We start from the raw sequence: 54,693 nt of genomic DNA, 5'->3' as shown, positions 1-54,693 counted from the left end.
GGCCATGGGCGGGGCCGGGTTCCTGGCCGATGCGCCGGTGGCGCGGCTGTTCCGCGACGCCAAGCTGATGGAGATCGGCGCCGGCACCTCCGAGATCCGGCGCATGCTGGTCGGGCGCGAGCTGATGGGGGCGATGGGCTAGGCGACGGGTCCGGGATACGGATCAGGAACGGGGGCGCAGGTGGCTTCTCTGGTGGATCTCGGCGCGCAGGAGACGGTGCTGCACGGGCACCTGCCGCTGCTGGTTGCGGCGCTGGAATGGATCGCGGCGGGCATAGACCTCTGCGCCATCGCGCTGCTGGTGCTGGGGGCGCTGCGCTTCATCCTGTCCGTTGCACCCTCGGAACTGGTGCCGGCCGGTGAACGGCGCGCGGCGATGAACGAGGCGCGGCTGCAGCTGGGGGTCTACATCCTCGCGGGGCTGGAGCTGTTCATCGTCTCGGACGTGATCCACACGGCGCTCAGCCTAGCCATCGGCGACCTGCTCTTCCTGCTGTTGCTGGTGGTGATCCGGGCGATCATCTCGTTCTTCCTCGACCGCGAGCTGGCGCAGATCGCGCGGGAGAAGCACGGGTGAGGGGCGCGCGCTGATGCCGCGCTGGCTGTGGTTCGCGCCGCTCGCGGTGCTGCTGGTCGCGGTGGCGCTGTTCGGCTTCCGGCAGGGCTGGATCGTGGCCAATCTGACCGAGACCGACGTGATCGAGGCCATGGCCGCGCGCTACCTCGCCGAGGCCGGGCCGCAGGCGCGGGCCAGCGACTGCGTGGCGCGCCCGGGGCGAGAGGTCTGGCTGGTCGTGGCCTGCGGCGGGCCGGGCATGTGGGAGTATCGCGTGGACCGGCTGGGCCGGCTGAAAGAACGCTTTGGCCCCGGGGATCCGCGGCGTAGGCTGGACGGGCCAAGGACCTGAGCGGTCGGAAGACGGGAGGATGACGGATGAGCCTGAAACCGATGCTGGCGGCGCTGACCGTGCTGGGCACGCCGCTTGCCGCGCAGGAGCTGGTCTTCGCGCCCGATGCCACGCTGACCTGCATGGGCAATAATGACGGGTTCGAGCAGGTCTGCATCGGCCTTGCCGCCGAGCAATGCATGGCCGACACGCCGGGTGGCGACAGCACGGTCGGCATGGGCGGCTGCCTGGGGGCCGAGGCCGATTGGTGGGACGGCCGCCTGAACGCCGCCTACCAGGCGCGTCTGGCCGAGGCGCAGCAGGCCGATGCCGATGCAGCGGAATACGGCTATACCGCGCCCCCGCAGGAAGAGACGCTGCGCGCCATGCAACGGGCCTGGATCGCCTTTCGCGATGCGAAATGCGCCTGGGCCGGCGCGCTCTGGGGCGGCGGCACCGGGCAGGGGCCGGCCATGGCCGATTGCCGGATGACCACCACGGCCGAGCAGGCGCTGTATCTGGAACGGATCGCGCGCTGAGATGCTGGAGCGGGCCGCCACATATGACGACCTGATCGCGGGGTTCCGCTGGAACCTGCCGGCGCGGCTGAACATGGCCGAGCAGGCCTGCGACAGGTGGGCGGCGGCCGAGCCCGACCGGCCGGCGATCATCGACCTGACCGGCCCGGCGCGGCGCGATGTCAGCTATGGCGCATTGGCAGGGCTGTCGCGGCAGGTGCAGGCCGCGCTACTGGCGCGCGGCGTGGCACCGGGCGACCGGGTGGGCGTATTGCTGGGGCAGGGGCCGCTCTGCGCCGCGGCGCATCTTGCCTGCTGGCGCATGGGCGCGATCTCGGTCCCGCTCTTCAAGCTGTTCCAGCATGACGCGCTGGCCACGCGGGTGGCCGATGCCGGGCTGCGCGTGGCGGTGACCGATGCGCAGGGCGCCGCGCTGATGGCCGGTCTGGACGTGACCCTGCTGCAGCAGGCGGATCTGCCCGCACCGACCGACGCCCCACCCGCCGTGACAGGCCCCGAGACGCCGGCCGTGCTGATCTACACCTCGGGCACCACGGGCAAGCCCAAGGGCGCGTTGCATGGCCACCGCGTGCTGACCGGCCATCTGCCGGGCGTCGAGATGAGCCATGATTTTCTCGGCCAGCCGGGCGACGTGTTATGGACCCCGGCGGACTGGGCCTGGATCGGCGGGCTGTTCGACGTGGCGATGCCGGGGCTGGCTTTGGGCGTGCCGGTGGTGGCGGGGCCGGGCGGGCGCTTCACGCCCGAGACCTGCGCACAGGTCATCGAAAGCGCAGGCGTGCGCAACACCTTCCTGCCGCCCACCGCGCTGCGCATGCTCAAGGCCGAGGGCGCGACGCTGGCAGGCCTGCGCAGCGTCGCCTCGGGCGGCGAGCCTCTGGGCGCAGAGATGCTGGCATGGGGCCGCGACGCGCTGGGCGTGACGATCAACGAGTTCTACGGCCAGACCGAGTGCAACATGGTGGCCAGCTCCTGCGCGGCGCTGTTCGCGCCACAGCCCGGCGCGCTGGGCCGTCCCGCCCCGGGGGCCGCGCTGGCGGTGATCGACGCGGACGGCCTGCCCACCGACGGTGAGGGCGATATCGCGATCCGTCGCGGCGCCGCCTCGATGATGCTGGGCTACTGGCAGAACGCCGAGGCCACGGCGGCGAAATTCCGCGGCGACTGGCTGGTGACCGGGGATCGCGGCGTGCTGGAAGACGGGGTCCTGCGCTTCGTCGGGCGCGAGGATGACGTGATCACCTCGGCGGGCTACCGCATCGGCCCCTCCGAGATCGAGGATTGCCTGCTGACCCACCCGGACGTGGCCAATGTGGGCGTGGTGGGCAAGCCCGACCCGCTGCGCACCCAGATCGTCAAGGCCTACGTGGTGCTGAAACCGGGCGCGGATCCCGGCGCCGAAAGCTTGCAGGCCTGGGTCCGCGACCGTCTGGCCAGCTATTCCTACCCGCGCGAGGTGGCCTTCGTGGATGATCTGCCCCTGACCGTCACCGGCAAGGTGATCCGCAAGGCGCTGCGCGCCCGCGCCGCGGCGGAGGAGGGCGCATGATCCGCCTCGCCGCCCTGATCGCGCTGTTGGCCGCGCCTGCGGGGGCCGAGCTGCCCTGGTCAGGATTCACCCCCTGTTTCGACAACGAGGTGGCCCGCTTCGAGCGCGCGCTCAAGCGCAGGCGCGAGACTTTCGACGCGCCCGAGTTCGATTTCGCCAGCGTGGCGGGCGTGGATTACTGCGGCCAGATCGGCATCACGCTCTGCGATGATACCGTCGAGGACCGCATCGCCTGCCAGGGCGCGCTGCGCGACCGGCTCGACGCGCTGGGCGCCCGCGTGCTGGAGGGGCTGCCCCCGCCCGAATCCGTGGCCGGCCGCGACGGGGTCTGGTCCGACGGGCTCTACCCGGTGCTCTGGGCGCTGGCGCATGGCTCGTCTGCCGGGCCCGACTGTGCCGGCACCCGGCCGTTGCTGGCCTCGCTCTGCGAGGTGCGCGCCGCCAATGCGCGGCTGTCGGACGTGATGCTGCTGTGGCAGCTGGCCCGTTTCCTCGACATGGCCGAAAGCGGCGTCGCGGCGGGCTGGGCCCGCCCGCCGCCACCGACCCGCCCGTGGGCCCGCCCCGCCGGGCTGACCGAAGACATCGACTGAAGGGGATCCAAGCGCATGAAACTGACCTCACAGGTCATCGCCTCCTCCGAGGCGTTCCGCGCCAACCGCGAGGCGCATCTCTCTGCCCTGTCCGAGATCGCCGCGGCGGCCGAGGCGGCGGCGGCGGGCGGCGGCGCGCGCGCCCGGGCCCGCCACGAAGGGCGCGGCAAGATGCTGCCGCGGGCCCGCGTGGCCAACCTGCTCGATCCCGGCACGCCCTTCCTCGAGATCGGCGCCACCGCGGCGCACGGGCTTTATGACGGCGCCGCGCCCGCGGCCGGCGTGATCGCCGGGGTGGGTCAGGTCGAGGGGCGGCAGGTCATGGTGGTGTGCAACGACGCCACCGTGAAGGGCGGCACCTATTACCCGATGAGCGTCAAGAAGCACCTGCGCGCCCAGGAGATCGCCGAGGAAAACCGGCTGCCCTGCCTCTACCTCGTCGATTCGGGCGGCGCGAACCTGCCCAACCAGGACGAGGTCTTCCCCGACCGCGACCATTTCGGCCGGATCTTCTACAATCAGGCGCGCATGTCGGCCAAGGGGATCGCGCAGATCGCCGTGGTGATGGGGTCCTGCACCGCGGGCGGCGCCTATGTGCCGGCCATGTCCGATGTCACGATCATCGTGCGCGAGCAGGGCACCATCTTCCTGGCCGGCCCGCCGCTGGTGCGCGCCGCCACGGGCGAGGTGGTCACCGCCGAGGAGCTGGGCGGCGGCGACGTGCACACGCGCCTCTCCGGCGTGGCCGATTACCTGGCCGAGGATGACACCCACGCGCTGGCCCTTGCCCGGCGCGCGGTGCGCAGCCTCGGTCCCAAAACCGGCCCGGTGGTGCTGCCCGGCGGCCCGCCCCCCGCCTATGACCCTGACGAGATCCTGGGCGTGGTGCCGGCCGACCTGCGCACGCCCTACGACATCCGCGAGGTGATCGCCCGGCTGGTCGACGGCTCGGAGTTCGACGAGTTCAAGCCCCGCTTCGGCGAGACGTTGGTCTGCGGCTTCGCCCGCATCCACGGCATGGAGGCCGGGATCATCGCCAATAACGGCGTGCTCTTCTCCGAGGCGGCGCAGAAGGGCGCGCATTTCGTCGAGCTCTGCTCGCAGCGCAAGATCCCGCTCGTCTTCCTGCAGAACATCACCGGTTTCATGGTGGGCCGGCGCTACGAGAACGAGGGCATCGCGCGGCACGGCGCCAAGATGGTGACCGCCGTGGCCACCACCGCGGTGCCCAAGATCACCGTGCTGGTCGGCGGCTCCTTCGGGGCGGGCAATTACGGGATGGCCGGCCGCGCCTACCAGCCCCGCTTCCTGTGGACCTGGCCCAACAGCCGGATCTCGGTGATGGGCGGGGCGCAGGCCGCGGGCGTGCTGGCCACCGTCAGGCGCGACGCGATGGAGCGCGCGGGCGAGCATTGGTCCGAGGCCGAGGAAGAGGCCTTCAAACGCCCCACGCTCGAGATGTTCGAGCGCCAGTCCCACCCGCTTTACGCCTCCGCACGGCTCTGGGATGACGGCATCGTCGACCCGCGCAAGACCCGCGACGTGCTGGGCCTGTCGCTGCTGGCGGCGCTGAACGCACCCATCGAGGAAACACGCTTCGGCGTGTTCCGGATGTGAGGAGGGCTCAATGCGGCTTGTGCCCGTGAAAACACAGCGCCGCGCCCCCGAAGGAGCGCCGCACCCGGACCGACAGACCGGCCTCGGCCAGCGCGTCGACCACGCTCTGCCCGTCGCCGAAGCCGCGCGTATAGGCGCCCAGCATGGCGAAATCCTGCGCACCGTCCAGGAACAGCCGCTCCACCAGCGGCAGCACGCGGTCCAGGTGGATCCGGTAGAGCGGGTGCAGCACCCAGCCGTCCGGATCGGCCGCCTCGATCAGCGCATAGGGCGCGCCGGGCCGCAGAATGCGCGCGATCTGCCGCGCCATGACCCGGTGCTGCGCGGCATTGAAGGTCTTCAGCCCGAAGCTCGAGACTGCGAAATCGGCCGAGCCATCGGGCAGGTCGGTGCGCAGCATGTCGGCGCAGAGATGCGTGATCCGCCCCGCGCGTGCTGCATGCAGCCGCGCCATCGCCGCCGCATGCATGCCCGGGCTGATATCGATCGCAGTGATCCGCCCCAGCCTGGGATGCCGCGCCAGCAGGTGCGGCCAGAGCTCGCCCGTTCCGGCCATCAGGTCGACCCCGCAGGCGGTGCTCTCGCGCGGCAGCCCCAGCGCCGCGACGCAGAGCCGGCGCCAGTAATGGATCACCCCGAAGGAGGCGAGGCTGCTCCAGCCCCGGTAGCGTCGCGAACAGCGGTCGAACACGGCGGCCACGCGGGCCGGCTCGTAGAGGTCCTGGTCCATGCCGGCCAGCCTGCCGCCTCCCGCGCCGTCCGGCAAGCCGCGAAACCCGGCCGGGCATGCGCTTTCATCTTTCCGCAAATACTCCGGGGAGCGCGAGGGGCCGGCCCCTCGCATCCACCGGGCCGCCCGCGTCCGCGCCGGGAAAGGAGACCCTGATGTTCGACACCATCCTGATCGCCAACCGGGGCGAGATCGCGGTGCGCGTGATCCGTACCGCGCGCGCCATGGGGCTGCGCACCGTGGCGGTGCATTCCGACGTCGATGCCGCCGCGCAGCATGTGGCCATGGCGGATGTCGCTGTCTCGCTGGGCGGGGCCAGCCCGGCCGAAAGCTACCTGCGCGGCGACGCGATCATCGAAGCGGCGCAGGCGACCGGCGCGCAGGCGATCCACCCGGGCTACGGGTTTCTCTCCGAGAACCCCGATTTCGTCGAGGCGGTCGAGGCGGCGGGGCTGGTCTTCATCGGCCCCTCGGCCGGGGCGATCCGTAAGATGGGGCTCAAGGATGCCGCCAAGCAGCTGATGGACCAGGCCGGCGTGCCCGTCGTGCCGGGCTATCTCGGCGCCGACCAGGATCCCGGCCATCTCGAGGTCGAGGCCGATCGCGTGGGCTACCCGGTCCTGATCAAGGCCGTGGCAGGCGGCGGCGGCAAGGGCATGCGCCTGGTCGAGAGGCCGGAAGAGTTCGTCGACGCGCTGGAACGCGCCAAGGCCGAGGCGCGCACCGCTTTCGGCAATGACGCGGTGCTGATCGAAAAATACATCCAGCGCCCGCGCCATATCGAGCTGCAGGTCTTCGGCGACGGGACCCGCGCGGTGCACCTGTTCGAGCGGGACTGCTCGCTGCAACGCCGCCACCAGAAGGTGATCGAGGAGGCCCCGGCCCCCGGCATGACGCCCGAGATGCGCGCCGCCATGGGCGCGGCCGCCGTGCGCGCGGCCGAGGCGATCGGCTATCGCGGCGCCGGCACGGTGGAGTTCATCGTCGATGCCGCGGACGGGCTGCGCCCCGACGGGTTCTGGTTCATGGAGATGAACACCCGCCTGCAGGTCGAACACCCGGTGACCGAAGCGATCACCGGGGTTGACCTGGTGGAGTGGCAGATCCGCGTCGCCGCCGGCGCGCCGCTGCCCGCGACACAGGAGGAGTTGTCGATCACCGGCCACGCCTTCGAGGCGCGGCTTTATGCCGAGGACGTGCCCGCGGGCTTCCTGCCGGCCACCGGGCGTCTGACGCATCTCGCCTTCCCCGAGGGGCTCAGGGCCGATAGCGGCGTGCGCGCGGGCGACGAGATCAGCCCGCATTACGACCCGATGATCGCCAAGGTCATCGCGCACGCGCCGACCCGGGACGTGGCGCTGCGCAAGCTCGCCCGCGGTTTGCGCGACACGCAGGTGGCCGGCACCGTGACCAACCTCGCCTTCCTGGGCGCGCTGGCCGAACATGACGGCTTTGCCGCGGGCGAGGTGGATACCGGGCTCATCGCGCGTGACCTCGACGACCTCGCCGCGCTCCCCGCGCCGGAGCCATCTGCGCTGGCGCTTGCCGCGCTGGTGGCCGCCGGGCTCGACGGGCCGGCGCACTGGGCGCAGGGCTTCACGCTCTGGCAGCCGCTGGAGCGCAGCCTGCGGCTTTCGGTCGGGGGCGCGGTGCAGTCGGTGATATTGCGCGTCGACGGGCCCGACCGGGTGCGGATCGAGACCGGCACCAAGACCGTCATGGCCGAGCGGCGCGACGGGGCCTGGTATCTCGACGGGGTGCGCGCGGCGGCCCATGCCCGCGCCGGCGCCGTGATCACGGTCTTCTCTGGCTTCGGCACGCGGTTCGAGATCGTCGATCCGCTGGCCCAGCAGGGCGCGGCCGAGGAAGGCGCGGCACTCACCCTGGCCCCGATGCCGGGGCGCGTGGTCTCGCTGCATGTGCGCGCGGGGCAGAGCGTGGCCGAGGGCGACCGGCTGGCGGTGCTGGAGGCGATGAAGATGGAGCACGGGCTGCGCGCCGCCCGGGACGGGGTGGTGGCCGAGGTCTTCGTCGCGGAGGGCGACCAGGTCGATGCCGGCGCACCGCTGATCCGTCTCGAGGAGGACGGGGCATGAGCACCAAAAATCGTGCACGATTTTTGCAAATTCCATGCATGGAATTTGGGGGCGCGGGATGATCCGGTTGCATCACGTGCCTTACGGTCGGTCCTTCCGCGTGCTCTGGCTGCTCGAGGAGACGGGCCTGATCGACCGGCTGGGCCCGCTCGAGATCGTCGCCTACCGGATCGGCGCGCCCGAGATGCGCGAGGGAGACCTGCCGCGGCTCTCGCCCGCCAATCGCATCCCGGCAATCGAGATCGATGGGCTGGAGATGAGCGAATCCGGGGCGATCGTGGAATATCTCGTCGAGACCCATGCGCCGGAGCTCGGCCGGGCGCCGGGTACGTGCGAGCGGCCGGCCTACCTGCAATGGATCCACTATGCCGAGACGCAGGCCAGCCTGATCGAGAACCTCAACCTGCAGCTGGTCTTCCTGCGACCGCCGGCGAAGCCCAGCCCGGTCGTGGCCAAGCTGACCGTTGCGCGGCTGCGCCAGACGCTGGCGGGGATGGAGGCGCGGCTGGGCGATCGCGACTGGCTGTTGCCCGGCGGCTTCTCGGCCGCAGACGTGATGATGGGGTTCAACCTCTTTGCCGCGCCCTATTACGTGCCGCTGGACGGGTTCCCCCGGCTGGCGGCCTACAAGGCCCGGATCGAGGCGCGGCCGGCGCACAGGCGTGCTGTTGCGCGCGAGGGGCCGCAGCGATTCTACGCGCAGGACTTCTATCCGGTGCCCGAGGGTTGACCGGGGGCATGACGGGGGCGGGGCCTCCGGCGGGAGTATTTGGAGAAAGATGGAGGAGAGGGGCGCATGGCAGAGCGGGTCGAGATCTTCGAGGTGGGGCCGCGCGACGGGTTGCAGAACGAGGCGCGGCTGATCCCGGCCGCGGAGAAGATCGCGCTGGTCGACCTGCTGAGCCGCGCGGGGTTCCGGCGGATTGAATGCGCTTCCTTCGTCAGCCCGAAATGGGTGCCGCAGATGGCCGACAGTGCCGCGGTGATGGAGGGTATCACGCGGGTGCCGGGGGTGCTCTATTCCGCGCTGACGCCAAACCTGAAGGGGCTGGAGCGGGCGCAGGCGGCGGTGGTGGACGAGGTGTCGGTCTTCGGGTCGGCCTCGGAAGGGTTTGCGCGGGCCAATATCAACGCCTCGGTGGCAGAGAGCCTCGACCGGTTCCGCCCGGTGGTGGCAGCGGCGCGGGACGCCGGGTTGCCGGTGCGGGGCTATGTCTCCTGCGCGGTGGAATGCCCCTATGACGGCCCGGTGGCGCCGGGGCAGGTGGCGCGGGTGGCCGCGGCCCTGTCCGAAATGGGCTGTGACGAGATCAGCCTGGCCGACACGATCGGGCGCGGTGGTCCGGAGGCGGTGGATGCCATGCTGGGCGCGGTTCTGGAGGCGCTGCCGGCAGAGCGGCTGGCCGGGCATTTCCACGATACGGGCGGCCGGGCGCTGGCCAATATCGAGGTGGCTCTGGCGCGCGGGCTGCGGGTCTTCGACGCGGCCGTGGGGGGCTTGGGGGGCTGCCCCTATGCCCCGGGGGCTGCCGGCAACGTGGCGACCGAGGCAGTGGCGGCGCGGCTGGCCGAGCTGGGCTACGAGACCGGTCTGGACCTGGCGCTGCTGGATCGCGCGGCGGAGATGGCGCGCGCCCTGCGGGCGCCGGGCTGATGGACGGGATGGGCGGGCTGGCCCGCGTCTTCGGCATGTCCGAGACGGTCTGGCGGCGCCATGCCAACCCGTGGTCGGGCTGGAGCCGGGCGCTGACCGGCCTGCCGCTGATCTGCCTGTCGATCTGGAGCCGTGCCTGGATCGGCAGCTGGGCCTGGGCCGCGCTGGGGCTGGTGGCGCTCTGGCTCTGGCTGAACCCGCGGGTCTTTCCGCCGCCGCCACGCTTCGACAGCTGGATGAGCCGGGGCGTCATGGGCGAGAAGGTCTACCTTGCGCATCGCGCGGCGCTGCCGGCACATCACCGGCGTGCCGCCGCGCTGCTGGCCTGGTTGAGCCTGCCGGGGCTGCTGGTCATGTCCTGGGGGCTGTATGTGCTGGCGGCCGATCTGGTGATCCTGGGCGCGGCGCTGGCGGCCCTGCCGAAATTCTGGTTCATCGACCGGATGGTCTGGATCCTCGAGGATTGGCAGCGGGCGGGCGGCACCGTCTGGCAGGCGGGTTGAGATGGCGGGGCTGGTCGTGCTGGCCGGTCTGCCCGGGGTCGGCAAGAGCACGCTGGCCCGGGCGCTGGCGGCGCGGATCGGGGCGCTCTGGCTGCGGATCGACGCGATCGAGCAGGCCCTGCGCGAGAGCCACATGCAGGTGGCGGGCGACCTGGCCGATGGCGGCTATGCCGCGGCGCGGGCCGTGGCCGGGGCGGCGCTGGGGCAGGGCTTCGACGTGGTGGCCGACAGCGTGAACCCGGCGCCGGTGACGCGCGGGCCATGGCGCGAGACCGCCCGCGGGGCGGGCGCGGATCTTTGCGAGGTGGAGCTGATCTGCGCCGACAAGGCGATCCATCGCGCGCGGGTTGAGCGCCGGGGGGCCGAGGTGCCGGGGCTGGCCCTGCCGGACTGGGCCGCAGTGTGCCGGCGCGCGTATCATCCGCACCCGGATGCGGATCTGCGGCTGGACAGCGCCGTGCTGGGCGTGGACGAGATGGTGGCGCGCATCGTCGCGCGGCTCGGGCCGTGAGGCGGGGGCGGAACATGGCGGGCCGGGCGCCCGCGCAGGACGGAGGATGGAGATGGGCCTGATCGAGGTGATGCGCGATGCGCGCGGGGTGGCGACGCTCTGGCTGGCGCGCGAGGACAAGCACAATGCGCTCTCGGCCGACATGATGACCGAGCTGGAGGCGGCGGCCCATGCGCTGGCAGAAGATACCGATGTGCGCGTCGTGGTGCTGGCGGCGCGCGGCAAGAGCTTCTGTGCGGGGGCGGACCTGGGCTGGATGCGGGCGCAGTTCGGAATGGATGCGGCCTCGCGCCGGGCGGAATCGGCGCGCATCGCAACGGCCTTGGCGGCGCTGCATGCGCTACCGCAGCCGCTGATCGGCCGCGTGCAGGGCAATGCCTTTGGCGGCGGCATCGGGCTGGCGGCGGTCTGTGACGTCACGCTGGGGGCGGATCACCTGAAAATGGGGCTGACCGAGGTGCGATTGGGCATCATCCCGGCCAATATCGGGCCTTACGTGGTGGCGCGGATGGGGGCGGTGCGCGCGGCCGAGGTCTTCATGAACGGGCGCATCTTCGGCGCGGCCGAGGCCGAGCGGCTGGGCCTGCTGAGCCGGGCCGTGCCGGCCGAGGCGCTGGACGACGCGGTCGAGGCCGAGGTCGGGCCTTACCTGTCCTGCGCGCCGGGGGCGGTGCGCGAGGGCAAGGCGCTGCTGCGGCACCTGTCGGGCGGTGTGCCGGCCGCGCAGGTTGAGCATGCGATCGACGCGCTGTCGCGGCGTTGGGAGACGGAGGAGGCGCAGGCGGGGATCCAGGCCTTCTTCGACAAACGCCCGGCGCCTTGGGTCGAATGAATCCGGGTCGGGCGGACAGGGCAGAGCCATGACAGTGCAGGTCGCGCATCTCTATGCCACGCTCTGCCTTGGCATCATCTTCTTCCAGCTGGCGCTGATCGCCGGGCTGCCGCTGGGGCCATGGACGCAGGGCGGGCGCCACCCCGGCGCGCTGCCCCTGTCGGGACGGATCGTCGCGGCACTCTCGATACCGGTCGCACTGTTCCAGGGGCTGGCGATCCTGAGCGCGGCGGGCTTTCCCGGGCTGGGCTGGCCGCTCTGGACCGGTTGGGTCGCGCTGGGGGTGAGCGCCGTCGCCTGCCTGCTGAACGGCATCACGCCGTCGCGCCCCGAGCGGGCGGTCTGGTTCCCGATCACGCTGGTGATGGTGGGGCTGGCCGGCTACGTCATGCTGATGACCTTTCAGAGCAGGGTGGAGAGCGTCCAGAGCCCCATGCCCATCATCACGAGATTCTCGGTCAGCGAGACCGCGCCCAGCGGCACGTTGGAATTGCCGCCCATGCAGGCGCATTTCAGCTCGCGCCGCTCGACATAGACCGCCTTGGCCACCGAGACCGCGCCCACCGTGCCGATGAACAGTGCCACCGGGCCCGAGAGCCATGGCAGGACGCGGCCCAGCATCAGCACCCCGGCCAGCGCCTCGGCGAAGGGGTAGACATAGCCATAGGGCACCCAGCGCCGCGCCAGCAGGTCGTAATTGAGGAACATGGTCGAGAAGCTTTCCACATCGCGCAGCTTCTGCACGGCCAGGAGGCACATGGCGATGGCCAGCGAAGCCTGCAGCGCGTGCGCCGCGCCGATCCCTGCGACCAGCGCCACGGCGATGCCCATGGCGGCGGCCATGGCAAAGACGGCGAGCACGGGCGTGTAGCTCGTCTCCTTGTCCTGCGCGGGCATGTGGCCGAGATGGCGCTGCACCGCCTCGTAGCCGCCGACCCGCTCGCCGCCGATGAAGGTCTGCGGCGTGGTTTCGACCCCATGATCGTCCATGAAGGCCTCGGTCTCGTCCCGCGTCGTCAGGGGATGATCCTCGACCTCGTAGCCGTGCCGGCGCAACAGCCAGCGCGACTTGAGCCCGAACGGGCAGAGATGGTCGGGTGTGGCCATGCGGTAGAGCCGGGCGGTGCGGCCTGTGACGTCGAGCGGCATCGGGAACTCCTTGTCGGCAAAGGGGTCTGGCGACTCAACGGGCGCGGCGCGGGGCGGTTCCGCTGGGGCGATATGGCGCGATGTTTCAGGGCGGCCAATATTGACCCTCCCCGGCGGGGGGGCTACACCCGATGCAAGTGAGCAACGCCACAATTCTGCGCGGACCGGTGCGCCAAGCCGGCCGCCCGCGCATCGAAAAGGAGCCGCCTCGTGGAAGAGATGCTGCGGGAATACCTCCCCATCCTCGTGTTTCTGGCCGTGGCCATCGGGTTGGGCCTCGTCCTGATCCTTGCCGCCGTCGTGCTGGCCGTACGCAACCCCGACCCCGAAAAGGTGTCGGCCTATGAATGCGGGTTCAACGCCTTCGATGACGCACGGATGAAGTTCGACGTGCGCTTCTACCTGGTGTCGATCCTGTTCATCATCTTCGATCTCGAGATCGCGATGCTGTTTCCATGGGCCGTGGCCTTCAAGGATATCAGCATGGTCGGGTTCTGGTCGATGATGGTGTTCCTGGCGGTGCTGACGATCGGCTTTGCCTATGAATGGAAGAAAGGGGCCCTCGAATGGGAGTGAGCGACGACGACGCCATGGTGACCGAGGTCCAGAGCTCGGGCCCGCAGACGCCGCGTGTCAAGGCCGGCCCGAATTCGCAGGTGCCGCTGGAGGCGGATGCGCCCGGCTATGAGCGCGACCCCGTCACCCAGACGCTGAACCGCGAGCTGCAGGACAAGGGCTTCCTGCTGACCTCGACCGAGGACATCATCAACTGGGCGCGCACCGGCAGCCTGCACTGGATGACCTTCGGCCTGGCCTGCTGCGCGGTCGAGATGATGCATTCCTCGATGCCGCGCTACGACCTCGAACGTTTCGGCGTGGCCCCGCGCGCCAGCCCGCGCCAGTCCGACCTGATGATCGTGGCCGGCACGCTGACCAACAAGATGGCGCCGGCGCTGCGCAAGGTCTATGACCAGATGCCCGAGCCGCGCTACGTGATCTCGATGGGCTCCTGCGCCAATGGCGGGGGCTACTACCACTACAGCTACTCGGTGGTGCGCGGCTGCGACCGCATCGTGCCGGTGGACGTCTACGTGCCGGGCTGCCCGCCCACGGCCGAGGCGCTGGTCTACGGCATCATGGCGCTGCAGCGCAAGATCCGCCGGACGGGGACGATTACGCGATGACACAGGCCCTCAAGGAACTCGGCAGCCATATCGAGGCGAAGCGTCCCGACTGCGTGATCGGCTGGGACGTCTCGCATGGCGAGCTGAATGTCGACGTGGCGGCGCCGAACATCCGCGGTCTGGTGGATTTCCTGAAAACCGATGCCACCTGCCGCTTCTCGACGCTGATCGACATCACCGGCGTGGACTACCCGCAGCGGCCCAAGCGGTTCGATGTGGTCTACCACTTCCTGTCGATGTACCAGAACCACCGCATCCGCCTGCGCGTTGCCGTGCGCGAGGACGAGATGGTGCCGTCGATCGTGTCGGTGCACCCCTCGGCCAACTGGTTCGAGCGCGAGGTCTTCGACATGTTCGGCATCCTCTTTGCCGGCCATCCGGACCTGCGCCGCATCCTGACCGACTACGGCTTCCGCGGCTATCCGCTGCGCAAGGACTTCCCGACGACCGGCTATACCGAGGTGCGCTACGACGAAGAGCAGAAGCGCGTCGTCTACGAGCCGGTGAGCCTGGTGCAGGAATACCGCCAGTTCGATTTCATGTCCCCGTGGGAGGGCGCGGAATACGTGCTGCCCGGCGATGAGAAAAAAGCTTAGGCCATGGCAGGACCCCTCTCAGAAATACATTGTCCAGAGTTTTCAAGCTCAAAAGGTCTTCTAATCTGTATCGGCGCACAGAAGTCAGGGACAAGTTGGTTGTATAGACAACTCGTAAATTGTCCTGAGGTCGCTTCGGAAAGCAAAGAGTTGCATTATTGGAGTAGGCGTCGTGCTCCATACATTGACTGGGACAAGATGGGGTACACTGACCCTAAGATCAAAAAGGACGGGCGTTCCAAGATGTTTCAAGCTCCTCCAAGTGACCATTCCGCGTACGCTAGGTATGTGTCGAGGGGCGCCGTCGCGGGCTCATTGCTGTTGGATTTTTCTCCTGCCTACGCCTTGTGCGGCAGCAGGACTTTCGAAGAAATGTCCTTGTTGCACAGTAATACGCTATTTCTTTTCATGATGCGCGATCCCGTCGACCGCCTTTGGTCAGGCATCCGGCATCGTCACAAACGCCTCTTCCGTCATGGAGTGGTGTCGAAGAATGATGTTATTCGAATGTTTGAGAATTCACTCCATGATGATTATGATCCGGACTATCGTCGATCGCGTTACGATGTGACATTGGATCGTCTACGTCGGGTCATTCCAGCAGAGAGAGTCCTGCTAGTCAACTTCTGTGATCTCTTCGACAGTGGCCTCGCTAAGGTAAAGAGGTTTGTTGGATTGGAAGCTTCCGAATCGTGTCCGACTGGACCAATTAATGAGGGCATCGCTCGAGACTGGGAGCTGCCGGATGAGTTGGCCGAAATGGCGTTTGAGCGTCTGCAGATGGTATACGAAAAAGTTGAAACGGTCATTGGCCACAGGCCGAAAGGATGGCGTGGGGCCAACGAAGATACTTCGCTGTCGGAAGAAAAAGCGCGCTTTGATGAGGAGTTAACATGATGGACGGCTCCAAAGGTTTCGAAGACGCCCTGACGGGCGAGCAGAAGATCCGCAACTTCAACATCAACTTCGGCCCGCAACACCCTGCCGCGCACGGGGTTCTGCGGCTCGTGCTGGAGCTTGATGGCGAGATCGTGGAACGCTGCGACCCGCATATCGGGCTGCTGCACCGGGGTACGGAAAAGCTCATGGAGAGCCGGACCTACCTGCAGAACCTGCCCTATTTCGACCGGTTGGACTACGTGGCGCCGATGAACCAGGAACATGCCTGGTGCCTGGCCATCGAGAAGCTGACCGGGGTCGAGGTGCCGCGCCGCGCCAGCCTGATCCGGGTTCTGTACTCGGAAATCGGGCGCGTGTTGAACCACCTGCTGAACGTGACCACGCAGGCCATGGACGTGGGCGCGCTGACGCCGCCGCTCTGGGGCTTCGAGGAACGCGAAAAGCTGATGATCTTCTACGAGCGGGCCTGTGGCGCGCGCCTGCACGCGGCCTATTTCCGGCCCGGCGGCGTGCACCAGGACCTGCCGCCCAAGCTGATCGACGATATCGAGGCCTGGGCCAAGGAATTCCCCAAGGTGCTCGACGATATCGACGGGCTGCTGACCGAGAACCGGATCTTCAAGCAGCGCAACGCCGATATCGGTGTCGTGACCGAGGAAGAGATCAACGAGTGGGGCTTCTCCGGCGTCATGGTGCGCGGCTCGGGCCTGGCTTGGGACCTGCGCCGCGCGCAGCCCTACGAGTGCTACGACGAGTTCGACTTCCAGATCCCGATCGGCAAGAACGGCGACTGCTATGACCGCTATCTCTGCCGCATGGCCGAGATGCGCGAGAGCGTGAAGATCATCCATCAGGCGATCGAGAAGCTGCGCGCGCCCGAGGGGCAGGGCGACATCCTGGCCCGGGGCAAGATCACCCCGCCGTCGCGCGGCGAGATGAAGACCTCGATGGAAGCGTTGATTCACCACTTCAAGCTATATACCGAGGGGTTCCACGTCCCCGAGGGCGAGGTCTATGCCGCCGTCGAGGCACCCAAGGGCGAGTTCGGCGTTTACCTCGTGGCCGATGGCACCAACCGGCCCTACCGCGCCAAGCTGCGCGCACCCGGCTACCTGCACCTGCAGGCCATGGATCATGTGGCCAAGGGACACCAGCTGGCGGATGTCGCGGCAATCATCGGCACGATGGACGTGGTGTTCGGCGAAATCGACCGCTGAGCGCTGTCGGGTACGGGGAGAGAGCGGGAATGACGAGGTCGGGCCTGACTGCACTGCTGACGCTCTGCGCGTCGCTCGCCTCGGCGCAATCGCTCCCCGTGTTCGACGAGACGGCCGGGTATGAGGCCATCGGCACGATCGAGGACGGGCTGCTTTTGTCCAGTGACGGTGCCCTGTTCTACTGCGAAGTCGATGAGGCCGATGGCGAAAGCCATCTCTACATGACCGGCTGCCTGCCGATCCTCGCGCCCAAGGCGCATGAGGCGGTCGCGAAGTCCCGGCTGGCGCTGGCCCGTGACGAGGACAGCTTTCTAGACGGGCTGTCGCGGATGCCGGAGGAAACCTTCGTCCCGGCCATCGCGGGCACGCTGCGCGACAGCGGCTGCACCGTGGACATGGAGCAATCCGAGGACGCGTTCAACGCCGCCATCGTGGCGCGGGTCGTCGCGGAGACCGGCTATCCCTACACGCTGTCGGCCGAGGGCGTCGAAGAGGTCGAGCGCATCCTGAACAAGACCGGCGAGCTGATGCTCGAGACCGGGCAGGTCGTGGTCGATCGCAGCCGCGGCATGGTCTCGCTGGTGGATTGTGCGACGGAACAGACAGGGCGGTCCTCGACCTCGAGCGACCGACCCGCCAAGAGGGACGACGAATGAAGAAGACACTGGCCGCGCTGCTGGTCCTGACCGCCCTGGCCGGGTGTGACGAGCAGTTCCTCGAAACCATCCCGGGGACCGAGGAATACGAGCGGCGCCAGGCGCAGATCGCCAGCTGGGAGGGCGCCGTCGCCTCGGTCGGCTGCAAGCTGGTCAGCGAGGCGCAATACCTGCCGGTGGAACTGCAGAGCGGGCTGACCCGCGAGCAGGTGACCGGCATCCTGAGCGAGAAGGTCGCCGCGAACGAGGCGGTGGCCCGCCCCGAGGGCGGATATGATTACGTCGCCGGGCCCTGCACGCCCGCGCCCCAGCCCGTGCCGGCCGAGACCACGACCGGCTGAGGCCCCGCGCCGGCAGGACGGGGCAGGGGATCGCGGCCGCGCCGCCGGGCCCCGGTCGCGACAGGACGAGGAAAACACGTTAAGCGGCGCCGCTTGGCCGCCGAAGATGAGAAGGGACAAACCATGCTGCGCAGGCTGCATCCCGAACAACCCGAAAGCTTTGCCTTCACGCCCGAGAACCTGGCCTGGGCCGAGGCGCAGATCACCAAGTATCCCGCCGGCCGTCAGGCCAGCGCGATCATCCCGCTGCTGTGGCGCGCCCAGGAGCAGGAGGGCTGGCTGTCCCGCCCGGCCATCGAGACCGTGGCCGAGATGCTGGACATGGCCTATATCCGGGCGCTGGAAGTGGCGACCTTCTACTTCATGTTCCAGCTGCAACCCGTTGGCAGCGTGGCCCATATCCAGATCTGCGGCACGACGTCGTGCATGATTTGCGGCGCCGAGGATCTCGTCGCCGTCTGCCAGGACAAGATCGCCAAGAAGCCGCATGAGCTGTCGGCCGATGGCAAGTTCTCGTGGGAGGAGGTCGAGTGCCTCGGCGCCTGCGCGAACGCGCCCATGGCCCAGATCGGCAAGGATTATTACGAGGACCTGACCGCCGAGAAGCTGGCCGGGCTGCTGGACGCACTGGGGCGTGGCGAGGTGCCGGCGGTGGGCCCGCAGAACGGCCGTTTCGCCTCGGAGCCGGCCTCGGGCATCACCAGCCTGACCGAGTACCGCAATGCCGAGATCAAGATGAACGCCTCGGCGCAGCTGGCGCATGACATCGGCGACACGGTCAAGCGCATCGACGGCACCGAAGTTCCGCTGGTGGCGCCCTGGGGCGACCAGACCGGCGGCACTGCCGGGCGCACCGCCCCGCCGCCGCATCCGAAACCGGCCGCCAACGTGCCCGCCGACAAGACCGGCGTGGACAAGCGTGAAGCGCAGGCGCTGGAAAAGGCGCATCCGGAAACCGACGTGTCGGGCAACGCGCCCAACACCGAGGACGAAGCGACGCCGGGCACCAAGCCGCAGACGCTGGATGCCCCGCGTGATGGCGGCGCCGATGACCTGCAGCAGATCAAGGGCGTGGGTCCCAAGCTCGAAGAGCTGCTGCACCGGCTGGGCTTCTTCCATTTCGACCAGATCGCCAGCTGGACCGCCGACGAGGTCGCCTGGGTCGACGAGAACCTCGAGGGGTTCAAGGGCCGGGTGTCGCGCGACGAATGGGTGGCGCAGGCGAAAATTCTGGCATCCGGGGAAGAAACCGAGTTTTCTACCCGTGCAAAGAAAGGTGATGCCGACGACTAGGGCGTCATCGCACCTGGGAGGAGGAGTTCACGATGAGCAACAGTACGAACGGCACGTCCGGATGCGCGGTGCAGAGCTGGTCTCTGGCCGCGCTGGTCGGATTGTTCACCACGGTCCTGCTGCTCGCGCTGGGGGGCGAGGGGATCATCGCCAGCCTGTTCCTCGGCGGGCTCGTCTTCGCATTGCTGGGCGGGCTGTTCAGCTGGCTGTTCTGCGCTCCGCTGCCCGAAATGGGGGCGGCCGCGCGCGATGCGGCGCAGGCCTCGGCCCCGGTCGTGCCGGCCGCCGAACCCGCGGCCGAGACGCCGCCGCGATCCGCCACGCCGATCGAGACGCCAGCCCCGGCCGAGAGCGCCAGCGCGCCGGTCGCCCCGGCGGGCGATACCGGCCCCTCGACCGCGCCGGCGCCTGCACAGGCCGAGCCGGTCATCAAACCCTCCGCTGCACTGCCCGGGCAGGCCGAGCTTGCCGAAAGAAAGGGCACATGGCGGTATTCTGCCGAGGATGCAGGCACTGAGGCCGCGTCTGAGCCCGCGTCGGAGGCCGATTACGACAAGGATGGCGTGGTCGAGGGCAGCGACGAGGGCACCAAGCCGCAACTGCTGACCGGCCCGCGTCCCGAGGGGGCCGATGATCTCAAGCACATCAAGGGGATCGGCCCCAAGCTGGAAAGCCTCTGCCATTCGCTGGGCATCTACCATTTCGACCAGATCGCCAGCTGGACCGAGGATGAGGTCGCTTGGGTCAATGCCAATCTCGACGGGTTCAAGGGCCGGGTGTCGCGCGATGAATGGGTCGCGCAAGCCAGGCTGCTTGCCGGGGGTGGCGAAACCGAGTTCTCTAAACGGGTCGACAAGGGGGGCGTCTACTGATCCTGCGACACCACCGGACCTTGCGTGCTGCGCTGCAGTATGCAAGGCGTGGACCGGCACTGTTGGGGAGGAACGGCGCTGTCGGGACGCGGATTGGCCGTGTCCCTTCCTGAGTTAACGGAGCAACCACGTACCATGACCCCGATGCACGCAATGACCCCGGATTTCACGCCGATGATGCGCCTGGTGGCGCTTCAGACGCGATTCGCCGTTGAGACGAGCCAGATGATGATGAAGCTGGCCATGATGCCGTGGAGCAATCTGCCCGCCGGATACGGCTCGGTCTGCGCCCCGTTCGGCGCGACCACGGCCAAAACGGCAGAGGCCCCGGTCGAAGCCGCGCCCGTCGACGCCCCGGTCGAGACGGCCGCCGTCGAGACCGCCGAGGCCGCCGAGACGGTGACCGAAACCGTCGCGGATGCCGCCGAGGATGTGGCCGAGACCACGGTCGAGACCACCGCAGAGACCGCGGAAGACGTGGCCGAGACCACCGCCGAGACGACCGAGGCCTTCACGGAAGAGACCACCGAGGCCGCGGAAGAGATCGCCGAGACGGTGACCGAAGAGCCCGCCCTCATGACCGCGCCCGAGGGCGATGCCGACGATCTGACCCTGCTCAACGGTGTCGGGCCCAAGCTGGCCGAGGCGCTGAACGAGGCGGGGATCTACCACTACCGCCAGATCGCGGCCTGGACCGAGGCGAATGTCGCCTGGGTCGACGAGAACGTCTCCGGCGTCCGCGGCCGTGCGTCGCGGAACGGTTGGGTGGCCCAGGCCGCCGAACTGGCTAACTGATACCGGGATGGCGGACGGGCAGGATCTCGACCGGCGCGGGCGCGTGATCGCGCTCGTCATTGCCGGGGTCGGGATTGGCTGGTTCGCCATGACCGCACTTGGCGGAACGTTGGGCTGGAGCCAGCGTATCCGCGCCTTGTTCGATCTTGCCGCACTTGCGGGGTTTGGCTGGGCGATTTGGATGATATACGGGCTCTGGCGGGACCGCCAGAAACACAAGGACTGAGAGATGCTGCAGGACCAGGACCGGATCTTTACCAATCTCTACGGCATGCATGACCGTACCCTCGATGGCGCCAAGAAGCGCGGCCACTGGGACGGCACGGCCGGGATCATCGAGAAGGGGCGGGATTGGATCATCTCCCAGATGAAGGCCAGCGGCCTGCGCGGCCGCGGCGGCGCCGGCTTCCCGACCGGTCTGAAATGGTCCTTCATGCCCAAGGAAAGCGACGGGCGTCCGGCCTATCTGGTGGTCAATGCCGACGAGTCCGAGCCGGGCACCTGCAAGGACCGCGAGATCATGCGCCACGATCCGCACACGCTGATCGAGGGCTGCCTGATCGCGTCCTTCGCGATGAACGCGCATGCCTGCTACATCTACATCCGCGGCGAATACATCCGCGAGAAGGAGGCCCTGCAGGCCGCCATCGACGAGGCCTATGATGCCGGGCTCGTGGGCCGCAACGCGGCCGGATCGGGCTGGGATTTCGAGATCTTCCTCGTGCATGGCGCCGGCGCCTATATCTGCGGCGAGGAAACCGCGCTGCTGGAAAGCCTCGAGGGCAAGAAGGGCATGCCGCGCATGAAGCCGCCCTTCCCGGCGGGTGCGGGGCTTTATGGCTGCCCGACCACGGTGAACAACGTGGAAAGCATCGCGGTGGTGCCGACCATCCTGCGGCGCGGCCCCGAATGGTTTGCCAGCTTCGGCCGCCAGAACAACGCGGGCACCAAGCTGTTCGCCATCTCGGGCCACGTGAACAACCCCTGCGTCGTCGAAGAGGCCATGTCGATCTCCTTCGAGGAGCTGATCGACAAGCATTGCGGCGGCATCCGCGGCGGCTGGGACAACCTCAAGGCGGTGATCCCCGGCGGCTCCTCGGTGCCCTGCGTGCGCGGCGAGAAGATGCGCGACGCGGTGATGGATTTCGATTACCTGCGCGGCGAGCTGGGCTCGGGCCTTGGCACTGCAGCGGTGATCGTGATGGACAAGCAGACCGACATCATCAAGGCGATCTGGCGGCTGTCCAAGTTCTACAAGCATGAAAGCTGCGGCCAGTGCACGCCCTGCCGCGAGGGCACGGGCTGGATGATGCGCGTGATGGACCGTCTGGTGCGCGGCGAGGCCGAGGTCGAGGAGATCGACATGCTCTTCGACGTGACCAAGCAGGTCGAGGGCCACACGATCTGCGCCCTGGGCGATGCGGCCGCCTGGCCGATCCAGGGCCTGATCCGCAACTTCCGCGACGAGATCGAGGACCGCATCAAGGCGCAGAAGACCGGCCGTGTCAGCGCCGTCGCGGCCGAGTGACCGCCATTTTGCGACCAGCGCGGGCAGGGCGCTGCGCATGAGTTTCCGGGGGCCGGCGCGGCATCGCGCCGGCCCCTTGCGTTCCAAGCGGCGGTCTCGCCCGGGTTGACCTCCCGCCCGGCACGTCGGACACTGGGATGACGGATCGCGCGCCGCGCGGTCGCGACAGGCCGGAACAGGGCCGGGACAGGCAAGAGGGCAGACCATGAGACGAGCGATGACACTCGGCGCGGCGGTGCTGATGATGGCGCAGGCGGCGCCCGCGGAGGTCGTGAAATCCGAACGCTTCCAGGGCGATGTCCAGCGCCGGGCGATCAAGCCGCTGGCCGATGGCACGCCGATGAGCCACATCTATGTCAGCGTGACCACCGTGGCCGGCGCGGTGCCGGGCCGGGCGATGCTGCCGCAGGCCGGGGCCTTTGCCGCGCAGGCGGGCTGTCGCGCGGGCACGCCGCTGTCCACCGTGGTGGCCGGGGTCGATGCGCAGGCGGCCGAGTTCGAAGTTCTGTGCCGGGGGGACCGGTGATGCGGGCGCTGGCTGTCCTTGCGCTGGTGGCGCTGGCCCTGCCGGGCTGTGACCGTGTGCGCAACGCCTTCGATTTCGGCAGCTCTGCCGATCCGGTCTTCGACGGCGAGCGCTATCGCGGCCAGGCGCGCTCCGAGGCGCGCAACCGCCAGAGCTTCATCGCCTCCGCCAGCCCGGTCTCCAACTCGCTCGAAGGGGCGGTGCTGGCGGCCGAGCACGAGGGCATCAAGCACTGCATCCAGTATTACGGCACCTCCGATATCGACTGGGAGGTCGGCCCCGACACGCCGCGCGACGCGCTGCGCATCGACGGCGACACGCTCACGCTGGTGGGCACCTGCAAAGATCCGTAGGCCACGCGCGGTTTCCGGCCGGGGCCGCGGCGCCCCGGGCCGGTGATATTGCATATCCGCCGCCTCTGACCCACCTCTTGCCCGAACGAGTACCAGTCGAGGAGGCGACATGCGCCTGATTCCCGCCCTTGCCCTGTTGATCGCGCTGGCTGCGCCGGCCGCCGCGAAACCGCCGCTCAGCCAGGTGCGCGCGATCGACGACGCGCTGATGGCGATCGCCATCGCCGACGAGATCCGCAAGACCTGCGACGGCATCAATGCCCGGATGATCCGCGCCATGAGCCGGATCAATTCGCTGCGCGCCGAGGCCAAGGCCCTGGGCTATACCAATGACGAGATCGACGCCTATACCTCGTCCAAGGCCGAGAAGAAGCGGATGCGGAGCAAGGCCGAGGCCTATCTTGCCAGCCAGGGGGTCGATGCGCGAGACGAGGCCGCGCTGTGCCGGTTCGGCCGCGACGAGATCGCCCGCAATACCGCGATCGGATCCCTTCTGCGCTGAGCGTACGCGGGGAGTTTCCGACAATTTCAGTCACTTATCTGGGCGCGGTCACCCTGCCCAGACATTCACGTCTGCGCATGTAAACCCCGGACCCGCGTCGTTTTTTCCCGGTTTTCGCGGCCTTCTGATCTGGCATCGGCCCGACAGGCACGGTAGAACCGCCCTTGACCGCGGCCCGACCCCTGCTCGGAGGTCCGGGCTCCGCCTGCCAAAGCAATGGAAAGGCCTGGGGCATGTCCGATACGCGCAAGATCATCATCGATGGACAAGAGGTCGAGGTGGACGGGGCGATGACCCTGATCCAGGCCTGTGAAGAGGCCGGGATCGAGGTGCCGCGCTTCTGCTACCACGAACGCCTGTCGATCGCCGGGAACTGCCGCATGTGCCTTGTCGAGGTCGTCGGCGGCCCGCCGAAACCGGCCGCCTCCTGCGCAATGCAGGTGCGCGACCTTCGCCCCGGTCCCGAAGGCCAGCCGCCGGTGGTCAAGACGAACTCGCCCATGGTCAAGAAGGCCCGCGAGGGGGTGATGGAGTTCCTGCTCATCAACCACCCGCTGGATTGCCCGATCTGCGACCAGGGCGGCGAATGCGACCTTCAGGACCAGGCCATGGCCTATGGCGTGGATTTCTCGCGCTACCGCGAACCCAAGCGCGCGGTGGACGATCTCGATCTCGGCCCGCTGGTCGAGACGCACATGACGCGCTGCATCTCCTGCACGCGCTGTGTGCGCTTCACCACCGAGGTGGCCGGGCTGAACGTGATGGGCCAGACCGGCCGCGGCGAGGATGCCGAGATCACGTCCTACCTGAACGAGACGCTCGATTCGGAGCTGCAGGGCAACATCATCGATCTCTGCCCGGTGGGCGCGCTGGTCTCGAAACCCTATGCCTTTACCGCCCGCCCGTGGGAGCTGACCAAGACCGAGACGATCGACGTGATGGACGCGCTCGGCTCGAACATCCGGGTCGACACCAAGGGCCGCGAGGTGATGCGGATCCTGCCGCGCAACCATGACGGCGTGAACGAGGAATGGATCTCGGACAAGACGCGCTTTGTGTGGGACGGGCTGCGCCGCCAGCGTCTCGACCGCCCCTATGTGCGCGAGAACGGCAAGCTGCGCCCCGCAAGCTGGCCCGAGGCGCTGTCCAAGACGGCCGCCGCGATCAAGGGCGCCAAGTCGCTGGCTGGCCTCGTCGGTGACCTTGCCCCGGTCGAGGCGATCTACGGCCTGAAACAGCTGATCGAAGGTCAGGGCGGTGTTGTCGAGTGCCGTACCGACGGGGCCAAGCTGCCCGCCGGCAACCGCTCGGGCTATGTCGGCACCGCCACGGTCGAAGAGATCGAGGAGGCCGAGACCATCCTGCTGATCGGCACCAACCCGCGCGTCGAAGCGCCGGTGCTGAACGCGCGGATCCGCAAGGCCTGGCTCAAGGGCGCCAAGGTGGCGCGCATCGGCCAGCCCTCGGACCTGACCTACGAGGTGGACGAACTGGGCACCGACCGCGCCGCGCTGGAGAAGCTGGCCGGGATGGACCATTCCGACAAGCACGGCGTGCCGGGCGTGGTGATCGTGGGGCAGGGCGCCCTGAACGAGGCCGATGGCTCGGCCGTTCTGGGCACCGCCATGAAACTGGCCGAGGCCGCGCAATCCAAGCTGCTGGTGCTGCACACGGCGGCCAGCCGCGTGGGCGCAATGGATGTGGGCGCGGTGGCGGATAACGGCATGGAGGCCGTGTCGGGCGCCGATGTGATCTACAATCTCGGCGCCGACGAGGTGGAAATCGCTGATGGCGCCTTCGTCATCTACCAGGGCAGCCATGGTGATCGCGGTGCCCACCGCGCCGACGTGATCCTGCCGGGCGCCGCCTATACCGAGGAGCAGGGCCTGTTCGTGAACACGGAGGGCCGCCCGCAACTGGCCCTGCGCGCCGGTTTTGCCCCGGGCGAGGCCAAGGAGAACTGGGCGATCCTTCGGGCACTCTCGGCCGAACTGGGCGCCAAGCAGCCCTGGGACAGCATCGCGCAGCTGCGCCAGGCCCTTGTGGCCGAGGTGCCGCACCTGGCCGAGCTGGACGTGGTGGCCGAGAACGCATGGCAGCCGGTCGAGCCGGGCAAGCTGGGCGACGCCGCCTTCCGCGAGGTGATCCGGGACCATTACCTGACCAACCCGATCGCGCGCGCCTCCGAGGTGATGGCCGAGCTGAGCCGCAATGCCCGGGCCCGCGCCGAGGCGCCGCTCGCGGCGGAATAAGTGCGCGGCATGGCGATGATATCCGCGCTGATCCTTGCGACGGGCCTCGGCGCCTGTGCCGACGCCCCCGCGGCGCCGGAAACCGCGTTCCTGCCCGTCTACCAGGGCATCGACACGCGGCTGCTGGACGGGGACCTGGTGAATTTCATCGTCGAGATGCGCGGTGCGCGCGGCCCGGCCGATGTCGAGGATTATGCCGAATGCGCGGCCGCGCAATACGCGCTGATCCGCGGTTACGGGTTCGCGCGGCATTTGCGCACGAATGTGGCCCAAGAGGGTGGCCTCTGGCGCGGAGATGCGGTTTACACCATCTCGGCGGCGCTGCCCCGCGGGCTCAAGACGATCGACGCAGAAGTGGTCGCGCTGGCCTGCGCCGAAAACGGAATACCGATGGTGTGAGGGACATCTGATGGCTGACTTCTTCTCGACGCCCCTGGGCATCTTCGTGATCGTCCTCGCGCAATGCCTGGCCGTACTGGGCTTCGTGATGGTCTCGTTGCTGTTCCTGGTCTATGGCGACCGCAAGATCTGGGCCGCGGTCCAGATGCGCCGCGGCCCCAACGTGGTGGGCACGTTCGGCCTGTTGCAGACGGTGGCCGACGCGTTGAAATACGTGGTCAAGGAGGTGGTCGTGCCCGCCGGTGCGGACCGGCCGGTCTTCATCCTGGCCCCGATGACCAGTTTCGTGCTGGCGGTGATCGCCTGGGCGGTGATCCCGTTCAACGATGGTTGGGTGCTGTCGGACATCAACGTGGCCATCCTCTACGTCTTCGCCATGTCCTCGCTCGAGGTCTACGGCGTGATCATGGGGGGCTGGGCGTCGAACTCCAAATACCCGTTCCTGGGCAGCTTGCGCTCGGCGGCGCAGATGATCTCCTACGAGGTGTCGATCGGCCTGATCATCATCGGCGTGATCATCTCGACCGGATCGATGAATTTCGGCGCCATCGTCGAGGCGCAGGACGGCCGGTTCGGCTTCTTCAGCTGGTACTGGCTGCCGCACCTGCCGATGGTCTTCCTGTTCTTCATCTCGGCCTTGGCCGAGACGAACCGCCCGCCCTTCGACCTGCCGGAAGCGGAATCCGAGCTGGTGGCGGGCTACCAGGTGGAATATTCGGCCACGCCCTTCCTGCTCTTCATGGCCGGTGAATATATCGCGATCTTCCTGATGTGCGCCCTGACCACGCTGCTCTTCTTCGGCGGATGGCTGTCGCCGATCCCGGGCCTGCCCGACGGCGTGCTGTGGATGGTTGCCAAGATGGCCTTCTTCTTCTTCATCTTCGCGATGGTGAAGGCGATCACGCCGCGGTACCGCTACGACCAGCTGATGCGGCTGGGCTGGAAGGTGTTCCTGCCGTTCAGCCTGGTCTGGGTGGTCTTCGTCAGTTTCGCGGCCAAGTTCGACTGGTTCTGGGGCGGCTACGCACGCTGGATCACCGGGGGCTGAGGCATGAAGGCGGCGCAGGGCCCATCCGTCCGCAGATTGTTGCCGATCGGGGAACGTGCTGTTTCCCGGGCCGCGGCGGCCGCTGCTCAGACGGTGCGGGGCAGAGATGGTACTGTCCGGGCCAGGGCGCGCATCACGCGCGCCATGGTCCAAGGAGAACCCGATGTCTGACCTCAAGAACGCCATTCTCGACGCCAAGTATATCGACATGATCTCGCTGGGGGATTTCGTGGTCCGCGATTGCGGCCTGCCGGACGTGGACAGCGACGGCAACCTGATGCCGCAGGCCACCGAGATCGCCGCCGCGCTGTTCCGCTGGGCGGCCGATGTGCAGAACGCGGCCGCCGCACCGACCGCCGCCGCCGCGGCGACGCAGACCACCGGGGACACCCCGTTGCAGGAATACGACGAAAACGGCGATCCGATCATGGACGCCGAGGAAGCCGAGAAGCTCGAGGCCGAGCTGAAGGCCAAGGCACAGGAGCACAGTTGATGGCGACCATGGATTACGGCCGGGCCGCGAAGTACTTTCTGCTCGCGGATTTCGTGAAGGGGTTCCAGCTGGGGCTGAAATACTTCTTCGGACGCAAGGCCACGCTGAACTATCCCCACGAGAAGGGGCCGCTCAGCCCGCGTTTCCGCGGCGAGCACGCGCTGCGCCGCTATCCAAACGGCGAAGAGCGCTGCATCGCCTGCAAGCTGTGCGAGGCGATCTGCCCCGCACAGGCGATCACCATCGATGCCGAGCCGCGCGATGACGGGTCGCGCCGCACGACGCGCTACGACATCGACATGACCAAGTGCATCTATTGCGGCTTCTGCCAGGAAGCCTGCCCGGTGGATGCCATCGTCGAGGGGCCGAATTTCGAGTTCTCGACCGAGACCCGCGAAGAGCTGTTCTACGACAAGGCCAAGCTTCTGGAGAACGGCGAGCGCTGGGAGGCCGAGATCGCCCGCAACCTCGAGCTTGACGCGCCCTACCGCTGAGGAGAGACCCCGATGGCCCGCCTGTCGACCACAGCCTGTGCCGTGACGGCCGCCCTGGCGGGTGGCATGGCCTGTGCGCAACCGGTCGAGGGCGGGGCGGAATGGATCGCCGAGCGCGCGGGCCTGCTGTCGCAGGTCTGCATGGCCACCGCGCCCACCTTCGACGGGTTCGATTCCGCCGCCGAGACGCAAGGCCTGCAGCGGATCGAGGGGGGGTGGCACCTGCCGCCCGAGGCGACGCTCGGCCTGTTTGCGCATGACGGGTTCTGCAGCTGCGTGATGAACGTGGGCGCGCCCGACCAGGACGCGATGATCGACGGGCTGCACGCGCGGCTGATGCAGGACTGGGGATCGGCCTACAAGGGTCCCGATGATGCGCTGGCGGCCGTTGCGCCGTTCGATCGCGAGGGGGTCGAGGTGGTCTCGATCCTCGAGCCGCGCAAGGTGCAGGGCCAGAACTGGGTCTCGGCCCGCCTGACCGTGGTGGGCGACTGCCCGGACGCGGAGGGCGGGGCATGAGCGACGCGCAATCGCCGCTGGACCGCGCCACGGAATCCGTGCAGAAGGCCGCCGAGGACATCTCGGAGTGCGCCGACCGGATGGCACGCAGGCTGGACCGGCTTGCCCGGCGGCTCGACGCGGTTCATGACAGGGCGCAGGGCACCACGGAGCGGGAGAACAGGCCATGAGCGACGGCAAGACCCCGTTCGAGCTGATGATGGCGCAGGCGCAGGAAATGGCAAAGGCCTTCAACCCCGCGCTCAGCTCGTTCGATCCGAAGAATTACGAGAAACTCTGGCCGACCATGTCCAAGGACGCCATGGAGATGTGGTTCGGCAAAGGCGTGTCGAAAAGCGGGCTGGACGCCAAGACGCGGCTGCTGCTGACCCTTGCGGGCATGACCATGCAGGGCGCGCAGGCGGAAACGCCGTTCCGCATGTCGGTGCGCCACGCGCTGGAGGCCGGCGCCACCGAGGAAGAGGTGGCCGAGACCATCGCGCAGATGTCCATGTTCGCCGGCATCCCGGCCATGACGCGCGCCATGGACCTGGCGCGCGAGGTGATCGCCGAGCGCAAGGAGGGCGAGGAATGACCGCGGCACCGGGACATCCCGTCGCGGCCCGCCCGCAGGACGCGATCCGGCCCCGTCCGGGGGTTGCAGCGGCGCGCGCCACGGTGAAAGACAGGTTCGAAACGCTCGGGATCCGGGTGACAGCCTTGGAGGGCAAAGCATCATGATCACTTTCGCATTCTACCTCTTCGCGCTCGGCGCGATCGCGGGCGGGCTGTTCACGGTGATCAGCCGGCAGCCGGTGCACTCGGTCCTGTGGCTGATCCTCGCCTTCCTGTCCTCGGCCGGGCTCTTCGTGCTGATGGGGGCGGAATTCGTCGCCATGCTGCTGATCATCGTCTACGTGGGCGCGGTCGCGGTGCTGTTCCTCTTCGTGGTGATGATGCTCGACGTGGACTTTGCCGAGCTGAAGGCCGAGATGGCCCGGTACATGCCGCTGGCGCTGCTGATCGGGCTGGTGATCCTGATGCAGCTGGCCATGGCCTTCGGTGTCTGGGAAGCCTCCGAGATCGCCGAGGCGCAGCGCGCCGCGCCGATCACCGGCGAATTGCACAACACGCAGGCGCTGGGGATGATCCTCTATGACCAGTACTTCCTGCTGTTCCAGCTGGCCGGCCTGATCCTGCTGGTGGCCATGATTGGCGCCATCGTGCTGACCCTGCGCCACCGCCAGGACGTCAAGCGCCAGGACGTGCTTGCGCAGATGTACCGCGACCCGGCCAAGGCGATGGAGCTGCGCGACGTGAAGCCGGGGCAGGGGCTGTGAGCGAGGTCTGGGCCTTCGTCGCCTCGCCTTGGGGCCTGTTGGCCTATGCCGCGTTCTGGGCGTTCAAGCTGACGCTCGGCATGTGGGCGCTGCGACGGGCGACGGCGCTGCTGCCGGTGCGGGTGCGCAGCCGGTTGGCCGAGCGGCCGCTGATGCGGCGCCGGCGCCTGCCGTGACACGGGGCGGCTGGACGGCGGTGGCGATCGCGATCCTCACCGCCGTGGCAGTGGCCCACGGATATTTCGGCGGCTGATGCGCCGCCTGCGCGGGCCCGGGCGGGGTGCGCGCGCGAGACGGAACTAGAGACGGGCGAACGACCCGGAGGGGCAACTGATGATAGCTTTGGAACATTACCTGGTGGTGGCGGCGGTGCTGTTCGTCATCGGCATCTTCGGGCTTTTCCTGAACCGCAAGAACGTGATCATCCTGCTGATGAGCATCGAACTGATGCTGCTGGCGGTGAACATCAACCTCGTCGCCTTCTCGACCCATCTGGGCGACCTGGTGGGACAGGTCTTCACGCTCTTCGTGCTGACCGTGGCCGCGGCCGAGGCCGCCATCGGGCTGGCCATCCTCGTCTGCTTCTTCCGCAACCGCGGCACCATCGCCGTGGAAGACGTCAACATGATGAAAGGCTGAACCCATGGAGAGCATCATCCTCTTCGCTCCGCTGCTGGGCAGCCTGATCGCCGGCTTCGGCTGGAAGCTGACGGGCATCCGCGGCGCCAAGTGGATCAGCACCGGCTTGCTGTTCCTCGCCTGCGCTTTCTCGTGGATCGTGTTCTTCACGCATGGCCCCGAGACGCAGCATATCGAAATCGCGCGCTGGATCTCGTCCGGGTCGCTGGACACCTCGTGGTCGATCCGGCTGGACAGGCTGACCTCGATCATGCTGATCGTGGTGACCACGGTCTCGGCGCTGGTGCACCTGTACAGCTTCGGCTACATGGCGCATGACGAGAATTTCCGCGAGGGCGAGGAAAGCTATCAGCCCCGCTTCTTCGCCTACCTGTCCTTCTTCACCTTCGCCATGCTGATGCTGGTGACCAGCGACAACCTGGTCCAGATGTTCTTCGGCTGGGAGGGCGTGGGCGTCGCCTCCTACCTGCTGATTGGTTTCTACTACCGCAAGCCCTCGGCCAATGCCGCGGCGATGAAGGCCTTCGTGGTCAACCGGATCGGCGATTTCGGCTTTGCGCTGGGGATCTTCGCGCTGTTCTTCCTCGTCGACAGCATCAAGCTGGACGACATCTTTGCCGCCTCGCCGGACCTGGCCGAGACGCAGCTGACCTTCCTGTGGCGCGAATGGAACGCCGCCGAGGTGGTCGCGGTGCTGCTCTTCGTCGGGGCCATGGGCAAGTCGGCCCAGCTGATCCTGCACACCTGGCTGCCCGACGCGATGGAAGGCCCGACCCCGGTCTCGGCCCTGATCCACGCCGCCACCATGGTGACCGCGGGCGTCTTCCTGGTCTGCCGCATGTCGCCGATCATGGAATTCGCGCCGAACGCCACCGCCTTCGTGACCTTCCTGGGCGCGGCCACGGCCTTCTTCGCGGCGACCGTGGGGCTGGTGCAGAACGACATCAAGCGCGTGATCGCCTATTCGACCTGTTCGCAGCTGGGCTACATGTTCGTGGCCGCGGGCGTGGGCGTCTACTCGGTGGCGATGTTCCACCTGTTCACCCATGCCTTCTTCAAGGCGATGCTCTTCCTCGGGGCCGGCTCGGTCATCCACGGGATGCATCACGAGCAGGACATGCGGAACTATGGCGGCCTGCGCAAGAAGATGCCCTACACGTTCTGGGCCATGCTGATCGGCACGCTGGCCATCACCGGCGTCGGCATCCCCCTGACCGGCTGGATCGGCTTTGCAGGCTTCGCCTCCAAGGATGCCGTGATCGAAAGCGCCTATGTCGGCAGCCAGGGCGGCTTTGCCTTCTGGGCGCTGGTCGTGGCGGCGCTGTTCACCAGCTTCTACTCGTGGCGCCTGATGTTCTTGACCTTCTGGGGCAAGCCGCGCGGCGACAAGCACACGCATGAGCACGCGCATGAAAGCCCGAACGTCATGCTGGTGCCGCTGGGCGTGCTGGCGCTGGGGGCCGTCTTTGCCGGTGCGATCTGGTATGGCAGCTTCTTCGGCAAGACCAACGAGGTGGTGAAGTTCTTCGGCGGCAAGTATGGCGAGCCGACGCAGGAGCTGGTCGAGGCCGTGGCCGAGCGCAGCCCGAAGGCGTCCGAACTGCACTATGTCATGGAAAGCGCCCCGGGCGAGGCGGCGATCTACATCGCGCCGGAAAACACCGTCCTGCACGAGGCGCATTACGTGCCGACCTGGGTCAAGCTGTCGCCCTTCGTGGCCATGCTGATCGGTCTGGGCGTGGCCTACTGGTTTTACATCGTGAACCCGGCGCTGCCGCGCCAGCTGGCCGAGCAGCAGCGACCGCTGTACCTGTTCCTGCTGAACAAGTGGTATTTCGACGAGATCTACGACTTCCTCTTCGTGCAGCCGGCCAAGGCGCTGGGGCGCCTGTTGTGGAAGCGCGGTGACAGGGACGTCATCGACGGCTCGATCAACGGCGTCGCCATGGGCATCGTGCCCTTCTTCACCCGCCTCGCGGGGCGGGCCCAGTCCGGCTACATCTTCACATATGCCTTCGCCATGGTGATCGGGATCGCGATCTTCATCACCTGGATGACCATCTCCGGAGGGGCGCAGTAATGTCGAACCTGCTTTCCATCGTCACCTTCCTGCCCGCGCTGGCGGCGGTGATCCTCGCGCTGTTCCTGCGCGGCGGCGACGAGGCGGCGAACCGAAACGCCAAGTGGCTGGCGCTGATCGCCACCACGGCGACCTTCGTGATCTCGCTGTTCATCCTGTTCCAGTTCGATCCCTCGGATACCGGCTTCCAGATGGTCGAGGATCGCGAGTGGCTGCTGGGCCTGAAATACAAGATGGGCGTCGACGGGATCAGCGTGCTCTTCGTCATGCTGACCACCTTCATGATGCCGCTGACCATCGCGGCCAGCTGGGAGGTCAAGACCCGCGTCAAGGAATACATGATCGCGTTCCTCGTGCTGGAAACGCTCATGCTGGGCGTGTTCATGGCGCTGGACCTGGTGCTCTTCTACCTGTTCTTCGAGGCCGGCCTGATCCCGATGTTCCTGATCATCGGCATCTGGGGCGGCAAGGAGCGGATCTACGCCAGCTTCAAGTTCTTCCTCTACACCTTCCTCGGCTCGGTGCTGATGCTGGTGGCCATGGTCGCGATGTATTCCGAGGCCGGCACCACCGATATCGAGCAGCTGCTGACGCACAACTTCGCCTCCGAGACCTTCTCGGTGCTGGGCATCCAGGTGATCGGCGGCATGCAGACCATGCTGTTCATCGCCTTCTTCGCCAGCTTCGCGGTCAAGATGCCGATGTGGCCGGTGCATACCTGGCTTCCGGATGCGCACGTGCAGGCGCCCACCGCGGGCTCGGTCGTGCTGGCGGCGATCCTACTCAAGATGGGCGGCTACGGCTTCCTGCGCTTCTCGCTGCCGATGTTCCCCGTGGGCTCGGACGTGATGGCCAACTTCGTCTTCACCCTCAGCGTCGTGGCAATCATCTACACCTCGCTCGTGGCGCTGGCGCAGGAGGACATGAAGAAGCTGATCGCCTACTCCTCGGTCGCGCATATGGGCTATGTCACCATGGGCATCTTCGCGGCCAACCAGCAGGGGATCGACGGTGCCATCTTCCAGATGATCAGCCACGGCTTCATCTCGGGCGCGCTCTTCCTGTGCGTCGGCGTGATCTATGACCGGATGCACACGCGAGAGATCGACGCCTATGGCGGTCTGGTGAACCGCATGCCGGCCTATGCAACGATCTTCATGCTGTTCACCATGGCCAATGTGGGCCTGCCGGGCACCAGCGGCTTCATCGGCGAATTCCTGACGCTGATGGGGATCTTCCAGGTCAACACCTGGGTCGCCGCCGGCGCCACGACGGGCGTGATCCTGTCGGCCGCCTACGCGCTCTGGCTCTATCGCCGGGTGGTGATGGGCGACCTGATCAAGGAGAGCCTGAAGTCGATCACCGACATGACCCGGCGCGAGAAGGCGATCTTTGCCCCGCTGGTCATCATGACGATCTGGATGGGGGTCTACCCGGCGCCGATCCTCGACCGCATCGGCCCCTCGGTCGAGGCGCTGGTGGAGCACGTGGACATGGCCGTCGCGGCGGCCGATCTTTCGCCCGAGACGCAGGTCGCCGAAGCGGCGGCTGCAGACGAATAAGGAGGCGGAGACATGATCTCGGCTGATATCAATATCATCCTGCCGGAAATCATCATCGCGCTCTACGCGATGCTGGCGCTGGTGGGCGCCGTCTACACGGCCAAGGACGACCTGGCGCCGGTGCTGGTCTGGACGACCTCGGCGCTGTTCCTGGCCATGGCCTTCTGGATCGGCACCACGGGCGAGGGGACGCAGACCGCCTTTGGCGGCATGTTCAACGATGACGGTTTTGCGCGCTTCTCGAAAGTGGTGATCCTCGTCTCGGCGGCGGCCGTGCTGCTGATGAGCGAGGGCTACATGCAGCGCCGCGGGCTGCTGCGCTTCGAATACCCGCTGCTGATCGCGCTGGCCGCGGTTGGCATGATGATGATGGTCTCGGCCGGCGACCTGATGGCGCTCTACATGGCGCTGGAGCTTCAGTCGCTGGCGCTCTACGTCGTCGCCGCGCTGCGCCGCGACAGCGTGCGCTCGACCGAGGCGGGGCTGAAATATTTCGTGCTGGGCGCGCTGTCCTCGGGCCTGCTGCTCTATGGCGCGTCTCTGGTCTATGGCTATGCCGGCACCACGCTCTTCTCGGGCATCCTGCAGAGCGCCACCGAGGGTCAGCTGTCGCTGGGCCTGCTGCTGGGCCTCGTGCTGCTGGTCTCGGGCCTGGCCTTCAAGGTCTCGGCCGTGCCCTTCCACATGTGGACGCCCGATGTCTACGAAGGCTCGCCCACCCCGGTGACCGCCTTCTTTGCCACCGCCCCCAAGGTTGCGGCCATGGCGCTGTTCGCACGGGTGCTGCATGACGCGTTCGGCGCTTCGGCCGCGGACTGGAGCCAGGTCATCGCGCTGCTGTCGGTCCTGTCGATGTTCCTTGGCGCCGTGGCGGCGATCGGGCAGCGCGACATCAAGCGGCTGATGGCCTATTCCTCGATCGCGCATATGGGCTATGCGCTGATGGGGCTGGCGGCCGGCACCGCGCTGGGGGTGCAGGCCATGCTGATCTACATGGCGATCTACGTGACGATGAACGTGGGCACCTTCGCCTTCATCCTGTCGATGGAGCGTGACGGCCAGCCCGTCACCGATATCGACAGCCTGGGCATGTATTCCGCGCGCGAGCCGGGCAAGGCGCTGGCCATGCTGGTGCTGCTGTTCAGCCTGGCCGGGGTGCCGCCGCTGGTGGGCTTCTTCGGCAAGCTCTACGTGCTGCGCGCGGCCTATGATGCCGGGCTGGTCTGGCTGGCCGTGGCCGGCGTGGTGGCCAGCGTGATCGGCGCCTTCTACTACCTGCGCATCGTCTACTACATGTATTTCGGCGAGGAGCGGACCGAGGCGCTGGATCCCGGCCGCTCGCCCGTGCTGTCGGGCTTCCTGATGGCCTCGGCGATCGTGATGGTGCTGGGCGTGATCAACCTCTTCGGCATCGAGAGCGCGGCACAGGCGGCGGCGGCAACGCTTGTCAACTGAGCCGGTCGCGCAACCGTCGGGGGCGGGTGCCTCCGGCGGGAGTATTTGTCGAAAGATGAAAGAACAGGCCGGTCCGCATGGGCTGGCCTGACGGGTATGGGCGCCGCGTGCTGGCCGAGGTGGACAGCACCAATGCCGAGGCGGCGCGACTGGCCCCGGGGCTGGCTGGGCCGGAATGGATCCTGGCGCTGCGCCAGAGCGCGGCGCGGGGCCGGCGCGGCCGGGCCTGGGTCAATCCCGAGGGCAATTTCGCGGCCACGCTGGTCATGCCCGCGCGCGAGGCGCCGGACCGGCTGGCGCTGCGGTCGTTCGTGGCGGCAGTCTCCTTGCATGACGCGCTGGCGCGGGTGATCGGCAGCGATGCGGGGCTGGCCTTGAAATGGCCCAACGACGTGTTGCTGCATGGCGGCAAGCTGGCCGGGATCCTGCTCGAGAGCCTGGGCGGGCCGGGCGGTCACTTGGCCATCGGCATCGGCGTGAACCTCGTGGCGGCGCCGGATCGGGGTCAGGTGGAGCCGGGGGCGGTCGCGCCCGTGGCGCTCTGGCCCGAGACGGGCGTGCGCGTGACGCCCGAGGCGCTGCTGATGGCGCTGGCCGGCGGCTATGCGGGCTTTGAGGCGCAGTTCACCACCTACGGGTTCGATCCGATCCGCACCGCCTGGCTGGCCCGGGCGGCGCGTCTGGGCGAAGTCGTCACGGCACGCACGGCGCGCGAGGAGATTACCGGCACTTTCGAGACGGTGGACGCGGGTGGCAATCTGGTCTTAAAGACCCCGCAGGCCCGTCACGCCATCGCTGCGGCGGACGTGTTTTTCTGACAGGGAGGGCGCCCATGCTGCTGGCCATCGATTGCGGCAACACCAACACGGTCTTCTCGATCTGGGACGGGACGAAATTCATCGCCACCTGGCGCACCTCGACCGAGCATCAGCGCACCGCCGACCAGTATTACGTCTGGCTGTCGACCCTGATGGAATTCCAGAAGATCGAGGCCGAGATCACCGACGTGATCGTCTCCTCGACCGTGCCGCGCGTGGTGTTCAACCTGCGCGTCCTGTCGGACCGCTATTTCAACACGCGGCCCTGGGTGGTGGGGCGGCCGGATTGCGCGCTGCCGGTGGATGTGCGCGTGGATGCGGGCACCGCGGTGGGGCCGGACCGGCTGGTCAACACGGTGGCGGGCTATGACCTCTATGGCGGCGACCTGATCGTGGTCGATTTCGGCACGGCCACGACCTTTGACGTGGTGGATGCGGACGGGGCTTATGTGGGTGGGGTGATCTCGCCGGGGGTGAATCTCAGCCTCGAGGCGCTGCACCAGGCGGCGGCGGCGCTGCCGCATGTGGACATCTCGCGCCCGCAGCGCGTGGTGGGCACCAACACGGTGGCCTGCATGCAGTCGGGTGTGTTCTGGGGCTATGTCGGTCTGGTGCGCGAGATCTGCACGCGCATCAAGGCCGAGCGCGAGCGACCGATGAAGATCGTCTCGACCGGGGGGCTGGCCCCGCTCTTCCAGCAATCGGCAGATCTTTTTGACGAATACGAGGATGACCTTACCATGCACGGGCTGACGGTCATCCACGCATACAACACGGGCAGGACAACATGAGCGGTGAACGCCTCATCTACCTTCCACTGGGGGGCGCCGGCGAGATCGGCATGAATTGTTACGTCTACGGCTATGGCAAGCCGGGCGAGGAGCGGCTGATCGTGGTCGACATGGGCGTGACCTTTCCGGACATGGACGGCACGCCGGGCGTGGACCTGATCCTGCCCGACATCACCTGGCTGAAGGAGAACCGCCACCGGATCGAGGCGATCTTCATCACCCATGCCCACGAGGACCACGTTGGCGCGGTGGGCCACACCTTCGAGACGCTGGGCGCGCCGATCGTGGCGCGGGCCTTCACGGCGAATATCGCGCGCGGCAAGCTGGCCGAGTACGGGGTGGAGGGCAAGGCGGTGCGCACCGCCTCGAAATGGCCCGAGACGGTGAGCTACGGCCCCTTCACGGTCGGGTTCCTGCCGATCTCGCATTCGATCCCCGAAAGCAGCGGGCTGGTGATCGACACGCCGGCGGGACGGGTGATCCACACGGGCGATTTCAAGCTGGACCCGACGCCGCTGGTGGGCGAGCCGTGGGATCCCGCGCTCTGGGAAGAGGTGGCCGCGCCGGGCGTGCTGGCGCTGGTCTGCGATTCGACCAATGTCTTCTCGCGCCATCCGGGCCGGTCCGAGACCGTGGTCGGCCCGGCGGTCGAGAAGCTGATCGCCGAGGCGCGGCAGATGGTGGTGGCCACGACCTTTGCCTCGAACGTGGCGCGGGTGAAGACGCTGGCCGAGGCCGGCGTGCGCGCCGGGCGTTCGATCTGCCTGATGGGGCGCGCCATGCGTCGGATGATCGAGGCGGCGGTCGAGACTGGCGTGCTGTCGGATTTCCCCTCGGTGGTCAGCCCCGAGGACGCGGCCTCGATCCCGCGCGAGAACCTGATGCTGCTGGTCACCGGCTCGCAGGGCGAGCGACGCGCGGCCAGCGCGCAGCTGGCGCGCGGCAAGTATCACGGGATCGAGCTGAAGGAGGGCGACCTGTTCCTGTTCTCCTCCAAGACCATCCCGGGCAATGAGCGCGGCGTGATCCGGATCATGAACCAGTTCTCGGAGCAGGGGGTGGACGTGGTCGATGACAGCATGGGCGATTTCCACGTCTCGGGCCATGCCAACCGCCCCGACCTGGAGACCGTGCACAAGCTGGTCGATCCGCAGATCGTGCTGCCCATGCATGGCGAGCATCGCCACCTGCGCGAACATGCCCGCGTGGCCAGCGCTGCGGGGCGCAAGGGCATGCTGGCGGTGAACGGCATGATGATCGAGCTGACCGGGAACGAGCCGCGCGTGGTCGAGTATATCGACACCGGGCGCACCTACCTGGACGGCTCGGTCCAGATCGGCGCGATGGACGGCATCGTGCGCGACCGGATCCGCATGGCGCTGAATGGCCATGTCGTCGTGACGGTGATCCTCGACGAGGATGACGAGCCGCTGGGCGAACCCTGGTGCGACCTGATGGGCCTGGCCGAGACCGGCCGCAGCCACGCGCCGCTGGTGGATGTGCTGGAAGAGGACCTCGCCCAGTTCATGGGCCGCGCCGGCGGCAAGACGCTGAGCGATGACGACAAGCTGGAAGAAGGCCTCAAGCGCGTCGCCCGCCAGACCTGCCAGAACGAGATCGGCAAGAAGCCCGAAGTCACGGTGGTGGTCAGCCGCCTGAGCTGACCCCCCGCCGCGGGTTGCGGGGTTGGGGCTTTCGGGGCAGGGTGGTGGCGTATCTGTTCCGGAGTTCTTCATGAGATTTCAAGCCACTATCCTTGCGCTTACGGTCGTCACGGCCATGGGCGCAAGGGCCGAGCCCGCGCCGCGCACGTTTCTCGATTTCGACACGGTGTCGAAACGGTCGGGGGAAGCTGCTTACGAGGGTTTTTCGGACACCACGATCCTGCAGGCGCCCAAGGGGCAGATCGCCTTTGTACAATGCCACAACTTCTGCACGCTGTGGCTGCGGGACGGGCTCTTCGCCACGGAAGCCGTGGCCTATCCCGCGAGAGAAGACATCGATCTCGAGCGTCTTTATACGCGCGACGCCGTTCTGGAGATGAAGGGGGCCATCGACGTCACCGTGCGCGACAGGCAGGGCGGGCTGGTCTTTCCGTTAGAGGATGGCAAGCACGTCGCGTGGACCGAGGACTGGCGCTCGGAAGGGTTCAACGCGCAGTATCGGATGTCCGTGGAGCAATCCTGTTGCGTGGCCGCGGACAACCCGCTGGCGCAGTCCGAGCAGTTGTGGCGTCTGACCTACCGGTTCGAAGAGGTCGAGTCGGATCGTGTGTCGAGCGGCGAGATGACGTTCTTCTACGACCCCGTGCTGGAATGGTGGATCCGGGCCGAGACCATCACGCGCAGCGCACCGGACCGCGAAACCCCGCTCTCGGCCATCATCATCGAGGAGCGGCTTGCGGAAATCGACAAGCCCGAATGACCGGGCGGGCGGCGAAAGCCGCCACGTCCGTTGGTCCGGCGCGGGCGGTCAGCTCGCGCGGCGTTCCTCGAAGCTGAGTGCGATGAACTCGGGCATGTGATCGCCCATGCCGACGACATTGCTGTCCTGCCCGCCACGGTCCGAGCGGCGCGACGGCTTGTCCGCGCCGCGATCCAAGGATTTGCGCCCGCGCGACGACTTGCCGGAGCTGCGGGATTTCTCGCGCTGCGGCTCGGCACTGTCGCTGGCCTTGGGCTGCGGCGTTTCGCTGTCCTGCGCGGGGGTCTCGTCCTTGGCCGCGGGGGCCGGCTTGGCGACGGGGTTGTCGAGCCGCGGGATCTCTTTCTGGAGCAGCTTCTCGACCGATTCGAAGTATTTCTCGTCGCGCGGCGTGCAGATTGTGAAGGCCTTGCCCGAACGGCCGGCGCGGCCGGTGCGTCCGATGCGGTGCACGTAATCCTCGGCATGGCTGGGCACATCGAAATTGAACACGTGGCTGACAGCCGGGATGTCCAGCCCGCGCGCCGCCACGTCCGAGGCGATCAGCAGGCGGATCGTGCCGGCGCGGAACCCGTCCAGCGTGCGGGTGCGCTGGCTCTGGTCGAGGTCGCCATGGATCGGGGCCGCGTCATAGCCGTGCTTTTTCAGCGACTTGGCCACCACGTCCACATCCACCTTGCGGTTGCAGAAGATGATCGCGTTGGAGCAGGCCTCGCCCTCGGCCTCGATCAGCGCGCGCAGCACGGCGCGTTTCTCGGTGCTCTCGCGGTCGCGGCGCGAGGGTTTGAAGACCACGGCGCCCTGTTCGATCGTCTCGGAGGCGGTAGCCTGGCGGGCGACCTCGATCCGCGCGGGCGCGGAGAGAAAGGTGTTGGTGATACGCTCGATCTCGGGCGCCATGGTGGCCGAGAAGAACAGCGTCTGCCGGGTGAAGGGCGTCAGGCTGAAGATCCGCTCGATATCGGGGATGAAGCCCATGTCGAGCATGCGGTCGGCCTCGTCCACCACCATGATCTCGATGCCGGTCAGCAGCAGCTTGCCGCGTTCGAAATGGTCCAGCAGCCGGCCGGGCGTGGCGATCAGCACGTCGACGCCCTTGTCGATCAGCACGTCCTGTTCCTTGAAGGACACGCCACCGATCAGCAGCGCCTTGGTCAGCTTCACATGCTTGGAATAGGTGTCGAAATTCTCGGCCACCTGCGCGGCCAGTTCCCGCGTGGGGCAGAGCACGAGGCTGCGCGGCATGCGCGCCCGGGCGCGGCCGCGGGCCAGCTTGGTGATCATCGGCAGCGTGAAGCTGGCCGTCTTGCCGGTGCCGGTCTGGGCGATGCCCAGAACGTCCTTGCCGCCCAGCGCGTGCGGGATGGCGTCGGCCTGGATGGGCGTGGGCGTCTCGTACCCGGCCTCTTCGATGGCCTTGAGCACCTTGGGGTTCAGATTGAGATCTGCGAATTTGGTCATGTAGGTCCGATCAATGCGGACACTGTGCCAGGCCCGCGCGTCTGTCTCAGGGTGGCCCGGATGGCCGGTGAGGGCAGTTCTCACCCCTGCTGTGAGCCCCCTTAAGCAATTGTTGGCAGAAGGTCAATCAAAGGCTGGGGGGCAGGGGGGCGAAGCCCTGCCGGGTGTTTCCGTCTTGGCGACAATCTGCGCAAGTCACGCGGCATTGATGCCGGGGAAGTGACGGGCGCGCAGGGCGGGCAGGTCCATCGGCACGCGGCGCAGCAGGCCATGTCTCTGCAGGCGGTCGCAAAGCCCCCGGTCGGCGACGCAGAGCTCGTCGAAGAAGGCGCGCAGCGCGGGCGTGCCGCCTTCGGCCTCGATGCCGCGCAGCAGGTCGTGCAGGTTGACCGCGCCGGGCTGGCGCACCTGCGGCTTGAGCTCGGCCCGGTAGGAGCCGCGCGCCAGCCGGAAGCGGTAGGCGGCGATGAAATGCGCCCAGTCGGCGGCGTGGAAATGGCCGAGCGGCAGGCCCGGCAGCTCGACCTGTCCCGGGTTGCTCTCGCCCTCCAGCCGGACATTGTGGATGCGGATCTGCAACCCCTTGGTGGGCCGGAAGAAGAGCTTGCCGGCCACGTGGCTGAGAAACCCGCCCGAAAGGTGGCGCCCCCAGGTCGGGAAACAGGCCTCGGCCGCGCGCTGCCGGTCGCGCTGGTCGAGGTGAAAGGCCTTGAAGGCGGTCTCGCCCGGGGCCACCCCGTCGCCGGGGGCCAGCGCCTCGACCGGGCGCAGCCGTGCGCAGAGCGCCTCGGCGGGCAGGCGGGCCAGTTGCTCGGCCACGGGGGTGTCGGGCAGCAGGAACTCGTCCACGTCGATATGGGCCAGCCAGTCGACTTCGGGTTTGCGGTTGTTGGCGTGGCGCGCGTTCAGCCCCTGGCGGGCCTGGTGCATCTCGGGCCGGCCCTTGCGCTTGGCCCAATAGGCCGCGTCGGTGGTGATGACGCGAATCCGGGGATGGGCCTTGAGCACGGCCTGCGTCTCGGGCGCCTCTTCATCGAGATAAATGTAGAGCCGGTGGGCGCCCAGCTCGAGATGCCAGGAAGCGAAGTCGAGGATCGCGCCCAGGGGCGCCTTGACCGTGGTGACCGTGCCCCAGCGCGTCACGGCAGCCGCCCGAAGACGCGTTTCACCGTGGCGTCGAAATCGAACCGATGGGTGAGCAGCATGCCCTGCGCCTCCAGCCGGGCCCGCAGCTCGGGCGTGTCGGCGCAGACCTCGTCGAAAAACAGCCGCAACCCGTCCTCGCCCTCCTCCTCGGACAGGAAGCGGAACAGCTCGGCCTGTCCCAGCTCGGGCCGGTCTGCGCGCCGCCGGTAGGAGCCGTGATCCTGCCGGAAGGCGAGGTGGTCGCGGAAATGCGCCCATTCGGGGGCGTGGAAATGCGCCACGTAGACCCCGGGCAGCTTGCTGCGGTTGGTCGCCTCGGCGCCGCGGTATTTCAGCGCGTGGATGCCCAGCCGCGTGTCCGGGATGCCGGTCCGCACAAGGATCTTGCCCGAGGTATGCGACAGGAACCCGCCATAGAGATGCATCCCGAAGGTCGGGTAGATGTCCTGCAGCCGGGCCTTGGGCACGCCGGCCTGCGCATGGGTCAGCTTGAAATGGCACGGCGTCGCGCCCTCGCGGGCCAGCGCCTCGGCGGGCGGGATACGCGCCACGGCATGGGCGGGCGGCAGCTGGGCCAGCAGACCGGGCAGGGGCGCCTCGGCGATCAGGAACTCGTCCACGTCCACATGGCCCAGCCAGTCCAGCGTCTCGGCCGAGGCGGCCAGCGCGCGGGTGGCGTTCAGCGCCTGCCGGCGCTGGTGGGCGTCGGGGCGCGGCTTGCCGGTGGCCTGCCAGTAGGCGTCATCGCAGCGGGTCAGGCGGATGCGCGGGTGGCGTGCCAGGTAGGACTCGGCCTCGGGGTCGGGCGCGTCGAGATAGAGGTGCAGCTCCTGCGCGCCCATGTCGAGGTGATGCGCGGCAAAGCGGGCGATCTGCGCCAGCGGCGCCTTGACCGTGGCCACCAGACCCCAGCGCAGGGTCTGCGGCGACAGGTGCAGCCGGTCGACCGGCACCGGCGCGATATGGGATTTCGCGGCGGGGGTCTCGGCCTTTTCCGCCTTGCGCCGGCGCATCGTCTCGAACCGGCTGAACACGGTGCGCGGGTCATGGATCATGAGGTCGATCAGGTGATGGGCGAGCGGCGCGATCACGGCATCCTGCGCGGCCTCCTGCCAGAGCCGGGCGATCAGGTTCACGTCGAGCCCGCCGCCCGCCAGCGCATAGGCATCCATGTCGAGCGGCAGGGCGGCCCGCAGCTTGCCCGCGCCGTGCGGCTGATCGGGGGGAGTGCCTGAGTAGAGCCGCTCGCTCTCGTAGAGTTTCATCGTGCCGAAGAGCGCAGTCAGCGCCAGCCCGGTGGCACGCTGCACCGGGGTCAGCCCGTGATCGCCGAAGGTGGTCACCGAGGAGACCAGCCAGCGCGCATCAAGACTGTCGAGCAGGTGGTCGGACTGCTCGGCCCAGAGCCGGTGGAACAGGCGCGGCGCGTGCTCGGGCACGGATCGCTTGCGCAAATGCGAGATGAGCAGCGCGTTCAGCAGGCAGAGCTGCGAGCGGCCGGCCAGTTCCGTGGCCAGCTGCACCCGCTTGCGGTGGAAGGAGGATCGGAAGGACGGCGTGTCCTCGGGCGCCTGCACGGCCTTGCAGGCCAGCGCGGCAAGGTCGATATCCTCGGGCGGCAGGCCTTCGCCCGGCGCGGTGTCGAACGGGTCGCGGCGGCCCTCGTACCGGGCCAGAAGGGCGGCGATTCCGCCGCGATAGGTGGGGGTCCTGCGCATGGGGCGACAGTGGCGAAGCGGCGCCGCCTCGGCAAGGTGGCCGCTGTCGAATTGTGCCGGCCTGCGGCCGGCGCAGGGGCCTCGGCGCGCGGGCCTGCGGCCCGGCGCCTCGGGCGGGTGCGCGTGGCGGGCCGGGCGCGGGTGTGCCGGCCGGGGCGTCGGTGCCGCGGGCGGGCATGAGTATTTGCGGGAAAGATGAAAGCCAGGGCTTCACAAGCGCGGGGCGCTGGGGCATCTGGCCGGCATGGCTATGACATCCTTCGACCTGACGGCCCGCGACGGCCGGGCCCGGCTGGGCGTGATCCGCACGCCGCGGGGCGAGATCCGCACCCCGGCCTTCATGCCGGTGGGCACGGCGGCCACCGTCAAGGGCATGCTGCCCGAGAGCGTGGCGGCCACCGGCGCCGACATCCTGCTGGGCAATACCTATCACCTGATGCTGCGCCCCGGGGCGGAGCGGATCGACCGGCTGGGCGGGCTGCACCGGTTCATGAACTGGGACCGGCCGATCCTGACCGATTCGGGTGGGTTCCAGGTGATGAGCCTGTCGGACCTGCGCAAGCTGACCGAGGACGGGGTGGAGTTCCGCAGCCATATCGACGGCTCCCGGCACATGCTGAGCCCGGAGCGGTCGATGGAGATCCAGCGGCTCCTGGGCTCGGATATCGTGATGGCCTTCGACGAATGCCCGGCGCTGCCGGCGGATCGCGAGCGGATCGCGGCCTCGATGCAGCTGTCGATGCGCTGGGCGGCGCGCTCGCGCGAGGCCTTCGGCGACCGGCCGGGGCACATGCTGTTCGGGATCATGCAGGGCGGGCTGGAGCGCGATCTGCGCGAGGAGAGCGCCGCGGCGCTGCGGGATATCGGCTTCGACGGCTATGCCGTGGGGGGGCTCGCCGTGGGCGAGGGGCAGGCGGCCATGTTCGACTGTCTCGACTACGCGCCGGGGTTTTTGCCGGAGGACCGGCCGCGCTACCTGATGGGGGTGGGCAAGCCCGATGACATCGTCGGCGCGGTGGTGCGCGGCATCGACATGATGGATTGCGTGCTGCCCTCGCGCTCGGGGCGGACTGGGCAGGCCTGGACGCGGCGCGGGCAGGTCAACATCAAGAACGCGCGCCATGCCGATGATCCGCGGCCGCTGGACGAGGCCTGCAGCTGTCCGGCCTGCCAGGGCTATTCGCGTGCCTACCTGCATCACGTCTTCCGCGCCGGCGAGATGATCGCGGGCATGCTGCTGACCTGGCACAACCTGCATTACTACCAGGAGCTGATGGCGGGGCTGCGCGCGGCCATTGCCGAGGGGCGCATGGCCGCGTTCGAGGCCGATTTCCACGCCGCGCGGGAAGAGGGCGACATTCCGCCGCTCTGAGGGCTTGTCTTTCGCGCGGCGGGGTTAGCTCTGCATCCAGACCCGAAAGGAGCCCGCCCCATGTCCGATACCGCCCCCGTCCTGCTGTGGTTTCGCCGCGACCTGCGGCTGTCCGATCATGCCGCCTTGCGCGCCGCCGTGGCGGCGGGCGGGCCGGTGATCCCGGTCGTGCTGCGCGACGCGCTGGTCGAGGGGCTGGGCACCGCGCCGCAATGGCGGCTGGGGCTGGGGCTGGAGGCGCTGGACGCGGCGTTGGAGGAGAAGGGGTCACGGCTGATCCTGCGCTCGGGCCGGGCGGTTGAGATGCTGCCTGCGCTGGTCGAGGAGACGGGCGCGCGGGCGGTCTACTGGTCACGGGCCTATGATCCCGAGAGCGTCGCACGCGACACCGAGGTCAAAGCGGCGCTGAAGGCGCGGGATGTGGACGCGCAGAGCTTTGCCGGCCACCTGATGTTCGAGCCCTGGACGGTGGAGACCAAGCAGGGGCAGTTCTACAAGGTCTACACCCCGTTCTGGAAGGCGGTGCGCGGGCGCGACGTGGCCGCGCCCGAGGCGACGCCGGGGCGGATCCCGGCACCGGCGAACTGGCCCGAGAGCGAGCGGCTGGAGGACTGGGCGCTGGGGGCGGGGATGCGCCGTGGGGCGGGGGTGGTCCGGCCCTACGTGCAACTGGGCGAGCGCGCGGCGCAGAGCCGGCTGGGGGCTTTCATGGCGTCGAAAGTGGCCGATTACGATTACGGGCGCGACCGGGTGGCCGAGGACGGGACCTCGTGCCTGAGCGAGAATCTCAGCCTGGGCGAGATCAGCCCGGCGCAGTGCTGGCATGCCGGCATGCGCGCGCACGAGGATGGCAAGCCGGGGGCCGAGACCTTCCTCAAGGAGCTGGTTTGGCGCGAATTCGCCTATCACCTGCTGTGGCACACGCCGCGGCTGGCCACCGACAACTGGCGCGAGGACTGGGACGCCTTCCCGTGGAACGAGGACGAGCGCCTGGCCGAGGTGAAGGCCTGGAAGCAGGGGCGCACCGGCGTGCCCTTCGTCGATGCGGGCCTGCGCGAGATGTACGTGACCGGGCGGATGCACAACCGCGCGCGGATGGTGGTGGCAAGCTACCTGACCAAGCACCTGATGTGCCACTGGAAGATCGGTATGCACTGGTTCGAGGATTGCCTGATCGACTGGGACCCGGCCTCGAACGCGATGGGCTGGCAATGGTCGGCCGGATCGGGGCCCGATGCGACGCCCTATTTCCGCGTGTTCAACCCGATCACGCAGCGCGAGCGCTTCGATCCCCAGCGCGCCTATGTGACCCGCTGGATCGCCGAGGGGCGCAGTTCTCCGTCCGCCGAGGCGTTGTCCTATTTCGAGGCCATTCCCGAGAGTTGGTCGCTGTCGCCGGACGACGCCTATCCCGCGCCGGTGGTGGGTGTGGACGAGGGCCGCAAGCGCGCCCTTGCGGCCTACGAGAACCGGGATTTCTGAAGCGGCAAGCCGCTTCGAAGCGGCTTGTTTCAAGCGGCTTGCAAGCCGCTTTGTCACGCGATTTGCAAATCGCGTCAGGAAGGCCCTTCGAAGGGCCTTCCCCCGGCGGGACCGGTTGCGCCCTGTATTGGGCAATGCGCATGCCGCGGATGTGGGGATTTCGACGCAAAATCGGGGTTTTGGCGCCTGCCACGCTTGCCAGCCCGGCCTGACGCCATAAACTTGCTGAAATCTGAATGGAACAGGGACAGGCCATGATCCTGCATGACACCGCGGACCAGAAAGATCTGCCCCGCTACTTCGCCCGCGTCTTCGACACCGCCAATGCCATGGCGCGCGGCCGGCTCGACTTCGTGCTGCCCGACGGCCGGCGCTTCCGCGCCGAGGGGGCCGCGCCCGGCCCGGTGGCCGAGTTGCACATCCACAATGACGACCTGTTCGCCCGGCTGATCCGTGAGGGCGATCTTGGCTTCTGCGAGGCCTATGTCGATGGCTGGTGGTCCACCCCCGACCTGATGGCCTTCATGGATCTCGTGCATGCCGACAATGACGACCTGTATGACGGCTTTCCGGGGCTGAAGATCGCGCGCGCCTACGAGATGCTGCGCTTTTGGCTGCAATCGAACTCCAAGCGGCAGGCGAAGAAGAACATCTCCTACCACTACGATCTCGGCAACGAATTCTACGGGCTCTGGCTCGACGACACGATGACCTATTCCTCGGCCAAGTTCGACACCGGGCAGGAGAGCATGGAGAAGGCACAGATCGCCAAATATGCCAGCATGGTCGACCAGATGGGCGCCCAGCCCGGCGACCACGTGCTGGAGATAGGCTGCGGCTGGGGCGGCTTTGCCGAATATGCCGCGAAGGAACGCGGGCTGCGGGTCACCGGGCTGACCATCTCGAAAGAGCAGCTGGCCTATGCGCAGGAGCGTATCGCGAAGGCCGGCCTGTCCGACCGGGTGGAGCTCAAGCTGCAGGATTACCGCGACGAGACCGGCACCTATGACGGGATCGCCTCGATCGAGATGTTCGAGGCGGTGGGGCAGAAATACTGGCCGACCTATTTCGACACGGTGCGCGAGCGGCTCAAGCCCGGGCGCAATGCCACGCTGCAGATCATCACCGTCCAGCATCGCCGCTGGGAGGTCTATCGCAAGGGCGTGGATTTCATCCAGAAATACATCTTCCCCGGTGGCATGCTGCCCAGCCCGGTGGTCCTGCGCGAGGAGATCGAGCGTGCCGGGCTGCAGGTGGTGCGCTCGCTGGAATTCGGCGAGAGCTATTCCCAAACGCTGCGCCGCTGGCACGAGACCTTCAACGACCGCTGGGATTCGGTGGCTGAGCTGGGGTTCGACGCGCGGTTCCGACGGATGTGGAATTTCTACCTCGCCTCTTGCGCAGCGACCTTCCACAGCGGTAACTGTGACGTGACCCAGATCACGATCGCGAGACCAGCCTGAGACATGCCCACAGCCGCCAAGCTTGTCGCCGCCCTCTGCCTGGCCTTGCTGGCACTCGTGGCTTCGGAAATGATCAAGGGGCTGATGCCGGACGGCACCGCCTTCGGTTCGTTCACACTCGTCAACATGGTGATCGGCGTGCTGATGGGCTGGTTCGTCATCGGGGCGCGCAGCGGGCGAGGCCTGTCTGCGGCCATCTCGAACGGGTTCACCGGCACGGTGGCGCTGGTCTTCTGGGGCCTTTTCGTGCAGGCGGTCAACGAGATGGTGCGCCTTGCACTGGGGCGTCGCTATGACAGTCCGCTCGAGGCGATCGGCGCGGTGTTCGAACTGATCGCGGAATATGGCGAGATCCTGCTGCACGGCCCGCTGATCGCGTTGCTGATCATCGGCGGGATCCTTGCCGGGCTGGCAGCCGAGATGGCGGCGAAACGCTGGAGGTGACCCTGACCGACCTGTTCCTGTACGGCACGCTCCGCCACGTCCCGTTGCTGGAGCGCGTGCTGGGCCGCGCCTGTCCCGAGGCCGAGCCGGCGCAGCTGCCGGACCACGCCGTCTACCGCGCCGACGGCCAGCCCTTTCCGCTGATATGCCCCGAGCCGGGCGGGCGGGCCGAGGGTTTGCTCCTGCGCGGTCTGGACGCGGACGCGGTCGACCGGCTGGATTTCTACGAGGCGGGCTTCGGCTACGACCTGCAGGACGTGAGGGTCGAGACCGCAGACGGGCCCGCCGCGGCGCGGGTCTACATGCCACGCCCGGGCCAGTGGCAGGCGGCCGAGCCCTGGGACCTGGACGGCTGGGTTGCGCGCTGGGGCGCGATCACGCTGGGCGCGGCCGAAGAGGTCATGGCGCGCCGGGGCAGCGCGGCGGCAGCCGACATGGGCCACCTGTTGCCCTTCTTCCGTGCCCGCGCCTGGTCGCACGAGATGGCGCGGCAGCCGGCACCGCAGACGCTGCGCAGCACGATGACCACCGAGGATGTCGAGATCTTGCGCCCGCGCCCCGGGTTCGACGGGTTCTTCCGCATCCGCGCGACCGAGCTGCGCCACCGCTTGTTCGGCGGCGGCTGGAGCGAGCCGATGCCGCGCGAGTGCTTCGTGGCCTACGATGTCTCGCTGGTCCTGCCTTATGATCCGCGCTCCGATCACGTACTTCTGATCGAGCAGGTCCGCTTCGGCCCGATCCATCGCGGCGACCCGGCGCCCTGGGTGCTGGAGCCGGTTGCCGGTTTGATCGACGCCGGCGAGACGCCCGAGGCTGCAGCGCTTCGCGAGGCGCGCGAAGAGGCGGATCTGGAGATCGACAGGCTGCTGCCGATCACCCGGGCCTATGCCTCGCCGGGCTATTCCACCGAGTTCTTCAACTGTTTCCTCGGCCTGTGCGACCTGTCTGGCCATGACCGGGGCCTTGGCGGGCTGGACACCGAACACGAGGACATCCGCCACCACGCGATCCCCTTCGAGCGCGCCATGGAGCTGGTCGAGAGCGGCGAGATCAACGCCGCGCCGCTTGTCATGATGATCCTGTGGCTGGCCACGCGCCGCGAGGGGCTGCTGGCATCCGCTTGAGTTCCCGGCGGGGCGGTCCTACACCATTCCAGAGATGGACAGGAAAGGACGCGCCATGCGTATCGCTCAGGACCTGGCACAGGCCGTCGGCCGGACGCCGCTGATCCGGCTTCGGAAAGCCTCGGAAGAGACCGGCTGCGAGATCCTCGGCAAGGCCGAGTTCATGAATCCCGGCCAGTCGGTCAAGGACCGCGCGGCGCTGTTCATCATCCGCGACGCGATGGAGAAGGGTCTGCTGGAGCCGGGCGGCACCATCGTCGAGGGCACGGCCGGCAATACCGGGATCGGGCTGGCACTGGTCGGCGCCTCGCTGGGCTTCAAGACGGTGATCGTCATCCCCGAGACGCAGAGCCAGGAAAAGAAGGACATGCTGCGCCTTGCCGGGGCCGAGCTGGTGCAGGTGCCCGCCGCGCCCTATCGCAACCCCAACAACTACGTGCGCTATTCCGGCCGCCTCGCCGAAGAACTGGCGAAGACCGAGCCGCATGGCGCGATCTGGGCCAACCAGTTCGACAACGTGGCCAACCGGCAGGCCCATGTCGAGACCACCGGCCCCGAGATCTGGGACCAGACCGACGGCAAGGTGGACGGGTTCATCTGCGCGGTGGGCTCGGGCGGCACGCTGGCCGGCGTGGCGCAGGCCCTGCAGCCCAAGGGGGTCAAGATCGGCCTGGCCGATCCCGATGGCGCGACGCTCTACAACTACTACACCACGGGCGAGCACAAGGCCGAGGGCAGCTCGATCTCGGAAGGGATCGGGCAGGGGCGGATCACCGCCAATCTCGAAGGCTTCCGCCCGGACCTCGCCTACAACATCCCCGACAGCGAGGCGCTGCCCATCGTCTTCGACCTGCTGGCCGAGGAAGGGCTGTGCATGGGCGGCTCGACCGGGGTGAACGTGGGCGGCGCGATCCGCATGGCGCGCGAGATGGGGCCGGGCCACACCATCGTGACGATCCTGTGCGATTTCGGGAACCGCTACCAGTCCAAGCTGTTCAACCCCGACTTCCTGAAGGACAAGGGCCTGCCCACGCCGCCATGGCTGACGCGTGCCCCGGCCAGCATTCCCGGCGTCTTCGAGGACACATGACACAGATCACCCGCTGGATCACCGCATCGCTTCTGGCGCTGGCGCTGCTGGCCGGCGCCGCGCTGGCGCAGGACCTGGCCGGGCCGGATTACGACACCTGGAACAGCCGCGCCGACCAGGCCGAGCAGGTGATCGAGGAGGGGCGCGCCTCGGACCAGGCGCTGGAGGATCTGCGCGCCCGCATCGCCGGCTGGCGCGAGCAGTTCCTGGCCGCGCAGGACACCAACGCCTCGCGCATCGACACGCTGCAATCGCAGATCGACGCGATCGGGCCGGCGCCGGAGGACGGCACCGAGGATCCCGAGATCGCCAAGCGCCGGGCCGAGCTGAACGAACAGCTGGCGCGGCTGCGTGCACCGGTGCTGCGCGCCGAAGAGGCCTATACCCGCGCCAACGGCATCATCGGCGAGATCGACCGCATCATCCGTGAGCGCCAGACCGACGAGCTGCTCGAGCTCGGGCCCTCGCCGCTCAACCCGGCCTACTGGCCGCAGGCGATCGAGGACCTGACCCAGTCGCTGCGCAATGCCTGGCGCGAGATCGCCTCCAACGCCACCTCGCGGCTCTACCAGTCCGAGGCGCAGCGCAACCTTCCGCTGATCCTGGTGCTGCTGGCGATCGGGGTGATGCTGCTGCTGCGCGGCCGGTCCTGGGCGCGGACCGGGGTGCAGATGCTGCATGGCGGTGCGCGGCGCGGCACGGGCGTGTTCCGCTTCATGGTCTCGCTGGGCCAGATTGTGCTGCCGCTGGCGGGGATCTACGCGCTCAGCCAGGCTGCCTTTGCCACCGGCATGATGGGGCCGCGCTGGACGCTGCTGCTGGAGAACCTGCCGATCTGGGCGACCACGATGCTGGGCATCCACTGGCTGGCCGACCAGGCCTTTCACGATGATGACGACATCGCGGCGCTGCAACTGACGGCCGATGACCGGGTCAAGGCGCGGGCCTTCGCCTCGATCCTTGCCGTGCTCTACGTGCTGCGCGACGTGATCGACACGCTGGCGGCGCTGGACAATTTCCCGGCCGAGACCATGGCCGTGGCGCAGTTCCCGGTGCTGGTGCTGTCGGGCTATTTCCTGTTCCGGCTGGGTCGTGTGCGCAATGACGCGCCCATGGCCGGCAGCGCCGAGGCGCGCGATCCCAGCTCGCAAAGCGTGTTCCGCCTGCGCCTCGCGCGCCTTCTGGGCCGCGCCGCGATCATCATCGGCGTGCTGGGCCCGGTCATGGCCGGGATCGGCTATTACCGCGTGGGCGAGGCGCTGGTCTACCCGGCCATCGCCACGCTGGCGCTGGTGGGCATCGTTCTGGTGCTGCAGAGCTTCTTCAACAGCCTCTACGAGATGGTCACCGGCCGCAACGCGGAAGAGGACGAAAGCCTGCTGCCCGTGCTGGCGGGCTTCATGCTCAGCCTTGCCGCGCTGCCCATCCTCGCGCTGATCTGGGGCGCGCGGGTGGCCGACCTGACCGAGCTCTGGGCGCGGTTCCGCGAGGGGTTCCAGTTCGGCGAGACGCGCATCTCGCCCACCGATTTCCTCGTCGTGGTGATCGTCTTCATCCTGGGCTACCTGCTGACGCGGCTGCTTCAGGGGGCGCTGCGCACCACGATCCTGCCCAAGACCAAGATGGACCAGGGCGGGCAGAACGCCGTCGTCTCGGGCATCGGCTATGTCGGGATCTTCTTGGCCGCGCTGATCGCCATCACGGCGGGCGGGCTGGACCTGTCCTCGCTGGCCATCGTCGCCGGTGCGCTCTCGGTCGGGATCGGTTTCGGCCTGCAGAACATCGTGTCGAACTTCGTCTCGGGGATCATCCTGCTGATCGAACGCCCGATCGGCGAGGGCGACTGGATCGAGGTCAACGGCACGCATGGCATCGTCAAGGACATCTCGGTCCGCTCGACGCGGCTGGAGACCTTCGACCGCTACGACCTGATCATTCCCAATGCCGATTTCGTCTCGGGCACGGTGGCCAACTACACCCGCGGCAACTCGCTGGGCCGGATCATCGTCGGGGTCGGCGTGGCCTATGGCTCGGACACCCGCAAGGTCGAGAAGGTGCTGCTCAACATCGCGCGCCAACATGACAAGGTGCTGATGAACCCTGCGCCTTACGTCTATTTCAAGGGGTTCGGCGCGGATTCCATGGATTTCGAGATCCGCGCCATCCTCACCGATATCGGCGAGGGGCTGGCCGTGCGCACCGAGATGAACCACCAGATCGCCGAACGCTTCGCCGAGGAGGGCATCGAGATCCCCTTCGCGCAGCGCGATGTCTGGCTGCGCAACCCCGAGACGCTGACCGCGAAACCGCCGCAAGAGGCCGCACCCGCCAGCACCGAGGGCGGCTCGGGCACGCCGGCCGAGCCCTCGGCCACTGGGCCCGCGCGGCCGGAACCCGGCGCGGTGGGCGCCGACCCGGATGGAGACGGACGATGAGCGCACTATACCGCGAGGATGCCTACCTGCGCGAGGCAACCGGCCGCGTCACCGGCCATACCGAAGAGGGTGGTCTGATCGTCACGCCGCCGCTTTTCTACCCCACGGGGGGCGGGCAGCCGGGCGACAGCGGCCGGATCGACTGGTCCGGCGGGCAGCTCGCCATCGCCACGACGGTGCGCGGGGCCGAGGGCGCGCCGGTGATGGTGCCGGCCGAGCCCGCGCCGCTGCCGCCGGTGGGCGCCGAGGTGGTGCAGGTGCTCGACTGGGAGCGGCGCCACCGCCACATGCGCATCCACACCGCGCTGCACCTGCTCAGCGTGGTGATCCCGCTGCCGGTCACCGGCGGCCAGATCGGCGCCGGCAAGGGGCGGCTGGATTTCCACATGCCCGAGCCGCCCGCGGACCTGGCTGCGCTGGAGGCGGCGCTGAACGGGCTGGTCGACCGCGACCTGGCCGTCACCGAGGGCTGGATCACCGAGGCCGAGCTGGACGCCCGGCCCGAGCTGGTCAAGACCATGTCGGTCCAGCCGCCACGCGGCGCCGGCCGGATCCGCCTGGTGCGCATCGGCGACGGCACCGAGCAGGTCGACCTGCAACCCTGCGGCGGCACCCATGTCGCGCGCACCGGCGAGATCGGCACGCTGCGCATCGGCAAGGTCGAGAACAAGGGCAAGCAGAACCGCCGGGTCAACATCACGCTGGCCTGAGCGCCCCTCTCGAACAGCGCCGCTGTGGCGGCTCCGCTTTACTCGGCACCCCTCCTAGTTCCCCGTGACGCCGAGGGACGGGAGCACGTACTCTCCCGGAGACAGTCGGACCGGGCTCGGAGCGCATCACTGTACATTGGAGTAGCCCCCTGAAAGTGGTCCACCAACAGGGATAGTTTCATCCCGAATATTGGAGGATCAGCGATGGCTGGAAAGCGAGAGAATTCGAGGCGTTCCGCCATTGGTTCGAGGAATGCCGAAGAATGAAGAGATTGTATCGAAGCTTCGTCAGGTTGAAGTTTTCAAGGACAAGGGGCGACGATTACCGAAGCTGTGCGCCAGATCGGGCTGACGCGGAAAACGTTTTACCGCTGGCGGAAGCTCTACGGCGGTATGCAGCGGTCACAACTTGTGCGGCTGAAGGAGCTGGAGATGGTCTGCCCCCAGAAAAGTGGTCCTTCCTGAGGTAGGCTTTCGAGCCAGATGGAGGACGAACGAATGGGACAGAAGAGACACAAGCCGGAGGAGATCG

General features: G+C 68.0%; 60 protein-coding genes (1 of these 60 only partly in view). 55 read left to right on the top strand and 5 right to left on the bottom strand.

The features are described 5' to 3' along the window. The 7 genes in view from AVJ23_RS19490 to AVJ23_RS19460 are tightly spaced (at most 39 nt apart) and all read left to right on the top strand, a layout consistent with a single transcriptional unit that may run on beyond the window. Nucleotides 1-142: the 3' portion of an isovaleryl-CoA dehydrogenase gene (locus AVJ23_RS19490; RefSeq protein WP_058863904.1), read on the top strand. 1,022 nt of this gene lie to the left of the window's left edge; only the last 142 of its 1,164 coding nucleotides appear in the window; its start codon lies beyond the left edge, outside the window; the stop codon is at nt 140-142. A 39-nt stretch (nt 143-181) separates the two neighbouring features. Further along, a complete protein-coding gene (locus AVJ23_RS19485) occupies nt 182-577 on the top strand; it encodes a DUF1622 domain-containing protein (protein WP_058863903.1) in 396 nt (131 codons plus the stop codon). Nucleotides 578-590: 13 nt separating this feature from the next. Beyond that, a complete protein-coding gene (locus tag AVJ23_RS19480; protein WP_058863902.1) occupies nt 591-908 on the top strand; it encodes a hypothetical protein in 318 nt (105 codons plus the stop codon). Between the two features lie 26 nt (nt 909-934). Continuing rightward, nucleotides 935-1,426: a lysozyme inhibitor LprI family protein gene (locus tag AVJ23_RS19475; protein WP_058863901.1), complete on the top strand. Its 492-nt coding sequence runs from the start codon at nt 935-937 to the stop codon at nt 1,424-1,426. A 1-nt stretch (nt 1,427) separates the two neighbouring features. Next, entirely contained in the window at nt 1,428-2,975 is a 1,548-nt protein-coding gene (locus AVJ23_RS19470; protein ID WP_058863900.1) for an AMP-binding protein, read from the top strand. Then, complete coding sequence (locus AVJ23_RS19465; RefSeq protein ID WP_058863899.1) at nt 2,972-3,568, top strand: hypothetical protein; 597 nt, start codon at nt 2,972-2,974, stop codon at nt 3,566-3,568. The genes AVJ23_RS19470 and AVJ23_RS19465 overlap by 4 nt, the downstream gene beginning before the upstream one ends. Before the next feature lie 15 nt (nt 3,569-3,583). Next, nucleotides 3,584-5,185 carry a carboxyl transferase domain-containing protein gene (locus tag AVJ23_RS19460; RefSeq protein ID WP_058863898.1) on the top strand — a complete coding sequence of 534 codons (1,602 nt, stop codon included), beginning with the start codon at nt 3,584-3,586 and terminating at the stop codon, nt 5,183-5,185. Nucleotides 5,186-5,192: 7 nt separating this feature from the next. On the opposite strand, the gene AVJ23_RS19455 is transcribed toward AVJ23_RS19460, so the two are convergent. Further along, complete coding sequence (locus tag AVJ23_RS19455; RefSeq protein WP_058863897.1) at nt 5,193-5,915, bottom strand: class I SAM-dependent methyltransferase; 723 nt, start codon at nt 5,913-5,915, stop codon at nt 5,193-5,195. Nucleotides 5,916-6,070: 155 nt separating this feature from the next. Between AVJ23_RS19455 and AVJ23_RS19450 the strand changes: the two genes are divergently transcribed. The 6 genes from AVJ23_RS19450 (at nt 6,071) to AVJ23_RS19425 (ending at nt 11,511) form a co-directional block, all read left to right on the top strand. Next, on the top strand, nt 6,071-8,011 hold the full coding sequence (locus tag AVJ23_RS19450) for an acetyl/propionyl/methylcrotonyl-CoA carboxylase subunit alpha (protein WP_058863896.1): 1,941 nt from the start codon (nt 6,071-6,073) through the stop codon (nt 8,009-8,011). Between the two features lie 58 nt (nt 8,012-8,069). After that, complete coding sequence (locus tag AVJ23_RS19445) at nt 8,070-8,741, top strand: glutathione S-transferase family protein (protein ID WP_058863895.1); 672 nt, start codon at nt 8,070-8,072, stop codon at nt 8,739-8,741. Between the two features lie 66 nt (nt 8,742-8,807). Further along, nucleotides 8,808-9,665: a hydroxymethylglutaryl-CoA lyase gene (locus AVJ23_RS19440; RefSeq protein ID WP_058863894.1), complete on the top strand. Its 858-nt coding sequence runs from the start codon at nt 8,808-8,810 to the stop codon at nt 9,663-9,665. After that, nucleotides 9,665-10,168, top strand: coding sequence for a DUF6653 family protein (locus AVJ23_RS19435; protein ID WP_058863893.1), 504 nt, complete (start codon nt 9,665-9,667; stop codon nt 10,166-10,168). The genes AVJ23_RS19440 and AVJ23_RS19435 overlap by 1 nt, the downstream gene beginning before the upstream one ends. Nucleotide 10,169: 1 nt before the next feature. Continuing rightward, a complete protein-coding gene (locus AVJ23_RS19430; protein WP_058863892.1) occupies nt 10,170-10,679 on the top strand; it encodes a P-loop nucleotide/nucleoside kinase family protein in 510 nt (169 codons plus the stop codon). A gap of 52 nt (nt 10,680-10,731) precedes the next feature. Further along, nucleotides 10,732-11,511, top strand: coding sequence for a crotonase/enoyl-CoA hydratase family protein (locus AVJ23_RS19425; RefSeq protein ID WP_099045544.1), 780 nt, complete (start codon nt 10,732-10,734; stop codon nt 11,509-11,511). A gap of 402 nt (nt 11,512-11,913) precedes the next feature. Here AVJ23_RS19425 and AVJ23_RS19415 read toward each other — a convergent pair whose 3' ends face one another. Next, nucleotides 11,914-12,660 (bottom strand): MauE/DoxX family redox-associated membrane protein, encoded by a 747-nt coding sequence (locus AVJ23_RS19415; RefSeq protein ID WP_058863890.1) that lies wholly within the window; start codon nt 12,658-12,660, stop codon nt 11,914-11,916. 210 nt (nt 12,661-12,870) lie between these two features. Between AVJ23_RS19415 and AVJ23_RS19410 the strand changes: the two genes are divergently transcribed. The 33 genes from AVJ23_RS19410 to AVJ23_RS19260 all read left to right on the top strand — a co-directional run bounded on the left by AVJ23_RS19410 (nt 12,871) and on the right by AVJ23_RS19260 (nt 39,716). Next, nucleotides 12,871-13,236, top strand: coding sequence for an NADH-quinone oxidoreductase subunit A (locus AVJ23_RS19410; RefSeq protein ID WP_058863889.1), 366 nt, complete (start codon nt 12,871-12,873; stop codon nt 13,234-13,236). Further along, nucleotides 13,227-13,844, top strand: a complete 618-nt coding sequence (locus AVJ23_RS19405) for a NuoB/complex I 20 kDa subunit family protein (protein WP_084794783.1) — start codon at nt 13,227-13,229, stop codon at nt 13,842-13,844. Before AVJ23_RS19410 ends, AVJ23_RS19405 begins: the two co-directional genes overlap by 10 nt. Further along, entirely contained in the window at nt 13,841-14,440 is a 600-nt protein-coding gene (locus AVJ23_RS19400) for an NADH-quinone oxidoreductase subunit C (protein ID WP_058863888.1), read from the top strand. The genes AVJ23_RS19405 and AVJ23_RS19400 overlap by 4 nt, the downstream gene beginning before the upstream one ends. Nucleotides 14,441-14,443: 3 nt before the next feature. Next, the gene (locus AVJ23_RS22370; RefSeq protein WP_084794781.1) at nt 14,444-15,337 is read left to right on the top strand and encodes a sulfotransferase; all 894 of its coding nucleotides are present in this window, start codon (nt 14,444-14,446) and stop codon (nt 15,335-15,337) included. Next, a complete protein-coding gene (locus AVJ23_RS19395; protein ID WP_205626887.1) occupies nt 15,337-16,557 on the top strand; it encodes an NADH-quinone oxidoreductase subunit D in 1,221 nt (406 codons plus the stop codon). Before AVJ23_RS22370 ends, AVJ23_RS19395 begins: the two co-directional genes overlap by 1 nt. 29 nt (nt 16,558-16,586) lie before the next feature. Continuing rightward, nucleotides 16,587-17,213 carry a hypothetical protein gene (locus AVJ23_RS19390; protein WP_058863886.1) on the top strand — a complete coding sequence of 209 codons (627 nt, stop codon included), beginning with the start codon at nt 16,587-16,589 and terminating at the stop codon, nt 17,211-17,213. Further along, nucleotides 17,210-17,554, top strand: a complete 345-nt coding sequence (locus AVJ23_RS19385) for a hypothetical protein (protein ID WP_058863885.1) — start codon at nt 17,210-17,212, stop codon at nt 17,552-17,554. The genes AVJ23_RS19390 and AVJ23_RS19385 overlap by 4 nt, the downstream gene beginning before the upstream one ends. Nucleotides 17,555-17,677: 123 nt before the next feature. After that, entirely contained in the window at nt 17,678-18,847 is a 1,170-nt protein-coding gene (locus tag AVJ23_RS19380; protein ID WP_058863920.1) for an NADH-quinone oxidoreductase subunit E, read from the top strand. A gap of 32 nt (nt 18,848-18,879) precedes the next feature. Beyond that, complete coding sequence (locus AVJ23_RS23580; RefSeq protein WP_058863884.1) at nt 18,880-19,719, top strand: helix-hairpin-helix domain-containing protein; 840 nt, start codon at nt 18,880-18,882, stop codon at nt 19,717-19,719. Nucleotides 19,720-19,854: 135 nt separating this feature from the next. Next, nucleotides 19,855-20,514 (top strand): helix-hairpin-helix domain-containing protein, encoded by a 660-nt coding sequence (locus AVJ23_RS19370; protein ID WP_157772719.1) that lies wholly within the window; start codon nt 19,855-19,857, stop codon nt 20,512-20,514. Between the two features lie 7 nt (nt 20,515-20,521). Further along, nucleotides 20,522-20,740, top strand: a complete 219-nt coding sequence (locus AVJ23_RS19365; protein WP_058863882.1) for a DUF5337 domain-containing protein — start codon at nt 20,522-20,524, stop codon at nt 20,738-20,740. A 3-nt stretch (nt 20,741-20,743) separates the two neighbouring features. Next, nucleotides 20,744-22,042 (top strand): NADH-quinone oxidoreductase subunit NuoF, encoded by a 1,299-nt coding sequence (nuoF, locus tag AVJ23_RS19360; RefSeq protein WP_058863881.1) that lies wholly within the window; start codon nt 20,744-20,746, stop codon nt 22,040-22,042. A gap of 205 nt (nt 22,043-22,247) precedes the next feature. Beyond that, a complete protein-coding gene (locus tag AVJ23_RS19355; RefSeq protein WP_157772717.1) occupies nt 22,248-22,568 on the top strand; it encodes a hypothetical protein in 321 nt (106 codons plus the stop codon). After that, nucleotides 22,568-22,921 (top strand): hypothetical protein, encoded by a 354-nt coding sequence (locus AVJ23_RS19350; protein ID WP_058863879.1) that lies wholly within the window; start codon nt 22,568-22,570, stop codon nt 22,919-22,921. Before AVJ23_RS19355 ends, AVJ23_RS19350 begins: the two co-directional genes overlap by 1 nt. 109 nt (nt 22,922-23,030) lie before the next feature. Continuing rightward, complete coding sequence (locus AVJ23_RS19345; protein WP_058863878.1) at nt 23,031-23,423, top strand: DUF5333 domain-containing protein; 393 nt, start codon at nt 23,031-23,033, stop codon at nt 23,421-23,423. Between the two features lie 233 nt (nt 23,424-23,656). Then, nucleotides 23,657-25,675 (top strand): NADH-quinone oxidoreductase subunit NuoG, encoded by a 2,019-nt coding sequence (nuoG, locus tag AVJ23_RS19340; protein WP_058863877.1) that lies wholly within the window; start codon nt 23,657-23,659, stop codon nt 25,673-25,675. 9 nt (nt 25,676-25,684) lie between these two features. Continuing rightward, nucleotides 25,685-26,074, top strand: coding sequence for a YNQ4 family lipoprotein (locus AVJ23_RS19335; RefSeq protein ID WP_099045542.1), 390 nt, complete (start codon nt 25,685-25,687; stop codon nt 26,072-26,074). 10 nt (nt 26,075-26,084) lie between these two features. Continuing rightward, nucleotides 26,085-27,122, top strand: a complete 1,038-nt coding sequence (nuoH, locus tag AVJ23_RS19330; protein WP_058863876.1) for an NADH-quinone oxidoreductase subunit NuoH — start codon at nt 26,085-26,087, stop codon at nt 27,120-27,122. A gap of 163 nt (nt 27,123-27,285) precedes the next feature. Further along, entirely contained in the window at nt 27,286-27,615 is a 330-nt protein-coding gene (locus tag AVJ23_RS19325; protein WP_058863875.1) for a hypothetical protein, read from the top strand. Continuing rightward, on the top strand, nt 27,615-28,109 hold the full coding sequence (gene nuoI, locus AVJ23_RS19320; RefSeq protein ID WP_058863874.1) for an NADH-quinone oxidoreductase subunit NuoI: 495 nt from the start codon (nt 27,615-27,617) through the stop codon (nt 28,107-28,109). Before AVJ23_RS19325 ends, nuoI begins: the two co-directional genes overlap by 1 nt. 12 nt (nt 28,110-28,121) lie before the next feature. Beyond that, nucleotides 28,122-28,628, top strand: a complete 507-nt coding sequence (locus AVJ23_RS19315; RefSeq protein ID WP_058863873.1) for a hypothetical protein — start codon at nt 28,122-28,124, stop codon at nt 28,626-28,628. Continuing rightward, complete coding sequence (locus AVJ23_RS22910; RefSeq protein ID WP_157772715.1) at nt 28,625-28,798, top strand: hypothetical protein; 174 nt, start codon at nt 28,625-28,627, stop codon at nt 28,796-28,798. Before AVJ23_RS19315 ends, AVJ23_RS22910 begins: the two co-directional genes overlap by 4 nt. After that, on the top strand, nt 28,795-29,202 hold the full coding sequence (locus AVJ23_RS19310; protein WP_058863872.1) for a carboxymuconolactone decarboxylase family protein: 408 nt from the start codon (nt 28,795-28,797) through the stop codon (nt 29,200-29,202). Before AVJ23_RS22910 ends, AVJ23_RS19310 begins: the two co-directional genes overlap by 4 nt. Nucleotides 29,203-29,344: 142 nt before the next feature. After that, nucleotides 29,345-29,947 (top strand): NADH-quinone oxidoreductase subunit J, encoded by a 603-nt coding sequence (locus AVJ23_RS19305; protein WP_058863871.1) that lies wholly within the window; start codon nt 29,345-29,347, stop codon nt 29,945-29,947. Beyond that, on the top strand, nt 29,944-30,123 hold the full coding sequence (locus tag AVJ23_RS19300; RefSeq protein WP_058863870.1) for a hypothetical protein: 180 nt from the start codon (nt 29,944-29,946) through the stop codon (nt 30,121-30,123). The genes AVJ23_RS19305 and AVJ23_RS19300 overlap by 4 nt, the downstream gene beginning before the upstream one ends. 157 nt (nt 30,124-30,280) lie before the next feature. Continuing rightward, nucleotides 30,281-30,586, top strand: coding sequence for an NADH-quinone oxidoreductase subunit NuoK (nuoK, locus tag AVJ23_RS19295; protein WP_058863869.1), 306 nt, complete (start codon nt 30,281-30,283; stop codon nt 30,584-30,586). Nucleotides 30,587-30,590: 4 nt separating this feature from the next. Beyond that, entirely contained in the window at nt 30,591-32,666 is a 2,076-nt protein-coding gene (gene nuoL, locus AVJ23_RS19290) for an NADH-quinone oxidoreductase subunit L (protein WP_058863868.1), read from the top strand. Continuing rightward, a complete protein-coding gene (locus AVJ23_RS19285) occupies nt 32,666-34,228 on the top strand; it encodes an NADH-quinone oxidoreductase subunit M (protein ID WP_058863867.1) in 1,563 nt (520 codons plus the stop codon). The genes nuoL and AVJ23_RS19285 overlap by 1 nt, the downstream gene beginning before the upstream one ends. A 12-nt stretch (nt 34,229-34,240) precedes the next feature. Next, the gene (nuoN, locus tag AVJ23_RS19280) at nt 34,241-35,683 is read left to right on the top strand and encodes an NADH-quinone oxidoreductase subunit NuoN (protein WP_058863866.1); all 1,443 of its coding nucleotides are present in this window, start codon (nt 34,241-34,243) and stop codon (nt 35,681-35,683) included. A gap of 77 nt (nt 35,684-35,760) precedes the next feature. Beyond that, entirely contained in the window at nt 35,761-36,501 is a 741-nt protein-coding gene (locus AVJ23_RS19275; RefSeq protein WP_058863865.1) for a biotin--[acetyl-CoA-carboxylase] ligase, read from the top strand. Between the two features lie 14 nt (nt 36,502-36,515). Then, nucleotides 36,516-37,292 carry a type III pantothenate kinase gene (locus tag AVJ23_RS19270; protein WP_058863864.1) on the top strand — a complete coding sequence of 259 codons (777 nt, stop codon included), beginning with the start codon at nt 36,516-36,518 and terminating at the stop codon, nt 37,290-37,292. After that, nucleotides 37,289-38,956 (top strand): ribonuclease J, encoded by a 1,668-nt coding sequence (locus AVJ23_RS19265; protein WP_058863863.1) that lies wholly within the window; start codon nt 37,289-37,291, stop codon nt 38,954-38,956. The genes AVJ23_RS19270 and AVJ23_RS19265 overlap by 4 nt, the downstream gene beginning before the upstream one ends. Nucleotides 38,957-39,026: 70 nt before the next feature. Continuing rightward, on the top strand, nt 39,027-39,716 hold the full coding sequence (locus AVJ23_RS19260; protein ID WP_058863862.1) for a hypothetical protein: 690 nt from the start codon (nt 39,027-39,029) through the stop codon (nt 39,714-39,716). Between the two features lie 48 nt (nt 39,717-39,764). Here AVJ23_RS19260 and AVJ23_RS19255 read toward each other — a convergent pair whose 3' ends face one another. From AVJ23_RS19255 to AVJ23_RS19245, 3 genes are all read right to left on the bottom strand, one after another. After that, entirely contained in the window at nt 39,765-41,177 is a 1,413-nt protein-coding gene (locus tag AVJ23_RS19255) for a DEAD/DEAH box helicase (RefSeq protein ID WP_058863861.1), read from the bottom strand. A 195-nt stretch (nt 41,178-41,372) separates the two neighbouring features. Further along, nucleotides 41,373-42,320, bottom strand: a complete 948-nt coding sequence (locus AVJ23_RS19250; protein WP_058863860.1) for a glycosyltransferase family 2 protein — start codon at nt 42,318-42,320, stop codon at nt 41,373-41,375. Further along, entirely contained in the window at nt 42,317-44,041 is a 1,725-nt protein-coding gene (locus AVJ23_RS19245; protein ID WP_058863859.1) for a glycosyltransferase family 2 protein, read from the bottom strand. Before AVJ23_RS19245 ends, AVJ23_RS19250 begins: the two co-directional genes overlap by 4 nt. Nucleotides 44,042-44,285: 244 nt before the next feature. On the opposite strand from AVJ23_RS19245, the gene tgt reads away from it, so the two are divergent. From tgt to AVJ23_RS23645, 9 genes are all read left to right on the top strand, one after another. Beyond that, nucleotides 44,286-45,413, top strand: a complete 1,128-nt coding sequence (gene tgt / locus AVJ23_RS19240) for a tRNA guanosine(34) transglycosylase Tgt (RefSeq protein WP_437176758.1) — start codon at nt 44,286-44,288, stop codon at nt 45,411-45,413. Nucleotides 45,414-45,473: 60 nt separating this feature from the next. Next, complete coding sequence (locus AVJ23_RS19235; RefSeq protein WP_058863857.1) at nt 45,474-46,895, top strand: cryptochrome/photolyase family protein; 1,422 nt, start codon at nt 45,474-45,476, stop codon at nt 46,893-46,895. Nucleotides 46,896-47,149: 254 nt separating this feature from the next. Continuing rightward, entirely contained in the window at nt 47,150-48,358 is a 1,209-nt protein-coding gene (locus AVJ23_RS19230; RefSeq protein WP_058863856.1) for an SAM-dependent methyltransferase, read from the top strand. 3 nt (nt 48,359-48,361) lie between these two features. After that, complete coding sequence (locus AVJ23_RS19225) at nt 48,362-48,802, top strand: TrgA family protein (protein WP_058863855.1); 441 nt, start codon at nt 48,362-48,364, stop codon at nt 48,800-48,802. Continuing rightward, on the top strand, nt 48,799-49,926 hold the full coding sequence (locus AVJ23_RS19220) for a gamma-glutamylcyclotransferase (protein WP_240484733.1): 1,128 nt from the start codon (nt 48,799-48,801) through the stop codon (nt 49,924-49,926). Before AVJ23_RS19225 ends, AVJ23_RS19220 begins: the two co-directional genes overlap by 4 nt. A gap of 55 nt (nt 49,927-49,981) precedes the next feature. Then, on the top strand, nt 49,982-51,016 hold the full coding sequence (locus tag AVJ23_RS19215) for a cysteine synthase A (RefSeq protein WP_058863854.1): 1,035 nt from the start codon (nt 49,982-49,984) through the stop codon (nt 51,014-51,016). After that, nucleotides 51,013-53,451 (top strand): DUF3772 domain-containing protein, encoded by a 2,439-nt coding sequence (locus AVJ23_RS19210; RefSeq protein ID WP_058863853.1) that lies wholly within the window; start codon nt 51,013-51,015, stop codon nt 53,449-53,451. Before AVJ23_RS19215 ends, AVJ23_RS19210 begins: the two co-directional genes overlap by 4 nt. Continuing rightward, nucleotides 53,448-54,161, top strand: a complete 714-nt coding sequence (locus tag AVJ23_RS19205) for an alanyl-tRNA editing protein (protein ID WP_058863852.1) — start codon at nt 53,448-53,450, stop codon at nt 54,159-54,161. The genes AVJ23_RS19210 and AVJ23_RS19205 overlap by 4 nt, the downstream gene beginning before the upstream one ends. Nucleotides 54,162-54,482: 321 nt before the next feature. Continuing rightward, a complete protein-coding gene (locus AVJ23_RS23645; RefSeq protein ID WP_099045541.1) occupies nt 54,483-54,626 on the top strand; it encodes a hypothetical protein in 144 nt (47 codons plus the stop codon). Nucleotides 54,627-54,693 lie beyond the last annotated feature (67 nt).

Origin of the sequence: Pseudoponticoccus marisrubri (genome assembly GCF_001482405.1) — a bacterium.
GTDB lineage: Bacteria > Pseudomonadota > Alphaproteobacteria > Rhodobacterales > Rhodobacteraceae > Pseudoponticoccus > Pseudoponticoccus marisrubri.
This window is presented reverse-complemented; position numbering and strand designations above follow the sequence as displayed.

Coding starts and splice junctions, on each gene's coding strand:
- AVJ23_RS19235 (WP_058863857.1), top strand. CDS start 45,474: ATGTCCGATACCGCCCCCGTCCTGCTGTGGTTTCGCCGCGACCTGCGG.
- nuoK (WP_058863869.1), top strand. CDS start 30,281: ATGATAGCTTTGGAACATTACCTGGTGGTGGCGGCGGTGCTGTTCGTC.
- AVJ23_RS19255 (WP_058863861.1), bottom strand. CDS start 41,177: ATGACCAAATTCGCAGATCTCAATCTGAACCCCAAGGTGCTCAAGGCC.
- AVJ23_RS19435 (WP_058863893.1), top strand. CDS start 9,665: ATGGACGGGATGGGCGGGCTGGCCCGCGTCTTCGGCATGTCCGAGACG.
- AVJ23_RS19390 (WP_058863886.1), top strand. CDS start 16,587: ATGACGAGGTCGGGCCTGACTGCACTGCTGACGCTCTGCGCGTCGCTC.
- AVJ23_RS19440 (WP_058863894.1), top strand. CDS start 8,808: ATGGCAGAGCGGGTCGAGATCTTCGAGGTGGGGCCGCGCGACGGGTTG.
- AVJ23_RS19345 (WP_058863878.1), top strand. CDS start 23,031: ATGCGCCTGATTCCCGCCCTTGCCCTGTTGATCGCGCTGGCTGCGCCG.
- nuoL (WP_058863868.1), top strand. CDS start 30,591: ATGGAGAGCATCATCCTCTTCGCTCCGCTGCTGGGCAGCCTGATCGCC.
- AVJ23_RS19455 (WP_058863897.1), bottom strand. CDS start 5,915: ATGGACCAGGACCTCTACGAGCCGGCCCGCGTGGCCGCCGTGTTCGAC.
- tgt (WP_437176758.1), top strand. CDS start 44,286: ATGGCTATGACATCCTTCGACCTGACGGCCCGCGACGGCCGGGCCCGG.
- AVJ23_RS19460 (WP_058863898.1), top strand. CDS start 3,584: ATGAAACTGACCTCACAGGTCATCGCCTCCTCCGAGGCGTTCCGCGCC.
- AVJ23_RS19425 (WP_099045544.1), top strand. CDS start 10,732: ATGGGCCTGATCGAGGTGATGCGCGATGCGCGCGGGGTGGCGACGCTC.
- nuoI (WP_058863874.1), top strand. CDS start 27,615: ATGGCGACCATGGATTACGGCCGGGCCGCGAAGTACTTTCTGCTCGCG.
- AVJ23_RS19355 (WP_157772717.1), top strand. CDS start 22,248: ATGAGACGAGCGATGACACTCGGCGCGGCGGTGCTGATGATGGCGCAG.
- AVJ23_RS19400 (WP_058863888.1), top strand. CDS start 13,841: ATGACACAGGCCCTCAAGGAACTCGGCAGCCATATCGAGGCGAAGCGT.
- AVJ23_RS19335 (WP_099045542.1), top strand. CDS start 25,685: ATGGCGATGATATCCGCGCTGATCCTTGCGACGGGCCTCGGCGCCTGT.
- AVJ23_RS19275 (WP_058863865.1), top strand. CDS start 35,761: ATGGGCTGGCCTGACGGGTATGGGCGCCGCGTGCTGGCCGAGGTGGAC.
- AVJ23_RS19450 (WP_058863896.1), top strand. CDS start 6,071: ATGTTCGACACCATCCTGATCGCCAACCGGGGCGAGATCGCGGTGCGC.
- AVJ23_RS19325 (WP_058863875.1), top strand. CDS start 27,286: ATGTCTGACCTCAAGAACGCCATTCTCGACGCCAAGTATATCGACATG.
- AVJ23_RS19230 (WP_058863856.1), top strand. CDS start 47,150: ATGATCCTGCATGACACCGCGGACCAGAAAGATCTGCCCCGCTACTTC.
- AVJ23_RS19315 (WP_058863873.1), top strand. CDS start 28,122: ATGGCCCGCCTGTCGACCACAGCCTGTGCCGTGACGGCCGCCCTGGCG.
- nuoF (WP_058863881.1), top strand. CDS start 20,744: ATGCTGCAGGACCAGGACCGGATCTTTACCAATCTCTACGGCATGCAT.
- AVJ23_RS19370 (WP_157772719.1), top strand. CDS start 19,855: ATGACCCCGATGCACGCAATGACCCCGGATTTCACGCCGATGATGCGC.
- AVJ23_RS19310 (WP_058863872.1), top strand. CDS start 28,795: ATGAGCGACGGCAAGACCCCGTTCGAGCTGATGATGGCGCAGGCGCAG.
- nuoG (WP_058863877.1), top strand. CDS start 23,657: ATGTCCGATACGCGCAAGATCATCATCGATGGACAAGAGGTCGAGGTG.
- AVJ23_RS19285 (WP_058863867.1), top strand. CDS start 32,666: ATGTCGAACCTGCTTTCCATCGTCACCTTCCTGCCCGCGCTGGCGGCG.
- AVJ23_RS19380 (WP_058863920.1), top strand. CDS start 17,678: ATGCTGCGCAGGCTGCATCCCGAACAACCCGAAAGCTTTGCCTTCACG.
- AVJ23_RS19385 (WP_058863885.1), top strand. CDS start 17,210: ATGAAGAAGACACTGGCCGCGCTGCTGGTCCTGACCGCCCTGGCCGGG.
- nuoH (WP_058863876.1), top strand. CDS start 26,085: ATGGCTGACTTCTTCTCGACGCCCCTGGGCATCTTCGTGATCGTCCTC.
- AVJ23_RS19470 (WP_058863900.1), top strand. CDS start 1,428: ATGCTGGAGCGGGCCGCCACATATGACGACCTGATCGCGGGGTTCCGC.
- AVJ23_RS19365 (WP_058863882.1), top strand. CDS start 20,522: ATGGCGGACGGGCAGGATCTCGACCGGCGCGGGCGCGTGATCGCGCTC.
- AVJ23_RS19350 (WP_058863879.1), top strand. CDS start 22,568: ATGCGGGCGCTGGCTGTCCTTGCGCTGGTGGCGCTGGCCCTGCCGGGC.
- AVJ23_RS19305 (WP_058863871.1), top strand. CDS start 29,345: ATGATCACTTTCGCATTCTACCTCTTCGCGCTCGGCGCGATCGCGGGC.
- AVJ23_RS19270 (WP_058863864.1), top strand. CDS start 36,516: ATGCTGCTGGCCATCGATTGCGGCAACACCAACACGGTCTTCTCGATC.
- AVJ23_RS19395 (WP_205626887.1), top strand. CDS start 15,337: ATGGACGGCTCCAAAGGTTTCGAAGACGCCCTGACGGGCGAGCAGAAG.
- AVJ23_RS19260 (WP_058863862.1), top strand. CDS start 39,027: ATGAGATTTCAAGCCACTATCCTTGCGCTTACGGTCGTCACGGCCATG.
- AVJ23_RS19265 (WP_058863863.1), top strand. CDS start 37,289: ATGAGCGGTGAACGCCTCATCTACCTTCCACTGGGGGGCGCCGGCGAG.
- AVJ23_RS19430 (WP_058863892.1), top strand. CDS start 10,170: ATGGCGGGGCTGGTCGTGCTGGCCGGTCTGCCCGGGGTCGGCAAGAGC.
- AVJ23_RS19205 (WP_058863852.1), top strand. CDS start 53,448: ATGAGCGCACTATACCGCGAGGATGCCTACCTGCGCGAGGCAACCGGC.
- AVJ23_RS19445 (WP_058863895.1), top strand. CDS start 8,070: ATGATCCGGTTGCATCACGTGCCTTACGGTCGGTCCTTCCGCGTGCTC.
- AVJ23_RS19415 (WP_058863890.1), bottom strand. CDS start 12,660: ATGCCGCTCGACGTCACAGGCCGCACCGCCCGGCTCTACCGCATGGCC.
- AVJ23_RS19215 (WP_058863854.1), top strand. CDS start 49,982: ATGCGTATCGCTCAGGACCTGGCACAGGCCGTCGGCCGGACGCCGCTG.
- AVJ23_RS19465 (WP_058863899.1), top strand. CDS start 2,972: ATGATCCGCCTCGCCGCCCTGATCGCGCTGTTGGCCGCGCCTGCGGGG.
- AVJ23_RS19225 (WP_058863855.1), top strand. CDS start 48,362: ATGCCCACAGCCGCCAAGCTTGTCGCCGCCCTCTGCCTGGCCTTGCTG.
- AVJ23_RS22370 (WP_084794781.1), top strand. CDS start 14,444: ATGGCAGGACCCCTCTCAGAAATACATTGTCCAGAGTTTTCAAGCTCA.
- AVJ23_RS23580 (WP_058863884.1), top strand. CDS start 18,880: ATGAGCAACAGTACGAACGGCACGTCCGGATGCGCGGTGCAGAGCTGG.
- AVJ23_RS22910 (WP_157772715.1), top strand. CDS start 28,625: ATGAGCGACGCGCAATCGCCGCTGGACCGCGCCACGGAATCCGTGCAG.
- AVJ23_RS19475 (WP_058863901.1), top strand. CDS start 935: ATGAGCCTGAAACCGATGCTGGCGGCGCTGACCGTGCTGGGCACGCCG.
- nuoN (WP_058863866.1), top strand. CDS start 34,241: ATGATCTCGGCTGATATCAATATCATCCTGCCGGAAATCATCATCGCG.
- AVJ23_RS19210 (WP_058863853.1), top strand. CDS start 51,013: ATGACACAGATCACCCGCTGGATCACCGCATCGCTTCTGGCGCTGGCG.
- AVJ23_RS19405 (WP_084794783.1), top strand. CDS start 13,227: ATGGGAGTGAGCGACGACGACGCCATGGTGACCGAGGTCCAGAGCTCG.
- AVJ23_RS19245 (WP_058863859.1), bottom strand. CDS start 44,041: ATGCGCAGGACCCCCACCTATCGCGGCGGAATCGCCGCCCTTCTGGCC.
- AVJ23_RS19480 (WP_058863902.1), top strand. CDS start 591: ATGCCGCGCTGGCTGTGGTTCGCGCCGCTCGCGGTGCTGCTGGTCGCG.